Raw genomic sequence first — 55,867 nt, 5'->3', positions numbered from 1 at the left:
GAGCACTTCCAGCCTAAGGCTACTCCTTGATCTTAGCTCGGGTGCATTTGAGGAGATTTCCGCAGCACAAGTCGTTGTTTCTGTAGCCTCAAGTATTTTTCAGCGCTCAGAGAGTCCTCTCGGCCCGGCATTGGCACTGAAAATCTTTGATGAGAAATTTGTAACTTCAGCAGGCGAGGTTACTCGCAAGCGTGCTGCCAGCCTTGCTCAGCAAGATCTATTCAGATTTCAGGCCCATGATCTTAAAGCTGTGCCTGAGTGGCCTCTAATATATTGGTGGGATTCCGAAAAGTTGTCCCTGTATCAGAGTGCTCCACTGATTGGTGATGTGGCGCCTGCAAGACAGGGTCTTGCTACCGCGGACAATGCTCGTTTCTTGCGTAAGCCTTGGGAACCAACGATGGGTGGCGATCGTTGGCAACCATTTATAAAAGGGGCGGAGGGCAGAGCCTGGGTTGAACCTTTGAATGAGCTTATCGATTGGCGGAATCAAGGACTGGCAATGAGATCGTTTGAGAGAGCGGTCCTCAGAAATCCTGAATACTACTTCCGCCTCGGCGTCGCTTTTTCCATGATTGGCGCCAATTTTAGCGCTCGCGTTCATCGATATCCCAGCATAATTGACGTCATGGGTTCGTCAATTTACACCGAAGACCTCGCTGGGGCCGTCTGTGCGATGAATTCCAGTTCTGCCCGCATGATTCTCCAGTCGTTGAATCCTGGCGTGCATTTTCAGGGCGGTGACGTCAACCGCCTTCCTCTCTTTCATATTAACTCTTCTGACCTCATCTTTGAGGTGGTTGAGAGATCATTTACGGCGCATGAGGCACATCGCGAACCATCGCCAGAATTTCTTGGGCCAGGCCCATCTCCCTGGCATTCGGCTCAAGATTGGGCCCAACAGGCTGTGGACCGCCCAGCAAGAGATTCACTTCCAGAGTATGTAGAAGAACTCGATCCGGAGCCCCCCACAGACCACCTGAGCTTTGCCCTCGGCGTCGCCCTGGGCCGCTTTGCCCCCGTCGATGACGAAGGCCAGCCCACCACCAGCAATCAGCCCGGCGTCCTCGATCCGAGCACCGATGATCTCTCCCATGCCCTCCCGGCAGGGATCCTCTTCCTTGATGGCTCGTTAGAGGAGAACGATCACCGCGACGACCTTGGCACAGCTGCCGCGGCCCCACTGCATCAGGCCTGGTATCGCCATGGCTCAGCCATTGCGCCAACCCGCAGCCTGCGCGATTGGCTGCGGCTGGACTTTTTCAAGGATGTGCACAAGGGCATGTATGAGAACCGCCCAATCCAATGGCCGCTGAGCTCGTCGGGCAAAACCTTTGTGGTCTGGGTGAACATCCACCGCATGGACGAGAGAACCCTCAAGGTTCTGCTGGCCGACCATCTGATCCCAGCTCGATCTCGTATCGATGGCGAGCTGGACGATTTGCGGCAGGTGCGCGATTCCGAGGATCGCAAGGCCGCCCGCGAGGCGGACAGCCGCATTGGCAAGCTCAGTCGCTGGCGCGAGGAGCTCCATGAGTTCATCTCCGCCGTGGAGCACTGCGCCGAGCGCGGGGCACCACCCACGGATGGCCGCTGCCCCGCCCGCGAACAGGACGCTGTTTATGCCCCCGATCCGGATGACGGCGTGATGATCAACTCCGCGGCGCTCTGGCCCTTGTTGGAGCCGCAGTGGAAGGATCCCAAGAAGTGGTGGAAGGAACTCGCCAGCGCCCAAGGGAAGAAGGACTACGACTGGGCCCATCTGGCGATGCGCTACTGGCCCTCACGGGTGGATGAGAAGTGTCAGAACGATCCCTCCCTGGCGGTGGCCCATGGCTGCTTCTGGCGCTACCACCCAGAGCGGGCCTGGGCCTGGGAGCTCCGCCTGCAGCAGGAGATCGGCCCCGACTTCCGCATCGCAGAAGCTCCCTACCGCCCCGGGGGCCGTGATCTGGGCGACCAGGGCGATGCCCCACACCGGCAGGCCTGGCTTGCAGCACACCCCAGCGAAGCCCTCGCCGCCGTCGAGAAGGAAGCCATCCGCCGCATGGGCCGCGGTGACAACCGCCAGGTGGTGAACGAGATGCGCATCCTCGAGTCCGGCCTCTGGTCGGTGATCCCTGAGAAGGTGTCTGCCATGGAGCAGCGCCTCAGCGACCGGCAGGGGCAGTTGTTCAGCCTGCGGGCCCCCGATGAGGCTGAGGGTCGAGCCGGCACCGACGGTGAGCAGTCTGTGCAGGTTGGGCTGGCCCTCGCCCTGGGTGGCGCAGAGGGGGCAGGTGGATGAGCACACTGGGGCCGATCTCCACAGCTCTTGAGGCCGAGCTGCGCCAGCGGGTGCAGCAGAACGGCATCGTGATCTGGCTGGATCGCGATGGCCACTACAGCCCGTTGGTGGATCAGCTCCAGGCCCTGCGCGCCGAAGGTGCTCTTCCCTATGCCGTGCATGGCTTTCGGGGCAGTCATCTGGCGCTGATGCTCGACCTCGATGCCGTGGCCGCCGGCTCCGATCCGCCACGGCTGCTGATTCACCTGCCTGGCTTCACGGAAGACACCGTGACCCAGACCCCCGTGCTGGGGCTCTACCGCAGCGGTACCCGCTTCCGGAAGGCGCTTGGCACCCTGATTCGAGAGGCGGCTGCCGGCCAGGTGCCGGGAGAAGCGATCGAGGCCTTCGTGGCCACTGAGCCCGATACGCTGGCCATGGCCGATGCCTGGCTGCAGGCCCAGCTCCAGGCCGATGGCGGCGGTCTCTACGAACAGGTCCGCTCCACCCCCGTGGTGGAGGTGGTGGAGCAGCTGCTCAGCGATGGGCCGCTCTGCCGGCAGCTCACCTCAGCCGATGCCCGCGATCAGTTCCTGCGGGCCATGGAGGCAACCCTTGGGCTGCCTCGAAACTGGCACCGGCCTGCTCCTCAGGAGATAGCGGAATCCAGCGACAGCGGTGATCTCGGCGATGCGATCAGCAACGCCGTGATGTCGGCCCTGGCTCAGGCCAACGTCAGCCAGGCGATGTGGGAATCGGGCCGCCCCGCCACCCGGCAGCAACGGGATGACCTGGCCTTCATCCTCACCAGCTGGGCGTTGGTGGTCGAATACGTCCACGACCTCAAGCGTGCCCCGAAGGGAGCTGCAGCAGAAGCCGCCAAGACTGTCCCGGCTCGCTTGGTGAGCACCTGCCGCGAGCTGGCCAGCCATCTGCGCGCGCGCCACACCGCCATCTATCAGCGCACCGCCGATGAAGCCGAGCTGCTTCTCAGCGAGGAACGGCAGCTGGCCAGGGCGGAAGACCTGGGCCGAATCGACACCTTCCGCTTCGAGGAGAGCACGGTTCTCGAGGCTGCCCTCGACGCCTTGCAGCAGCGCCAGTTCCGTAACGCCGCCCAATGGGCCGCCCAGCGCCTGAGCAGCGATGGCAAGCAGCAGAGCGATTCTTTCTGGCTGCAGCAGGATCCCGCCCGGCATGAAACCTGGCAGCTGATCTCCGCCGCCGCCCGCCTCGGCGAGGCCATCCACCACGCCGGCGATCTGTCTCGCAACCTGCCGTCGTTGCAGCAGGCAGTCGATCGCTACGTGGAGCGCGGCGCCGCCGTGGATCAGGCCCACCGCCTGCTGGAGCAGCGCCGCCTCACGGCTCTGGCGCCTCAGATCCCTGCCTTCGAGCGGCTGCTGGTGGAACTCGATGGTCTGCGGCAGCTCTGGCGCCAGTGGGCCGATGGCTGGGCGGTGGCCTTCAACGCGCTTTGCAAGGAGCACGGCTTTCTGCCCGAAGCCGGCCTGCAGCAGCGGCAGCTCTTTCACGAGGAGGTGGAGCCACTGCTCCGCCAGGCCCAGAACCGCGAGAGCCAGCGCTGCGCCGTGTTTCTGGTGGATGCGCTCCGCTACGAGATGGCGATCGAGCTGTTTCAGCAGTTGCAGGACACGCCCGCCTCGACGGTGCAACTCAAGGCTCGCCTGGCGGAGCTGCCCACCGTCACGGAGGTGGGCATGAATGTGCTGGCACCGGTCGTCTCCCAGGGTCGCCTCAGCCCCAGCCTCTCTTCCAGCGATGGGGGCTCCATCCAGGGATTCCGTGCCGGTGAGTTTCTGGTCAACAACCCCGATACTCGGCTGCGTGCCATGCAGGCCCGGACTGCCGGTGGCCCTTGCCTCAAGCTCAGTCTTGAGGAGGTCACCAGCCTCAAGGCCGACACCCTCAAGAAAAAGGTGGACCAGGCCCGGCTGTTGATGGTGCACAGCCGCGAGATCGATTCAGCAGGCGAGAAAGGGGTAGGGCTTGATGTCTTCGATCGGGTGCTGCAGAGCCTCAGGGCCGCCTGGCAACGGCTGCGCACGGCGGGCGTCCGCAACTTCGTGATCACCTCCGATCACGGCTTCCTGCTCAATGAAGGTGCGCCCCCAGCTGTGCGGCGCCATGGCAACAAAAACACCCCTTCCCGACGCCATGTGTTCCGCCCCCATGCCGCCAATCACGACGGCGAGGTGCGCGTGGCCCTGGCTGATCTTGGCTACCAGGGGGTGGAGGGGCAGTTGATGATGCCGGAGGACACCGCCGTGTTCGACACAGGCAAGCACGACATGCGCTTCGTGCATGGCGGAAACAGCCTGCAGGAGCGGCTGATTCCGGTGCTTACCCTCCAGCACCGCGTGGCGACCGGGGGATCCTCCCAGCAGTTCCAGATCGAGGCGCAGCAGCGCCAAGGGGTGGCTGGCCTCCACTGCCTGGAGATCCAGGTGAAGACGGTGGAGCAGCTTGCCCTCGCCTTCGGCAGCCGCAACCGCATCGAGCTGTCCCTGAAGTGTCCCGACGACCCCGATCTGCAGGTGGAGCTTGCCCAGGCTCGCGGCGCCGCCCAGCTGAACGGCAGCGTGATCCAGGCCCCGGTGGGGGAAGCCTTCGAGCTGTTCTTCCGCCTCAGTGGCAGCAGTCAGGAGAAGGTGCGGGTGGAGGTGTTTCACCCCAGTGGCACCGATCAGGTGGCTCCCTGCATCCCGGAGTGCCGCTTCCTGGTGACTGCGCTCTCCACAGCACCGCAGCGCCCATCCGAGGTGGCGACGCCGGCTCCACAGCCTGCGCCAGCCACCAGCCCCGACAGCCCAATTCCCCAGTGGCTGCAGGACCTCTCCGAGGACGGCAAGATCCGTCAGCTGTTTGCCCACCTTGCGGACCACGGCGCGATCACTGAGCCGGAGGTGGCTGCCATGCTGGGCTCCCCCCGGGCGGCCCGGCGCTTTGCCCTCCAGGTCGATGCACTGGCCAGCCGGGCACCGTTCTCTGTCCGCATCGTCGTGGTGGGTGAGGTCAAGCGCTACGTGAAGGAGCAGAGCTGATGAGCACCCTGACCGCCAAGGACGTGGAGCACGTGTTCGAGTCGCTGCGCAAGGGGCTAGTGCCCGAGCGCGGCATTGACACCTTCGCCGTAGGCATCGAGAAGCAGCGCGGTGAGCTGCACCGCCAGCTGGAGCTGGCCGGTGGCGGCGAGGGCACGATCAAGTTCCTGCGCGGCGGCTATGGCTGCGGCAAGACGTTCATGGCCCGCCTGGCCCTGCTCGATGCCCAGGAGCGTGGCTTCGCTACCAGCTTTGTGGTCGTCTCCGACAACGACCTCAAGTTCCACCGCTTCGATGACGTCTACCGCAAGGTGATGACCGAGCTGGGCACCTCCACCTGTTCCCGCGGCGCCCTCAGCGACATCCTTGATCGCTGGATCGCCCGGGTGGAAGACGCCCTGATCGCCGCCGGCGAAGACGAAGACGCCGCGGACTTCGACGAGAAGGTGCAACAGCGGCTGGAGGCTGATCTGGCGTCCCTCACCGGCGGGCAGGCACCGCAGGACTTCATCCGGGTGATCCAAACCATCTTCCGCCTCAAGCAGGAGGGCGAGGTGTCACAAGCCGGGGCGTTGATCTCCTGGCTCTGCGGCAGCGGCAACGTCGCAGCGGCCTCCAAGAAGGTGGCGGGCATCAAGGGCGACATCGGCAGCCGCGATGCCCTCGACTACCTCCGCGGGGTGCTGGAGATCGTCAAAGCCGCTGGCTACAAGGGCCTGCTGATCGTGATCGATGAGGCGGAGACGATCCTGCGCATGCGCTCGGACTCCCGCCACAAGTCGCTCAACGGCATTCGCCAGATCGCCGATGCGGCCGGCTCCTACCCAGGGATGCTCTGGCTGTTCACCGGCACACCGGAGTTCTTCGACACGCGCCATGGGGTTGCTGGCTTGGAACCCCTGCATCGGCGCATCAGCTTCAGCAAACAAGGATCCTTTGCAAGTCTGCGCCAACCGCAGCTGGAGCTAAGCCCCTTTGATGCCGAGCGGCTGCGCTCGGTTTCCCTACGACTGCGCGAGCTCTATCCCTCGAGCACCCGCTCGGTTCTTGAGGAGCGAGTGAGCCTCGACTTCATCGACCGCCTGGTGGCGGAAGTGACCAAGGGCTTCCGCGGCGATGTGGGCGTGGTGCCGCGTCAGTTCCTGCGCGAGTTCGTGACCCAGCTCGACCTGGTGGAGGAGAACGACGACTACGTGCCGATGGAGCTGTACGGCTTTGATCCCACTCAGATCAGCTCTGTTGTCCTCACCCCGGAAGAACAGCAACACCTTGGTGTCTCCTCCGACTCAGCCCCCCTCGATGAGCTGGAGGAGGGTCCTGAACTGATCCCCACGGAAGACGTGTGGTGAGCACCGTTCGCCTGCTCCCTAGAGGCTTGGCGTGAGCGTCTTCTCTCGCCTGGCGCCCCGTCTGCAAGAGGCGATCGTCGCCCGACTGGGCTGGAGCAGCCTTCGCCCGGTACAGGAGCAGGCCGGCGAGGCGCTGCTGGCTGGTGCCAACGCGGTGATCCTGGCGCCGACGGCCGGCGGCAAGACCGAGGCCTCGATGTTCCCGACCATCTCGCAGATGGTGGAGTCAGCGCCTGATGGCGTCGGTGCCCTTTACATCGCGCCGATCAAGGCCCTGCTCAACAACCAGGCCGAGCGTCTCGGCCTCTACACCGAAATGGTGGGCCTGCGCCGCTTCGTGTGGCATGGCGACACCGACGACTCCTCCCGCCGCAAGTTCCTCAAGGAGCCGGTCGAGCTACTGATGACCACCCCCGAATCCCTGGAGGTGATGCTCGTCTCCCAGCGGGTGGATGAAGCCAAGCTGTTCGGCGACCTGCGGATCGTGGTGATCGACGAGGTGCACGCCCTCGCCGGTTCTGATCGCGGTGCGCACCTGATGAGCGTGCTGGAGCGCATCGCGAAGCTCTCGCGCCATGACCTGCAGCGCGTCGGCCTCAGCGCCACGGTGGGCAATCCCGACGCGATCCTCGACTGGCTGAAGGGCTCCTCGATGCGCCCAGGCCGGGTGGTGGATCCACCCAAAGCAGCGAGCCGCCGCCAACTGCTGGTGGTGCACCGGCCGGAATTGCGCCTGCTCGCCCGTGATGCCGCCCGAATGGCCGAGGGCCAGAAAAGCCTGTTCTTCTGCCAATCCCGCGCCATCACCGAAAAGGTGGCCGAAACCATGCGGCGGGCCGGCACCACCGTGTTCGTGCACCACAGTGCCGTCTCCAAGGAAGAGCGCCTGCTCGCCGAGGAGACGTTCCACCGGGGGACGGCCGATGGCAGCGGTGCCTGCATCGTCTGCACCTCCACCCTGGAACTAGGCATCGACGTGGGCGATCTCGATCGGGTGCTCCAGGCCGATGCCCCAGACACGGTGAGTTCCTTCCTGCAACGCATGGGCCGTACCGGCCGGCGGGACGGGCAGGCCGCTAATACCACCTTCTTCTGCGAATCCAGCGAGAGCGTGCTGCAGGCCACAGCGTTGATCGAGCTGGCCAAGCAGGGCTGGGTGGAGGCAGTGCCGATTCAGGACCGCTGCTGGCCTGTGCTCATTCACCAGCTGCTGACTATGGCCCTCGCCGGTGGTGGCATCAGCCAAGAAGAGGCCTGGGCTCACCTGTCCAAAGTGCCGGACTTCGCGGGAATCAGCCGGCCAGAGTTTGACCGCCTCATCCGCTGGCTGCTCGCCGATGGAGGGCTACGGGAGGCGTCAGGTCAGCTGGTGATCGGCCCCAAGGCGGAGAAGCGCTTTGGCCGCAAGAACTTCATGGAGCTCTTTGCGGTATTTACCAGCCCCATCAGCTACACGGTCGTCACCGCAGCAGGGCAGCCCCTTGGCTCCTTGCAGCAGGAGTTCGTTGATCGCCTGGTCGATGGGGTGAGCAGTTTCCTGCTCGGCGGCAGGGGCTGGGTGGTGCAGCGCATCCAGCACGACGACCGCCGAGTGTTCGTGGATCCCGCCCCCCGCGGCAAGCAACCCACCTGGGGTGGCTACATCCCCCAGTTTCTTGGCCTGGAGGTTTGCCAGAAGATGCGCGATATCCTGCTCTCCTCCTCGGCTCTCCCCTACCTCGATGAGCAGGCCGCCGCTGTCCTCGAAGAAAAACGAGAGGTGATTCAGCCGCTCTTCCTGTCGGGTCCCTCTGGCATCGAGCTCAGAGAGGGAGAGGTGCGCTGGTGGACTTTCGCCGGCGGCAAGATCAACGCCACCCTCCGCTACGGCCTGGAAGCCGTGGGCGGGGACTGGAAAATCTCCACGGACAACTTCCTTGTCAAGGCCAAGGGGGAGGGGATCACGCCAGAGCGCTTCCACGATGCAATCGAGCGCCTGGCCACTCCGGAGGTCTGGGACGACGCCAAGCTCTGGAAGGATGTCGCTGAGTCACTGCCGAACTACCGGTTGAGCAAGTTTCAGGATCTGATGCCGGAGTGGGTGGAGCAGGAGGTGGTGGCGAACTACCTTCTTGATGCTGAGGGCACCCAGGAGTGGATACAAGAGGCGCGATGAGTATCTGGGACGACATTGCAAAAGCTGCTGGCCATCTCGCAGTAGGCGTTGTGGATGCCGTGCAGGATCTTGCCATGGATCCCTTAAGCGGCTCCATGAAAGCCGAACTGATTATTCTGGCAAGGAAGGCTCAAGGTAAAAAGGCGCCGCCAGGAAATGGCCCAAGCAGAGGAGCGTTGCGGAGCCGAGGCTTAGTCGAGCCACTAGGTCATGCCTTAACGAGAAGAGGTTGGAACTGGTACAAATTACTTGAAGCGAATGGCGACGTAGCTGACTTTCTTCGCGCCAATGATATTGATCCCTGGAAGGACTTCCATTCCTCCGAATCGCGCTCCGCAAAAGGGTCTTCGGGCAACCCTCCCATGAAGCCCTCCATCGCCCGGCAACAAGCAAAGCCATCTAAGGCAAAACCTATCTCCCAAAAATCCTATTTCCGTTGGCTCTATAGATGCTTGCTGAGAATGAGAGAATTTGAATCATGTCAAGGACTCTTGGCTGGAGAGCACTCAGTTTGGACAATAATTGTCGAAGAGGAGCTTCGTGCCCTCGAGTCTTTAAAACCTTTGCTGGACATGGATGATATCCACAAGTCCAAAGGAATGTGTCTTGTGCGCGACGATTTGGCTGCTCAGGCCAGACCTGTAATTAGGACGTTGAACTTCGACTTCACCAGCATTCTCGAGGGGATGCCTGGCTCTCCAAAGATAGGTGTTCGTAGCATTACTTCCACCAGCCGCGAGATCACTTACTATCCAATCATAAGTGAGTCCAGCGCGATAAGCTTTAGGCATGTGTGCTCTGTTGAACTGAGCTCCCGGCTTCAGCGAATCCTGCCTTCCCTGCGCTAAGAAAAGGTTCCGCATCTACGAAGATCGGCCAAGGATTACCGCGTTGTCTGTCCAGCCTCATGCATTCGAACCGCTTCCACGTACTCCGCCTCGATCCCCAGCCCTGAGTCTTCATCCGGCGTCAGCCGCTTCATGCCCACATGGATCAGGCAGGCCAGCGCCAGGTCACTCCAGGTGCCGGGCAGGTTCTTGAGCGTGCGGGAGGTGTTCGGTTCGTTGATCTCCAGGCCCCCCTGCCCCAACGCCGCCACCTCGCTGATCACGGCGATGAACCGCTGCTGATCCAGGCCCTCGAACAGCTGCAGCGCCTGGAGGCAGTAGCTCACCGCGTCCTGCCGCAACCCCTCGGGCTGCTCCTGCCTCAAGTCGCGGGCAGCGATGGACCCGCGCAGATCCTTGGCCTTGTTGGCCAGCTCACCGAACGGCTGGGCCTCGATCACCTGCAGCAGCAGCCGGTCGGCCTCATCGCGGTGCTGCTCCGGATCGAGCTCCAGCAGCACCTGGGCCAGGTTCAACGCGGCGATCAGATCGTTTGGCGCCACCGCCAGGGCCTGGCGAAACCGCTCAGCCGAGGCCGCCAGGTCACCAACGGAGGCCAGCAGGCTGGCGAGGCTGCTCAGCGCAAAGGGGCTCTGCGGTTCCAGCTCCACCGCCTGCTCCAGGGCCTGACGCGCTTCGCTGTGCTCGCCCTGACGCAGGGCCGCCACCCCAAGGGCGACATGGGCATTGGCCATCGAGGGATCGGCGCTGATCGCCCGACGCAGCAGGCCGCATGCTTCTTCGAGCTGGCCTTCCTCACTGGCCAGCACGCCGAGGTTGTAGAGGGCTTCCGGGTGCTCGGGCTGCAGCTGCAGCAGCGTTTCCAACAACGGCCGGGCTTCTGAGAAGCGGCGCTGCTGCAGCAACGGCTGGATCTGGGCCATCGCCGGTGCTTCGGCGGCCGAGGGATCCCAGGCCACCTCGATCCGGCCCGCGGCGAACACCACCGCCACCTGGCCGCCCATGGCGCCATAGGCCTGCTGGAAGTAGTCGGTCACCGCTCGGTGGAAGGCCTCACTGCCGGGGGTGCGGCAGCCCTCCGGCAGCAGCGAGGCATCAAAGGTGGCCTCCTCGATCGCGAACGCGGTGCCCTGCATCACGGCCTCGTCCAGCTGTACCAGCGTGAGAGGCCCAGCTTCTCGGCCCAGCCGTCGACGATCTCCCGATCCGGATCGGCTGTGATGGGTGCGGCGCGGGTGATGGCGATCAGTTCCCTGGCTAGGGCCTCAAAGCCTGAGGCCTGGTACGGGATCGCCAGCGGCGGGATGCCCACCAGCTCGGCGCTCTGAAAGGCATAGGCCGCATTCATCGCCCGGCTGGCCTTCACCACCGCGGCAGGGCCCATCGCGTCGACTTCGGCGTTGAGGCAGGGCACGTTCTGCTGCACCTGGCCCTGAAGCACCGCCGCCTGCAGGCCCCGCAGCTCCGGTGCCTGCTCGAACAACCAACGATCGGCCCACAGCCCCGGGCCCATCGAGCGCAGTTGCACCATCAGCCCGTCGTAGAAGCGTTGGCCGACGGAGCGCGCCTGGGCCAGGCCGATCTTGCCCTTGAACATCCGCTCCACCTGGGCAATCACCTTCTCCCTGGCCTCCCGCTTCTCGGTGAGGTTCACCCGCAGCTCCGGCGGCACCTGCACGATGCGCAGCAACAGGGCAGCCTCAAAGGCCACGTGATAGCTGCTGGCCTCGTCCTGGTGCTTGTAGAGGATCAGGTGGGCCTGCTGCTCCCCCTTGGCCGGCCGCAGGGTGGCCAGGGTGTCGATGTCGCCCTGATGGGCCACCGCCACCGGCAGGCCACTGGCCTGCTCCACCATCTGCAGCAGGCGGTTCACAGCCGGCAGGAGCGCATGGGCAGGCATCGCCGGGCCGTGGGGGTGCGTGGGTGCGACCCCACGGTATCGGCGCCCTGCTGGGGTCCTTGTGCTCAGCCAAAGCCACGCGCCGGCGGCCGGGAGCCAGGAGGCAGCAGCGGGATCTCGATCACCGCCCCCTGCTCTACCGGGTAGCCCTCCAGCTCCAGGTGGAGATCGCTGCAGACCAGGGTCAACGGCGGCTCCAGTCCCTGGGCCTGCATGAACACCACCACCACGTCCTGGCCGGGAGCGACGGCATCCGGGTGGCGCTTGATGTCCTGCTGGAAGCGCAGCGAGGTGTACTTCTTGATGTCCGGCCGGGCCGAGAGCACGTTGGTGCGCAGGAAGCGCTCGTTGCCGTAGGCGGTCTGGTTGACGAACATCACGTAGGGCTCATCCCCGTCCGGCCCCGGAAGATCGTCCTGGGTGGTGATGTGGATTCCTGGCATGTCGCAGCCTCACTGGCCTGCCCCCCAGCATCCACCGACGATGGACCAACAAGAACAGCAGGCCGTGACCTCAGCACTTCAGATCGGCGACAGGGTGCGGTTCACGAGGGCCTTCCTGCAGGCCACCGCCATGATCACCGGGCCCGAAGCCCCCACCAGCGTGGGTCCGTTCGCCCGCGGCAGCGTGGCTGCCATCGCCCCCATCAGTCCCCGCAGCAGCCTGGTGCTGGCGACGGTGGCCTGGGCTGATGGCAGCAGCAGCGACGTGAATGTGGCCAACTTGGAGCGCCTTCGCCTCTGACGCGGCAACTCCATCAGCAGGACCAACCGTGAGGCTTCGACGGTCATTCCGGCAGCAGCAGGCCATCGAAATCCAGCTTCCTGAGAAAGCCCATGCGGTGCCCGTAGGCGCGCAGCAGCTCGCGCACGTAAGCGTTGTGCGGCGGGATCCGGCCCCACTCGGCAATGCCGGCGGCCAGGCGGCGGCAGTTCTCCAGGTGGCGCACGGCCCGCGCATAGCGGCTGGAGTGGGCCGTCTCGAGAACCTCCTCGATCATCGCCCGCAGGCACAGGCTGGCGGCCAGGGGGTGGCGCTCCTCCAGGCCCGCCGCCACGGCCGTGAGCAGCGGTTCGTCGGCGCCATTGAGCCGATCGGGATGGGCCAGGATCAACCGGGCGGCGCGGCGCTGATCGGGCCAGCGGTGCAGGAACTCCAGGGACGCATCGAAGCTGCGGTGCTCCAGCACGGCCTCAAGAAGCTCCTCCTCGGCCTCGCCATCCTCGAAGGCCGGCAGCCGCTGCAGAAAGGCCCGCAGGTGGGACAGCGACAGGCGCTCGATCCCAAACTCACGCCGCAGCGCCTGGGCCGCGTCGACATGCCCGATGGCCTCCATGGCCTCCAGCTGGGCATCCAGCCAGGGCCGGGCGCCATCGCTGCGCCATCCCTGCGTCAGCTCCACCCCCTCCAGCAACGCCAGAGCCTCCGCTGCCCGGCCGGCGGCCGTGAGGCGCCGGGCTATCCGGGCCACCAGACGCGGCCGCTCCAGAGCGGCGGGGGCATGGTCGCGGTACTCCGCCAGATGGGCCTCCGCCTCCCCCAGGCCATCGGCGATCGCCAGCATCGCCAGACGAACGTCCTGACGCCGCTGCCAGGGGTCGGCCGCCCCATCGACGTCATTGTCCTCGTCAGGCTCGAAGCTGCCGATCCAGCCGTCGTCGCCCCCCGGCCTGAACGGCTCGGCGTCAGCGTCCCCCTCCCAGTCCAAAGCACCGGGATGCAGGCCATAGGGGTCGAACGCATGGGCATGCACCAGCACGCCCTCCTCCTCGGCCTCGTCCGGCTCGTCCTCCACCAGCAGCTCATCGGGCCGGTTGATCACGGGCCGCTCCTGCTCCAGCCTCTGCCGCAGCTGCCGCAGGCCCTCCGGCGTCAGCGCCTCGGCCAGGTGGGACACCAACAGATCGTATTGGCCTTCCCGGTTGTCGAGCACCGCTTCGGCCACCTGATCCGCCAGTGCCGCCGCCGGCAGCCGCGCCTGGCAGGCCAGCCGGCCCAGATCGGCGCTGGCCCGGTGGAACAGAGCCAGTCCGGCGTCGTCACCGTCGTCGACACGATCGAGCAGGGAGGGGGCCAGCTCCAGCAGGCGCCACAGGAGTTCCACCGCCAGGGCAGGAGCCTGGGAGCCGATCGCGGTGCTGATCGCCTGGCGCTGGCTTTCCAGCTCGGCCAGCACCGGCGCAAAGGCCCGACGATCGAGCCAGCGCCCGGAGCGATCCAGGGTCGTCAGCCGCTTGCGCACCTCCTGGGCCATCTCCTGGGGGCCGCGGGTCTCCGCCAGAGCCAGCCGCAGGGCCCGGCGGGCGGCGGCGTTGCCCTCCGTGTGCTGCAGCAACAGCTCCGCCAGCCGGGTGGCGCCAAGAGCCTCCAGCGAGCGGACATTGAGGCTGGGACGGCCGGCCATGGGGGGCTGGGCGAGTATCCGGTGGCCCACGGTGGCGCCTGATGGATTCTGTAGGCGGAAGCACCTCTGCCGTCACAGGTGCCGGTGCCTACCCTTGCGGCGGGCTCATCGCCGGTGATCGCCATCGGCCGCCGTACCCGATCCCAGGCCTCCGGTTTCAACGCTGCCAGCCCGACCAGTGAGCACGGCGCCATGCAGCCGAGAGAGCAAGTGAGCGCATCCAGGCCCGCCTCAAGGAGCTGGAACCCCAGGAGCCGCCGATCGAATTCCGCTTCTCCCTGGCGGATCAGTGGTCGCGCCACCTGTTCGTGGCCCTGCTGCGCCGCTACGGCATCCGCCCTTACCGCTATCGCGGCCAGCGCCGCACCACGGTGATTGCGCACCTGAGCCGGGCCTTTGTGAATGAAACGCTCTGGCCTGAATTCCTGGAGCTGCAGGGCACCCTAGCGGCCTACTTCGATGCCTTCACCGACCGGGTGATCGAGCAGGCCTTGGAGGTGAAGGCCGGTGAGGCCGAAGAGTAGCCTGAGGCAGCGCCATCCCTGCCAAACCAGGATCATCCGAGGCGTTGCTGTATGGAGTGTGACTGAGGTGCTTTGGCTGAATGCCTAGATCAGAAGCGGGGCGATTCCATACGTCAAGGCGGTGACCCACGCGCTCAGCTTCTGCATCTTGATGTTACGCACCATTGGAATCTAGCCCACAGTCCCAATCTATAACATTTTCGTTCTTTTGGCCTCCGGATTTCGTTCGAGTAGCTTGAGCCTCTGCAGATGCTCGAACCTCTGAGCCGGCAGGTCGAACCGAGAATGTCGCTCTGACTGCATCAGCGGATTGAATGTCATAAGGCGGTTCATAAAGCTCTCCAGCAATTTCGAGAACCCCTGGCCCATTGATCAACGCTTCAGTGCTGGTCCTAGAGATCGTGTGGGAGTCGGCTCTTGTTGAACCCGAGCCGTAGTACAGATATTGAATACTGTATTGCAATCTCGTCATCAGCTTTTTATTATCTTGCACTCGGAGCAACAGCCTGGTTCGGTGCACTGGGAACACAAGGAGATCTTGTTGACGAGGGGTTACGTATAGCTGGATCGACAATGTCCACGCGAAGTGTGGCTTATACTGGATATCCTGCAGATGAGTGCCTGGACTGCGTTCGTGCCCAGGACTCTTTATCAGCTTAGCCCACACCCGTAGCACTTCGAGATGGGGCGATGCCACAGATGAAGCCAGCATATTGATGAGGTCAGAACGTTGTGCGGTGCGTACGCGGGTACCCTCTCTCCAAGGAACTTCCCGCTCTACAACCACCCCTGAGACGGAGCCGAAAGACGGGTTGGCTACGACAAACGGGCGCCGGTCTGTCGAGAAAAGTAGGCCTACAACGTGACCAGAGGATGTAGGGACTATGAGATCCTGCATATCTGGAGCTACGCCATCAAACTGTTTTGCAACTTCAGAAAACCACCTTGCCGTATCCACTGGCTCAAAAGGCACGACTCCAACTCCCTCCTGCAAGCCAATGATCCAAAGTACATGATCAGCCTGACAAGAATTTGCATGACCCCCCAGCCGTCGAGCTGCCTTCTTGGGGTCGGGCCATTTAGACTTTAACTCTACTCTTGAATCCTCTGGCAGTTGACCTGCGTTGGTAATCCCAACCACAGAGAGAATCCACGCCTCTAGATCGAATGATCTCATAATGATGAAGATGAAGCACAACTTGATTTTCGGCGGTTTCTGTGAACCGCTGGCACAAGACCCGACCTTCTTAGAATTACTGCTGAAGCCAAGTGGTTAGAAGGCGACAAGTCAATTGTGCCGTTACACTCTAACTCCAACTCAATCGTCATGGCCTTGGTTCTCGGACCCGAGAACCCTCTGTGCCTTTTGTTACGCCATACCCTCCAGGCTGCGAGAACAACAAAGCCCGGGTTGCTCACCTGGACAGATGTGGATGCAGGCCTCATTCCGGATCGCCCTAGCTGAGCTCGGTCCCTATGGATGACCCGGCTCGACTCCATGGCGGTGCCTATTGAAAAGGGGGCCGGAGCCCCCGTGGCTCAGAGCACCGAGATGGTGCTTCCCTTGGCGCCCTGCAGCTTGCGGGCGATCTCGTGCGCCTTGGCGGCCGGCACGAAGCGCATCTTTTTCACGGGCTTGCCGCGCTTGCCGAAAAAGCGGACCTCAACGGGATGGGACCCGCCCTTGGGACCTTCGGGATAGTGATGCTCGATGACACAGCGGATTTCGCAGCTGGGGCCTTGTGGTGCAGCCATGGGAGGACTGGCGAGGGACGCGACAGGACCGCCCCGGCGCGGCTGGTGAAGGCAAGGGGCCGCGCAGCGGCCTTGCGCAGCCCTTGCCGAACCGCAAGCCGAGGGCAACCTGTGACGCGCCCTTGCTGTGGCCACCCATCTGCCCGCAGCCCCGCCCTGTGCTGACGTGCTGCGTCGATCGCCAGTCGCTGAACGAGAAGAGGCCCAGGGATGGCAAAAGCTCCACAGGGCAGGGACCGCTCCGCTGTTGGCTGCGGAAGCCTCAGGACCTTGCTCTGCCTCCACCAATCCCTCGCTCCATGTCGCCATGGCTCCCACCACCCGTGATCTCCTGGCCGAGGTTCTTGGCGAGCGAGTGCTGACAGCCACACCGAATGCCGCGCCACCATCGCGCAAACCAGCTTCATCAGCTGATGTGACCCCAGGTCCCTGGCGCGTCACCGCTCAGGTCCACGGCGGCAAGGTGCAGATCAGCAACAACCGCGAGAGCCGCGTCGTGCGCAAAGCGGAAGTTGAGGTCTACCTCCGGGGCCACGGCCCTGCCGTCGCGCCCCGGTGCTGAACGACCTGACGCTGAGCGTCCTGGCAACAGCTGGTGAGGTTTGCTCCGCCGGGGATGGCCCGCCAATCCACCAACACCGGGCCGATCATGGCCCTGGTGGCCGCTGAGATCGCTGTGCTGCTCGCGTTCGTGGGGGTGTGCGAGCTGCGGGCGTCCGGCCCCGCCATCTGCGAGCACCGCTGGAGCCTGGTGCTGCCCAGCGTCGCCCTGGTGGGACAGTCGGCGGCCACCTACTTCATGGACAGTGGGCGCCACGGCAGCCAGGCCCATGCTTCGCCTCGCAACGCGCGAGGACAGTTCCTGCCACGACGACGCAAGGAGGACGATGCCAGCCCTGCCTAGCCTGACAATCGAGGCCCTGCTGGCCCTGGCTGTGCCCCTGCGACGGGAGATCGCCAGGGGCCTACTCCCGCCGTGTGATCGAGAAGCTGGCGCCCTTGGTGCTCGAGGAGCTCGACCCTTTCATGCCGGCGCTGCTGCGGCGGTGCAGCGGGGCCCAGCTGGAGCGGATCTTTCGATCCCGGCTGCAGGCCGTGAGCGGCCGGAACTATGCCGGCGCGGACCTGAGCCCGCTGCTCGCACTCTTCGATCCCCGGGTGGCGGCGGATCAGGCGAAGGTGACGGCCGTGCCCGAATCTCCCGAGCTTTTGAGGCTGCTTGCTGTAGCGGGCAAGGATCGCTGAGGCGGTGCGGGGGTCCTCAGGCCTCAAGGAGATTGCGGTTGATCTGCTCCCCTGTGTGACTGGCGCGAGTCATGGTGAAGACCCCCATCCAGGTCTGGCTCAATGAGGACTCACATCCACTGCAAACCGATTCCCGCGAGCCACGTCAGTGAGGGGATCATGTGGGTCTGGTCCGGTCTTGTTGATACAGCGGCGCCTGGCGCTGGTGGCCTGTGGCCGATGGAGGCGATAGCCAGGTTGTGCGCTACGCAGCAGGAGGAGGGGGCGGAGCAGCCGGGAGTGGCTGGCCAGGGGGGCCGATGCGGCGGAACGTGAGGTTGAAGCGCGAGCCTGTAACCTTCTTGCGCCTCGGAACAGAGTGCTGCCAATGGTGCTGCAGCTCACCGCGCATGATTAGCAGCGTTCCATGCCTGAGCGGCAACTTTATACGCTTGCTATGATCATCTTTTCGTCTGATCAAGAAGTCGCGCGGCTGGCCAAAGTTTGCTGAGGCGATTACCGGGTTGAGGCCAAGCTCGGCTTCGTCATCGGCATGCCAGTGCAGGTGATCCTCGCCATTCCGGTACCAGTTCAGCAGCACGCTGTTGAACGTAAGTCCAGCGGAGGCCTCAATCTTCTGCTTGAGATGTAGAAGGCCTCGGTTCCACTCATCCGGGCAGCAGTGGATGCCCGAGTAGGTATAGTTCCTGCCACGATCGCCATACCATGCGGTGAGTCTGGGCAGGAGAACGGATTTACCATAGAGCCGTATGCTCTCCTGCTTCCAGTTGATGTGGGTGAATCGAATCTGCGCGAGCTGCTCGGTGGAGAGATCTTTCCAATGGGTCGTACGCCAGTCGAGTCGATCGTTCTCGAGAAAGTAGGCCACGCAGCGATCGCTGATCTTGGGCTCGAAAAATCGCTCAATGAACATTATCTCTCCGTCCGGCACTTGAATGCGATACCCGCCGTGGGATTCGATCCACTGCCATGTGTGCTCGATGTTGCTGCGAATCTCAAAGGGAGGGCATGGCAGCGTCTCACTAAACAGATCCATGGAGAACCTCCAGTCGTAACTGCAGGGAAATGGCCTTTTGCCCCTTCGGGCAACGAAATTCGCGAATGGTGGATTCCAGCAAGGAAAGCCTACCTCTTTGCGCGTAATCGTTCAGCGCCTGGGCGATTTCATAAAGCCTGCTAGATCCACCATGGAAGTTCCTGTTGTGGCTCACAGCGAGCACGAGGTGGCGCCCCTTGGTCTTCAGGATCTTGTTGAAGAGCTCAATGTGTTGGAAGCTGTCGATATCCAGCACGTTGGAGAAAAGATGGATGGAGTAGGCTTCGCCATTCAATATCAGGTCTTCGACGATCAAGTCGTCGAGCCGCTTATTCAAAGACCATATCTTTGCCGATTCAGTGTAGCAGCGGAGGACAGCTTCTGCACGCGCCAAGGCAACGCCGGAAGGGTCCACGAGCACAACGTTCGATATCCGCTTTGCGAGCTCCGTTCCGAAGAAGTCAATCAGCATGCCGCTGGCCAGACCTTGGCCGCAGCCGTAATCGACAATGCGTAGTCTGCCGGGGGGAATGCGCACCCTGGGCAGAACCTGATCCCATTGGTCTTTGGTCATGGGGCCGTAGGTGTAGAGGTATTGATCGAGCTGCTCAGGGGAAGTGAGAATCGCCCGGCCCCGGCCCAGCTCATCCCAGCAGCCGTAATCCCTGCCGGCAACGCGCCGAAGCAGCGAGTAAGAAATGTTGCCGAAGCCAATTGTGCCCGCGCAAATGGCGTCGATGACGGTGTCCGTGGTCTTCGGCAGTGTGGCGGGTGCGATTGCCGCGAGAGGCATGTGTGAAGAAAGGGAGGAAGGAAGAGATGGGGCGGCCACCGCTCGCGATGGCTGCAGCACCCCTTGGTTCCGGGTCGACCGGGATGATTCAGCGGGTGGTGTCTCGTTGGGGCAGCGGCTGATCACAGCACCGCCGGGGCAGGGACCCTGCGACCTGAAGAACCCCATCACGCAGGCGATAAGCTGCTCGAATCGGCAAGGAACATCTGCAGGCGCTCCCCTCCCAATCGGCGTGGAGCGTGCTCAGCGGCTCCTCAAGGGGCCGCTGCTGCGCCAGGGTCGATGGCGCAGGCGTAGGTGTTGAGCCTCACGTGAGCCTCCAGGCCGAAACACCGGAGCAATTCGCGGGATTCGCTGCTGAAGCTGCTGGAATCGATGGCGTGGGTTATGGGAGCGGAAGGGGAGGCAGCGAGGCGTTGGGCTCCCCTGCTTCCCCGTGGTTCCGGCCATTCGAGGCTGAGTCAGTGGCGCCGCATCGCCCACACCCACTTGCAGGTCTTCAGCTGCAACGCGCCATCCTGGGCATCAAAGGCGCCAATCAGCTGAAGCCCTTCCAGCTCGCGGCAGAAGCGGGCATAGGGGGAGCGCAGAAGGGAGCGGCCGAGCAGAGTCCATCGCTGTTGGCCGTGGTGATGGTCGTGGCGGCCGTAGGCGAGAGCGATGCGCAACTTGGTGCGCGAGATGCCACGCTGCTGGATGCGGCGTTGGGCATGACCGGCGTCTCGGTGCGTCCCCGCGAGCTGGATCGTGGGGAGAATTGTCAGGAGGGGATCTTCGGCGGCGATGGCCTCGAGCTGGCGATGGTGGTTCATCGGAGGGAAGCAGAACACCCTCCTGTGGTTCGCCCGGCTCGGAGCTGATTCAGTCAGACCACCGGTGGGCGGCGGGGCTCAGAGCCCCTGGATCGGCCCCCAGTCGCCCACCAGTTGCCAGGCGGCCCAGTAGTACGGATGGCGCCAAGCGATGTTGGGGTGGCTGCGGAACTGCGTTTGCGCAGTCACCAGCGCATGGCTGCGGGACACGCCATTCAGCAGCTGCCGGTAGAAGATCTCCATGAAGGCGGCGGTTGCCTCGTCATCAACCTTCCACAGCGAAAGAAGGGTGCTGCGTGCACCCGCCACAGTAAAGGCTCTCTGGAGACCGTAAACACCTTCACCGGTCTGGATGTCCCCTCGGCCGGTAGAGCACGCAGACATGACAGCAAGCTCGGTGCCCTGAAGCTGCAATTCACATACTTCCGCCGCCGTGAGATACCCATCGTCAGTGAGGTTGGCCTGTGGCTGGTTGGCTCCGGCAAGGACCAAGCCGCTGCGGAGCAACGGATCCTCTCCAAGCATCGCTGTGAGCGGGTGGGCAGGATCGATCACCTGACGATGCGGATCTGCCTGCACTTGATCCGGGAGAAAGAATCCGTGAGTTGCGATGTGAAGAATTTTCGGAGCTGGAGCTGACTGGATTCGACAGACAGTTGCTTCAGCCTGCATCAGAGGAATGGTGTTCAAAAGATCAGCCACTCTTCTACCTTCAGTAGCGGTGTAAGGAAGAGGTTCCCAGTAAACGCGAGGCATGTCAACGGAGCGTCCACGCGACTCATAATCGGAGGAAAGACTGTTAGTCGAATCAATATCAGTGGTCAGATAGTTTAAATCGTAGGCCGGATCTGCCACCACCAATGGGGAAAAGCATGGTTGATTTTCTTGCTGCAGTCGCAAAAGATCTCGGCCTGTGGTGAGAAGCCGCAACTCGACAACTTCCGACAAGCACCTGTCCGATGCCTGGGGTGCAGGAAGTGCAGCGAATGGAATCCTATGGAGTTCACCATCGGGACATAGGAACCACTGCCTAAAGCCACTAATGTAAGGAAGCAGAGGTGTAATAACTAGATCAACCACCAATGCCCAAGAATCAAGCGCATCACCAAGTGCCTGCTCGCTGGCTTCAAGGGCATTTTCAACCAGGGTCTCAATAATGGATTCCTCACCTAGAGGCACCGCAAGGGTCGAGCCATCAGGCCGAAGCAGTAGTGCGAGGTAGCGGGACTTTCCCCATCGCAATTCATGGCAGTAATCATCATCAAGTGGCGAGAACCTCTGAAACTCCACCAAAATGCCATCATTTGGAAGATTGGCTGCTACTTCACTTGTTTGCACGAGTCTGGGTTCGAGCTTTGGTAGAGCTCGGTAGAGTTGCCTCTCCAGCTCAGCACGCTCACTAAGCAAGGTCCTCCGCTGGCCTGCAGTTACAGTAACCGCTGTCAACCTAACATTTAGCTCAGCAATGCGGTCAATGACCACTCGATGAGTTGATTTGGCCATTTTCAATGAAAATTGACGCCGTTGAATCTCTTGCAGCAGCCCATGCCGATTGAGACGAGCGTATAGTGCAAGGGAGGCAGTGGAGTATGTCCTATCAGCAATTGCAAAAGCCATCCGCCAGATATTGCCAAGTGCCGCGACCTGTTCCTGGCGCATGCTTAAGGGCAGAAGAGGAAGCTCACGTAGAAGAAAGAGAACTTGGCTGTCGATCCCATTGCGAAGCATAAGTTCTGCATTGGAATCGCAATACTGAACAAGATAGAGTTCCGCGATGGAAAAAAATGTTCTGGCTGTTGAGAGGTGATCTACTCCAAAAGCCTCTTTTTTGATGCTCAACGCTCGATCGTAGAGCGGTAAAGCATTGCTAAAGTCACCTTGTCTTTGATAGACTTCGGCTTGTATCTCTAGGGCCCAAGCCGTATCAGGGTGAACTGGCCCGAGCGCTTTCTCCGTAATCTCCAGGGCTACTTCTAGATGTAACTGAGCTTGTCGGTAATCATTCCTCTTAAGAAAGACTGAAGCTAGCGTCAGGAGTGTTCTCGCTGTTGTGGGATGCTCGGCTCCCAGCTCTTCCTTACGGATAGATAGCGAACGCAGAAGTAGCGTTTCGGCTTTAGCATAGCCTCCGAAACTACTCCAGAAACTGGCTAGGTTATGCAAGAATATAGCAGTAGATAGGTGATTGGGGCCTAGCTCATTCTCGATAGACTCTAGAGCATGAATATACATGCGTTCAGCGAGATAATAGTCGCCTTGACTCCAGTAAACAGAAGCTAGATTGGCCAAGGAACCACTTATCAGTGAATGGTTATCACCCAGTGCATTTAGTCTTATTGTCAATGCAGTCTCATAATGGTCTTTTGCTTCGGAGAATCTACCTTGCTGAGAGAAAAGAGTTCCCAGTTTGTCGATTGTATCAGCCGTATCTAGATGACCGTGTCCCAGCGACTTTGTACGAATTGCGAGGGCACGATTAAGATGGGCTTCTGCCTTAGTATATGAGCCATAACCAATGTAGAACCACCCGATGTTTGTGAGTGCGACCGCGGCAATAGGGTCATCCTTGCCATGGACAGTTTCCGAAGCATTCAGTAAACGCAGAAAAGCGGCCTCAGCCTTGCTGAACTGCCCAATCTCTGCATATAGGCTGCCAAGGTTGTTTAGAGATGCAATTGTATCTAGGTGATCTAGTCCTAATCTAGATTCTCGCATTCTTAGGGCTCGCTCTCCATAGGGAACAGCCTTGGAATACTGAAGCCCATTGAAATGGATTTCGCTTAGACCGGCTAATATAGACGCGGTCTCAAGATCGTCTGCTCCGAGAGAGTGCTCAGCGATCTGCAAGGATTGTTCAAGTATAGCTTCAGCTTTCGTATAAAGACCTTGACGCAAATAGAGCCATGCAAGCCTACTACGAGATTGCATAGTGTTGAGATCATCGATGCCCAACAGCTTCATTCTTATCAGTAGAGACCTCTCCAACAAAGGCTGGGCTTTTGAATAGGCAGCTCGGGTGTCATGGATCCATGCTGGTCGCTCTTGACCATCAGCACCTATTTTCTGCTGCCTGGCTGGTTGCTTTTCGATCACCGTGAAGTGTGGATGAAACGAATCGGATTCTTCTTTCTCACTAGTTATAATGTATAAATTTGCGATGAGATCCAAGATCTTTGCCGTATGATCTAGATGTGTCGCATTAACGAGGCGAAGCTCTTCCTGAATCCCCTCAGTGATCTCTAAGGCACGTTTATAGCAAGCCTCAGCAGAAACATAATCACCTCTTATCTCGCAAGTTGATCCCAAATGAATGAGTATCTTGCTGTCAAAGAGCTTGGCTTGGGAGATTATGAAATCGGCCAAGCTCTGATCTACAGGGCTCAGTTGTCGTTCGTATAGCTCACGAGCCTCTGCGTAGAGCCGGTCTCCCATCTCGAAATCTCCTTCATCAAGCCTGTGGTTTCCGGCAACCAATAAGCAGGCTTGAAGAAGTGGGTTGTCGGGGTCTAAAAAGTCTCGCAATACCGCAAGAGCTGATACCAAATAAGGTTGGTCGACTTCAGATATAGCATCTTCAGTGATGGAGCCTGTAACAAGGCTGATCGCGATCAAGGTTTGCGGGTGCTGCCTTCCGAGGATTTCCCCGCACAGACTCAAGTGGCTAATCAGTTCATTTAAGGGTTGATGCTCTCCGGAGATAAAACGATTGGAGATTCTGAGGCGGAGAGCTTCAAGTGATGACGAGACTTGAGCACTATATGCTGATTCGATATTGATTCCTTGGAAGCCTGATGACTCGGAATGTTCAGTCACGATTTGGCACTAGTAAGGCATGCCTAGACCCTCGATCGGCCGCCAGTCGCCCACCAGTTGCCAGGCAGCCCAGTAGTGGGGGTGGCGCCAAGCGAAGTTCTCGTGACGGCGGAATTCCTGTTGCACGCAGAGCAGCGCATCTGAGCGACCCGCTCCCTTCTTGAGCAAGGTGTAGAAGCGCAGCATGAAGGCGCAAGTGGGCTCGTCGGGCACCTTCCAGAGGCTGAGGAGGGTGGAGCGGGCGCCGGCCACGATCAGTGCACGCTGGAGCCCATAGACCCCCTCCCCGGTGCGGATGTCGCCCCGGCCGGTGTCGCAGGCGGAGAGGGTCACCAGCTCGGTACCGTGCAGATCGAGGTGGGTGGCCTCGAGGGCGGTGAGATAGCCGTCGTCTTCTGGATCGCGGTAGGGATCGTTAGCACCGGCCAACACCAGACCGCTGCGGAGCATGGGATCTTCGCCGCTGAAGGACGCCAACAGACCCATGGGCAGCTCGGAGCGAAAGGGGAGATCGGGTGAGAACGTGGCCGTGTCCTGATCCGGGAGGAAATAGCCGTGGCTGGCCACGTGCAACACCCGCGGATGGCGGACCTGCTGCAGGTTCCGCGTTGAAGCTGCTTCCCCCAGCAGCAAGGCGCCGTCAAGGAATTCGGCCACCTGGCGGCCCTCCACCGCCGTGGCAGGCAGCGGTCCCCATGCCGCCAGGCCCCCCATGTCTCGGGAGCGCTTCTGGCCGGGGGGAATGTCCGTGGAGGCGGGGTCAGTTGCGCTCGGATGATGGAAGGTGGGAGCGGCCACCACAAGGGAGCGGGTGCCCTGGCTCGGGGTGGGCTCGTGGGGGAGCAGTTGGCGGCCACTGGCCAGCAGATGGAGCTGGCACTCCTCGGCAAAGCGCGCTCTGGGAGCACCAGGGAACGTGAGCGCCCTGAAGGCCACCCGGTGAAGTTCGCCATCGGGACAAAGGAAGCATTGCCTGCAGTCGCTCAAATGCTCACGCAGTGGAGAGAGGAGCCGCTCGGAGACTGCGTCCCAAAGAGTGTCTGCGTCGTCGAGTTCCTCCGCGCTGGCAAGCAGGGCATCCTCGATAGCCTGCTCTAGAAGCAATGCCGGCCCCAAATCCACTGCAACTGGAGGCTTGTCCCCCGGTAGCAGAAGGGCCAGGTAGCGGGGAGAGGAATCGATCAGGGCGTCATTTGGCCCATAGGGCGTGAAGCGCTGGAACTCGATCAGCAGGCTCCCGGCCTGCAGGCAAGCCGCCACTTCATCTACCTCCACTAAGGGGATGGCGAGCTGGGGAAAGGCGTGGAACAGTTTCGCCTCAAGCTCGTCCCGCTGTAGTTGGAGTTGCTGCCGCTGGGTCGGAGCCAGGGTGGTGGAGGCCAGGTGATTGACAAGCCCACGCAACGTCTCCACCAGCACCACCCAGGAGCCACCCAGGCCGCTGAGAAGGAGCTGCCGACGCTCGATCTCCTGCAGCAGGCCGTGGAGGTTGAAGCGACACCAAAGCGCCATGGGCACGAATTCGTCGCGGAGAAAGGCGAAGCTTGCCGCGATGTTGCCCCCTCCCTTGTGCTTGCGTAGGAATGAGAATCGCTTGCTGGTGCAGAGCAAGGGAAGTTCGCGGATGAGCCATCGCATCTGGCGATTCAGAGCAAGGCTGAGCAGGTGATGACTTTCGACTAGATCCCCTTGGATCAACAGGAAGAAGCTCACATTGTTGAGGCAGGTGATGGTATCGGGGTGATCGATCTCCAGCGCCTTCTCTTTGATCGCTAGGGCACGAAAAAAGAGCGGCTTGGCCTTGGTGTAGGCACCTTGACTGCGGTAGAGCTCTGCGAGGTTGTTGAGGCTGGAGGCGGTAGTTGGGTGATCGGCTCCTAGCTCCTTCTTCCTGATCTCCAGGGCGCGCAAATAGAGCGGCTCGGCCTTGGCGTAGTCACCCTGACTATCGTAAAGCCCCGCGAGGTTGTTGAGACTAAGGGCGGTGTTTGGGTGATTGGTCCCCAGCGCCCTCTCGTTGATCTCTAGGGCGCGCATATAGAGCGGCTCGGCCTTGGCGTAGTCACCCTGGCTGCTATAAAGCCCTGCGAGGTTGTTGAGACTAAGGGCTGTGCTGGGGTGATCGGGCCCTAGCGCCCTCTTGTTAATCGCTATAGCACGTGTATAGAGCGGCTCGGCCTTGGCATCGGCACCCTGGCTGGTGTAGAGAAGGGCGAGGTTGTTGAGGCTGGCGGCGGTTGAAGGGTGATCAGAGCCCAACGCCTTCTCGCTGATCTCTAGAGCACGCACTAAGAGCGTCTCAGCCTTGGCGTAGGCACCTTGTTCTTTGTAAAGAAGGGCGAGGTGGCTGAGGCTGTTGGCGGTTGTGGGGTGATTGGGCCCCAGCACCTTTTCATTTATCGCCAGAGCACGCAAAAAGAGCGGCTCGGCCTTGACGTAGGCACCCTGATTCTCGTATAAACGGGCGAGGTTGTTGAGGCTTTCGACGCTGGTTGAATGATCGGTCTTGAGCACTTTTTCGTTGATCTCCAGAGCACGCAAGCAGAGCGGCTCGGCCTGGGCGTAAGCGCCCTGGCTATTGTAGATCCACGCCAAATGGTTGAGACTGTTTGCGGTTTGGAGGTGATTGGGCCCCAGCACCTTTTCGTTGATCGCCAGGGCACCCACAAAGAGCGGCTCGGCCTTGGCATAGACACCCTGGTGGGTGTAAACTAGAGCAAGGTATATGAGACTTTGGGCAGTGTCGGGGTGATCGGGTCCCAGCGCCCTCTCGTTAATCTCTAGGGCGCGGGAACAAAGTGGCTCGGCCTCGGCGTAAGCACCCTGGTGGGTGTAAACTAGGGCGAGGATTAAGAGGCTTTGGGCAGTGTCGGGATGATCGGGTCCCAGCGCCCTCTCGTTAATCTCTAGGGCGCGGGAACAAAGTGGCTCGGCCTCGGCGTAGGTACCCTGGTGGATGTAAACCAGAGCGAGGTTTATGAGACTCTGGGCAGTGTCGGGATGACCAAGCCCCAGCGCATTTTCGCAAATCGCTAGGGCCCGGGAGAATAGTTGCTCGGCCTCGGCGTAGGCACCCTGGTCGATGTACAGCATGCCGAGGTTTTTGAGGCTGGCGGCAGTGTCGGGATGTTCTGGCCCTAGCTCGATGAGCGCCGCCAGGATCAAAGCTGCCGTCTCCGCCTGGCTTTTCTCCACAGCCAGCTCAACCAGCTCCTGGAGCTGGATACGGTATCCCTCCCGTGCCGTCTTATCGGCAGAGAGAGGGCACCGCCGCAGGTCCTCTACCAAATCCTTTTCGGGTGTCAGGCCATTTCCCAGCGCTGATTCGATCAGGGTGACGAGTGATGGCCAGCTCATCGACCTGACTCTTGCTCCCGGCACTGCAACCGTGCAATCCCCTCCAGCGCTAGGACCGCCCTTGCGCCGCCCAGCCAGGCCGTGGGGTCCGCTTGCGCCAACCCCTCTATGAGCTCCTCGTCTGCTTCCCCCAATGTTTCCGCTTTCGGAGCGCTGAGCACCACCTCTGCGAAGCTTCCTGCGGGGGCACCCCAGGGCCGCAGCCGCAGCACGAGGCACTCGCCACCGTTGAGGGGTTCCAGGGGCCAGGCTACGGGGGTGGTGATCGGCTCCTTCAGCCGGGCCAGCTTCCGCCACAGCACCTGCCCCCCCTCCAACAGCTGGATCTCCGACAGCGTCTCCTGAGTCCAGATCGTGGGCCGGCTACACACCATCGCCGCCGCCGGCCTTCCCTCCTGCTCCCCTTCGGGGCTGGGAGTGAGCAGGTGGATCGCGCCCGCGCCGCCGCCGCGGGCGGCGCTCACCACCGGCACCTGCTGGGGCGGAAGGCTGGCGAGCAGGCCCTCGAAAAGCTCATCAAGCCGAGCCCGCAAACGTTCCTGGAGCCGCTGCGCCAGCCACCCCGCCTCCGAACGGCCTGCGGGAGCCAGCGCCAGCCGCGGCAGCGCCTCGCCATCAAGCAGCAGCAGCCACCGCTCCAGCCGTTCGATGCCTCCCTGGAACATCGCCAGCGGCACCCGCGCCATCTCCCCCTGCTGCCCCTGCCCGGATGCCCAGGCCACGAAGGCCGCCGCATCGAGCACACCGGGCACCTGCACCACCCCCTGGTCCTCATCCACCATCGCCGCCAGCAGTAACTGGGGCGCTGTTGACGCCTCCCGCCAGCGTCCCAGCGGCACCTCCAGCTCATCAGCACACGGGGAGGCACAGATCAACTGGGTGTAGCGGCCATCGAGCAGCAGCAGCCGCTCCGGATCTTCGGGTTCCAGCTCGGGGCCCACCACCACCGGCACCCGGCGGCGGCGCAGCTCGCCCTTCAGGGCGGTGATCGCCAAGCCGCGGAGGTAGTGGCACCAGGCCCGCTCCGGATCGCTCTCCAGCGCTGAGCTCTCCGCTGCCGCGGTGATCTCCTCATCGGTGAGCTGGATCGCCTCCATGGCCAGGGGCCGCAGTGCCGGCATGGCATCATCCGAGACATCGGTGCGGGTCATGGCCTGCCTCCTGCCGCGCAGGTGCCGTCTGCCGTAGCAGGGTCCATCAGGTTCTCCATCACGGACCTCAGCATCTGGCGCAGGGGGGGCTCCTCACCCTCTTGTTCGGAGCTGAGCAGGTGATTCGCCAACCGTTCGGCGGCCGCCTCCAGCCGCCCGGTGCTGCGGAACACCTCCTGGAACTCCGGGTCCCGCCGCAGGCGGCCCAGTGCATCCGTGGCAATCTCCCGCGCCCTTCGTTCCGCCTGCAGCCTCCGGCTCACGCGGGCCTGGGGCGCCTGGCAACACTCAGCGATCCGGCGGGTGCTCGCTCCCTGCAACCAAGTACACCAGAAGCACATCTGCTGCTCCCGTTCGGCTGCAGGGATCGCCTCGAGCATCCGCTTCAGGTAGGCCGCCCCAGCCTCTCGCACAGCCCACCTCGCCCGCCGTTCCAGCTCCACCCCCGTAGGTCCCTCTTCAGCCAGCTCAAGGGGTGTCGGCGCCGGGCTGGCCATGGAATTGAACGGATCGTCGCCCTCCTCCCCAAGCAGACGCTGCTCCTCCCCCTGCCATGGGTCGCGATGCAGATCGCGCAGGGCCTGAGCGATGAACTCCAGCCGCTCTCTTGTCTGCCTCGCTGGCTGGACGGAGTCCAGCTGCTGCAGGAAAAGTGCGTCAGGCTGCCAGCCCTGCTGCCTTCCTGTTGCTCTGCGGTGGGCCAGCTTGGCCACCCGGTAGAGGGGCAGGTAGCGCCCATGCAGATCCACCGCCTGCTCCACCGAGAGCTGGGTTTTCCGCCGCGTCCGCTCCATCGCCTCCCGCACCCGCGTGGCGGAGGAGTCGGCCAGCAACGCCCACGACCCGATCAGCAGAATGCCATGTTGCTTCAGGTAGCGCTTGAGGTCGTTGCGATGTTCCAGATGCCGGCGGGCCCAGTGCGGCAGGCCTGCCTGGGAGGGATCCCAGCTGCGCACCACCTCCACCGGGAACGGAACATGCCTGGCCTCAGGGCGACAGTTTTCCTGGTACTCGTACCGGCGGCCTACGTCATCGAGGGCATAGCCGGCCAGCTCGGCCAGCTCAAGACCATAGACCCGGTGGTACTTGTTGTGCATTCCCCGAACGGCCTCCTCCAGGGGCCAGCTGGAGCGGCAGCGGAGGGAGAGGAAGGCCCCCGCATGATCCCCGCGGGCCAGCTCCAGCAGAAGCCGATCGCCATCGGGAGCTGGCAGATCCGCCTCCTCCAGCCCGCACGCCACGAGGGCATCCCCGGTTCCTGATGCCTCCATGTCCAGGCTGCGGATGTGACCATCACTGGCAAGGCTGCGCAGGTGGGTGTAATGCAAGGCCGGCACGGTCTTGGTTGTCCTGGAACCCCACTTTGCCCACAAGCATCGGGGTTGTCCCCTTAAGCCCCCCCGCTTCTCCACCACCAAGGCTGTCGCTAAGGGGGCCGGGGTGGTCAAGGCAACCAGAGGGGCGGTGAATCACCTGCCGGACACCCGAACCATAGGAGGGAGTCCAGGGGGCACAGCCCTCCCCAGCCTTAGATCACCAACCACCCATGGCACGCATCCTCACCAACGGACAGTTCGCCACTACCGGCATCCCCGTCTCCATCACCGGCTGGTTCCAGCAACAGCCTGATGGCACCTACAACGTGAAGCAGAACTCCGCCATCAAACTTTCGAACGGCATCTGCCTCATCGCAGACACCAACTGGAGCGGCATCCGTATGAACGTTCCCTGCCTCTTCCTGGCCGAGAAACTCAACTCCGGCCCCCACCGGCTCGCAGACTTCCTGATCGGCACCCATTACGCCAGGCTCAGCAAAACACTCATCCTTAGCGATGGTGGTGTTGCCTGCGACATCGATGTCGTTCTCAACAACTACATGAATAGCTGGAAGCTGCTCAATGATGCCGAGAAGGCCGCTTTCCTCAGCGGCGCCCAGGCCGCCGTCAGCGGCACACTCTGCGGCTGGCAGTCCTATGCCTTCTTGCTCGACTGTGTCACACCCGGTGGCCCGGCCATCCCCATCTTCAGTGGTCTGCTCGCCCTCACCTCCGGGGCTATCTGTGTGAATGGATTGCAGAACATGAGCGCCGCCGCAAAAGTCGCTGCCCAGGAGGCAGTGAAGATGCGGCGCTATGCAGCTGATCTGAACCAACTCGTCGTGCAGGTGGGAGGCGACAATTCCACCATCCTGTTCACTCCCGGAATCAACACCTACTGCACAGGCCTGGCCGATACCTGCGCCGGGATCGAGAACCTTGCCCGGCAGACCGTGGGCAACATCGGCCTGCTCTTCCATCAGACCCCAGGACTGCAGTTCGCGCCATGACCACAGCCTGGTCCGCCGTGTACGACTACCTCGATGGTCGTGGTGCCGCCTACGGCATCACGACCGAGGAACTGATCGCCAAGACGCCCTCGATCATCCAGGATGATCCCCACGCCGTCCTGTCCTTCTGGCAACAGAAGGACATCAGCCACATCCTCCCCACCAGCACCCACCCCGAACTCGCGGGTGACTTCAGCAACTGGATCCCGGAAGATCCAGGCCCCAACCACGCCAGACAGGATTACTTGATGAGCTGGGCCGACCACAACCACGCCCAGCTCGACAACATCCTCGACGCGCTCTGGTCGATCTGAGCACCCACGCCGTTCCCGGAGCGGATCCCATTCGCAAGTCATCATGAACGCTTTCCCTTCCATCGGCAGGGTCAGCCCCCGTGATGCGCCTTCACCGTCGCTGCCGGTGAAGGAGTTGATGGCCGAGGGGCCCCCGCCAGGGCCCTCAGGCCCGGAGGCCGAGGGCCTGGCGCAGCCGCTGCAGGCCTTGGCGCTCATCGCGGCTGACGCTGCCGTGGCCGATGCCGAGCTCGCGGGAAGCCTCGCGGCAGCTCAGGCCCTGCAGGTAGCGCAGCCGCAGCACCGCAGCCTGGCGGGCCGGCAGCTGCTCCAGCAGCTTCAGCGCCAAGGCGGCCCTGGCGGGCTCGGTGGCTGGCTCGGGAGCCTCAGCGGCGATCCGATCCAGGAGCGTGCCATCGCCGCAGGGGGCAGGCTGATCGAGGGAGGCCAGAACCCAGGGATAGGAGCTTTCGGGCTTATCCTGCTCTCTCCGCGGCACGCGGATGGCGCGGCCCAGATCGCGGGCGTGATGGAGCAGGGCGCCACGAATGCAGCGCGAGAGATAGGCGGGGGCGGAGACGGGATCCTCGATGCGGCCGCAGGCGAGCCAGAGGGCCATCCGGGCGACCTGGCGGCAATCATCGAACTCGATCAACCGGCAGCCGCGGTGGTGGAAACCACGGGCGATGGAATCGGCCAGTGGGAGGAACTGATGGAACAGGGCATCGGCCGGGGATGGGGAACGGGGCACGGATCTGAGGCGACGGACGCGCGACCCCAGGCCTCGACGCAGGAGGAGGCCACGCTGAGCGAAGGACAAGCCCAGGCGTGCTCCCGTTCCCTCCCGCAGACCCTTGCCACGATCCGCCCCGCCGACCAGCGCCTGGAGCCAACCGCTCCGCCGAGCTGATCGGGCTGCTCGGGCTGATGCCGCTGCCTGGTAAGTGCTGGTGAGCCCTGCCCCCGCGACTCCCCGCCCGGCCGCTGCTCGCGCCAGCCGACCGCACGGAACCGATGAGCGACCCGAGCACCGATCCACCCGGCGCTCAAGCAGGGCCCGCCAAGCCACCACCTCCGGCGGATCCCCGTCAGGAGCCTCCGGCCGGGGTGGTGGGACCGCCGCCGGAACTGCCGGCCCTCGGTCCCCTGCATCTCAGCCTTTCAGCCGATGGCCTGCTGCTGCTTGGCATGGCCGCCTGGCTGCTCTGGCGCGCCTTCCTGCGCGACACGGTGATGGCCCGCATCGGCACGCTGCTCGGCAGCCAGCAGGACAGCCGCTACATGGCCGACCTCCTGGCCCAGGCGGCGGTGCTCACCGGTGCCAGCCGGGTGGCGCTCGGCAGCTTCTATAGCCCCGGGCTGACCAGCTTCGGCTACGCCTTCTCGCGGGTGACGATCGTCAGCTCCTACGTCTCCCTGGGCCGGCAGCCCCTCGACCTGGAATCGAAGGACCTGCCGATCGAGAGGATCCGCCAGGACCTGGAGATCCTGATGGCCCACGGCGCCAAGAGCTGGCACCTCGTGCGGCTCAGCAACCAGTTGCCGGTGCCCTGCCAGGACTACCTCCAGCGCAACGGGATCACCTTCCTCTACGGGCGGTTGATCCTGCTGGAAGGAACCCCAATCGGCATCCTCAACATCCACTTCGACACGCCGCTGGCGGCCCTAGATGAGCCCGAGGAGCTCGCCCATGGCGAGCTGCTGGAGGCGATCTACCGGGAACTGAGCCGGCTGGTGCGGGGCCGGATGCTGCGCCCCTCGATCGGCCGGCGCCTGTTCAGCTTCTGGGCGGGCCGCTGAGCGTGAGGGCGCCGGATTGCAGCAGTTGCCACAGCCGCCGAGCCTGCTGCTGGCGCCGCTCCAGGTGGGGAACACCGGGGCGGAAGTAGCCCTGGCCCGTGACGGCCGATCCTGTCCAGTAGGCCGCTGCCGTCTCCGCATCCATCCCCGCTGGCCGTTGCTCGAACACCCGGCTCCAGCCGATCAGCGATCCCTCCGGTGGATCGTGCAGGCCGGCGTACTCCTCAGCGAAGTAGCGCTGCTGCCAGGTGTTGCTGTTGGGATCGATGCGCAGCCTGATCGCCTGCTGCCGGGCCCGGTCGTAGGCGGTGCGCCTCATGCCCGTGTACTGCATCGCACCGCGGCCCCGGCCGCTGCCGGCCTCGGTCACATCCAGCCGCTCGAGTTCGGGCTGGCCGGTCTCCACGATCACGCAGGCCAGAAAGCCGCAGGCTTCTGCGGCGCTGAGCGGCGCGATCTTCCAGGCGCTGGCCTTGGTGACAGCAGAGCTGGTGAGGAACTGGAGCCAGTGCTGCAGGTTGCTGAGGCCAGGCTCCTGCTCAGGCCCTGGCCCTGGCCCCGCCGCTACTTTTTTTCCTGGAACACCCCCACATAGACGGTGCCCTGCTCGTACAGCGGCAGGATCCGCTCGCGCAGCACCACGTTGTGCACCCGAACACAACCGAGGGTGGGCAGCAGCGTCTGCCGCGGCGCCCAGGCGCCAGGCCAGCCGCAACCGGTGCCGCCGCCGTGGAGCATGATCCCGGCCCGGCCGAGCTTCTGCTCCTGGCTCTCCAGCTCGACCATGTCGAAGCTGTACCAGCCATAGGCCTGCAGGGTGGCATCGCGCGGCGGGTTGGGGTTCTTCTCCCAGTCCCGGTACGCCGTCCCCAGCTTGTAGAGCCCCGGCGGGGTGTCGGTGCCGGTGTGGCGCCACTCGGTGTCGGAGCCCTGGCCGCGAGCCAGGCATGGTTCCCGCCACAGGAACTTGCCGCTGTGGTCGTAGGCCTCCATGTCCTGGTCGCGGTCGTTGACCAGCAGGTAGGAGTCGCCCGCCTTCACCGGTGCTGGGATCAACGGCCCGGCCATGCCGGCTTCCTCGCTGCCACGGGGATCGAGGGGTGCGATGGCGGCACCCAGCGGCGGCGTGGCTGGCTTGCTGAAGGTGACGGCCCAGGGCGCCGCCTCCTGTAGCACCTGATCGCCGCCCGGGAGCTTGCTGATCGCCTGGTGCAGCAACAACACGCCCCGCTTCTGCTGTTCCTGACCCTTGAAATGCAGGAAGCGGTCGAGGAACCGCTGGGGCGACATCGTGGCCACGGAAGCAGTGCAGCTGCCTTCTGTTGCCAGTGCCGACGAAAGCCCAATGGCCTGGCGGCTCCATACCGCCAGGCCGGGCCGCTGGGGCCTGCGGCCCTCAATAAGGCAATTCTTCAAACCGGATCCAGGCCGGGCGGGTGACCGGATTGGCCAGCTGCCGCTCCAGCAGCAGCGCATCAGCCAGCGCCCCCAGGCGCGGCAGGGGAGGACAGGTGGTGCAGCAGATGAAGCTCAACCGCTCCAGCGAGGCGGAGCTATGGCGGGAGAGGGAGCGAATGCGGGCAGCGGTGGCCATGGCCGGCGCAGCGAAGGACGCCAGCGGCCAGCGGGATGGGGTCAAGGGCGGCGAAGCCGCTCGCGTCAGCCCTTGAGGCCATCCCGCACGATGCAGCGGCCTGCGTGCGCCAGCCACGAAATCGGTGGTGGGACTTTTTCCTCAGGAAGAGCAACAGCTGTTGGGCTCATCAACGTCCTGCTGGAGCATCACTCAGCGCTCGGCCAGGGGAGATAGGTCAGACGGTTGGCGTGGATTCACGAGCCACAAAAAATGATCAGCTGACAAACGGGCTGCCGGCCGGGCCGTGTGGCTTGAGCCTGGTACTCCGGGGGCTGAACAGCTGGGCGGCTATCGCCGGAACGCCCATCGATCCCGCCAGTCGGCTGCGTCATGGCCGGATGGCGGGACTAGGCAGCGAGGGAAAAGCCTTTCCCTGAGCCGGCTCTGAGCAATCCAAAGCCCAAAGGCAACGGATCCTTGCATACGACTTGCATAACAGTTCGTGAAGTGTCCCACTACTTGCATACCCCGTATGCAAGTCCAACCTATGGTTACGCAAGCCGTACATAAGCCCCTCCATGGCCAAGCGGTACACCATCTCGCTTCCCGACGAACTCGCCAGACGGATCGAGCCCTTCAAAGACCAACTCTCACTCTCCGCAATCATGCAAAAGTCTCTTGAAGCAGAATTGTCCGAACTGATCCGACCCGATGATGAAAAAGCAAAAGGCAAAGCACTTGTCCGGCTAGCGGAGAACTTCTATAAGGAAGATCTTTCAACATTGGTGAAAGGAGTCACGGCATTTATAGATCATGCAATCGAAAGAGCTGTACAGGACTCCGACCTGTTTGTGTTTAGGCTTTACGGAACTCTCCAAGCAAGTAATCTAGAAGGCATCGACTATCAGTATATTTGGGATCAGGTGGGTCAGTTTGTTGAGAACTTCGACGATGAGTCACAGCTTGACGATACCGCTCATAGGGCATTCTGGGCTACCTACATGGGGGATCAAGACGCAATCAGCGAGATCGCTCCGAAAGATCGGCGATGGGATGATACAGATGTGCTTCGAATAATGAAGATCGTTCTCCAAGAGAAGCTCAACAGATTGATGGGGGAAGAGGCAATCAAGTCTTACCTTACCTGGCACTCAGGCTATTCAACTCAATCTGCATCTTTGGAACACGAAACAGATGATCTTTAAACTGGCTAGCAGTTTAACTCAAGGATTCACCCAACCCATTCAGGAGAACTATCAATGCGCCGACAATCAACCATAGAGAAACTTGCCAAGAGATATGGATTCCAACTCAAGCGCTACAACCGTCACCTGGTGTGGGCTCACAAAGTAAGTCAACACATCGTGGTCACACCGATGACCCCATCCGACCAAGGCTCGATTCGAATGATTGAAAAGAGATTTCGACAGGTTTCGATGCTCCCGTAACTGAGACGAAGACTTGACAGACTAACGCGCACACTGCAATCGCAGAACACTTGATTCCGAAGTTAGAATAGGATCATCTTTATACGCTGGTGCATTTAGGGGAAGCCTGCCATGACCATCTCCCAATTTTTCTGCAACTGACAATAAGTCGTTCCCTCTGACAGCCAACCAATGATTCTCGATCTTCTTTCCCCTGTCGACATTCAGCAGGAATACACTCGCCTCGGGCTATCTTCTGGATGGCGTTTCCTCTACAACCCACTTGGATTGCTGGAGAAATCGCCAAAGGTTTTGTTTTTAGGGATCAACCCCGGTGGCGACAGTGTCCCACCAGAGCATGGCGTTTACAGCACTGAAGCAGGCAGTGCCTATGTTGTCGAATCCTGGGCAGGCGCCCCTCCAGGGCAGAGCGGATACCAGCAAGCTGTGCGCAAGATCTTCGCCATGCTCAACTACCCAATTGAGGAAGCAGTTACCGGCTGCCTCATTCCATTCCGCTCCAGGAAGGAAAGCGACTTGGGAGCCGCACTGACGCCTGCCAAGAAGTTCGGCGTGCAATTATGGAGTCCTGTCATCAGGTCCATCAAGCCTAAGTTGATTGTCACAACCGGAAGAACACCATACAAAGGTGTAAGCACGATCATGGCTCACTTATGTTCAAGTGAGACCACAGTTTCTCTTCAAGGGAATTCCCCTTGCAGTTTAAGTGTTCGCAGAGGGGATGACTGGCTTCTCATTGGGCTCCCATACCCCTCGAAGCGGTTTGACATCTTTAACAACGCCTGTTTGCGAAAGCCAGTTCAGGACTGCCTATACGAGGCAAGAACAATGCTCACCTGAATACCCATCACAAACCTCGACAGTCAAGCTGGCCCTTCTACAGTCTCCAACAATCCAAAACTATGACTCTCACAATTCACGCCTACCTTTCTGGCAAGGCCAAAAAGCTACACACAATGGAGATCCGAAACGACGGTGAAACCATCGGGTTATACGAACGTTCGCAAGCGACTGAAATCGAGCGCAAGAAGCGCGAGATTTCTAGCGCAGAAGATCTTCTTGCCGAGATTCACAGGAAGCATGGAGAATTCACTGTAAGATGGGATGGCATAAGGAAAGAGAAAGTAATCAAGGACAGCAATAATGTTGAGCGCGGTGTCATCCCTCGCCGCTTCTGGGAACGACCGAGTTGGCGATGATTCAAGCGAGAAGCAAGTGCTCGCTTTGAACGACCAGAATCTGTCTCTCTTCGGTGCTCCTCCTCCAAACATCGCAGGGTTCGACATGCCTGCTGTCGCAACCGCGCTCAGGCGGGGCCACCAGCGGCGACCCCGCCCAGGCCCTCAGGCCCGACCAGCGGCACTCGCCAGGGCCCGACGCCGCTGCCGGCTCTGCTGCACGATCTCGGCCTGGCCGGCGTGATCGCTGGCGCGGAAGTGCTGCAGCTCATCCCAAGGCAGCCCCTGCTCGAAGGCCTGATGGATCGGGCAACAGCGCTGCACCAGGGCCGAGCAGTGCTTCCACAGGATCCGCTTGGCATGGTGCGCCTCGCCCTCGCTAAGCGCTTCGTGCTCGCCATCACGCATACGGCGGGACACACCCACCGCCTTGCCGTGGATCACGGTGCCACCCAGCAGCGGCCAGTGCAGGCTTTCCAGCTCGCGGGCCTTCGCCCAGGCGCCGCCGTGGGCGACCACGATCGGCCCGATCCTGGAGAAGGTGAGCGCTTCTGGGGGGCAGAAACACAGCCAGCCAAGCAACTCAGAGCTGAGCACGGGCTCGGGTGGAACGTGAACCCCAATAGCGGTGCAGACGTGATCGCTGTGGGTGAGGGCCTTGCGCTGGATGAGCAGGATCTGGAGTGCCATGAAGGGGGATGGCAGGCGGACCCGCGCGGTCCTGCGGCGCGGGCAAGGGTCGGCAGAGCGCAGCGGCGCCGACTTGCGCAGCCCTTGCGCCGCCGCAGATCGTGAGGAAGGCCGCCGCCTGCCCCTTTCAAACCCGTTCCCACAGGCGCTTTTCCCCTCCTGGCAATAGGTGGTGACGTTGCTGGAGCCCCTGCTCCCGGAGTGACCATGGGCCTCACCCTCATCGAGGCGATGAAGCATGAGACGCGGGTCGATCGCCTCGCTGTCACCAAGACCTTCGCGGAAGGTGAGCTTCTACGCCGGCTGCCGTTCCGCAATCTCTCCGGTGGTGCCCTCAAGTACCCCAAGGAGATCAAGCTGCCCCGCGTCGGCTTCCGCGGTGTCAACGAGGGCTACCGCCGCAGCTACGGCGCCATCACCAACGAGACCGAGTTCGTCCATCTCTTCGGGGGGGACCTCGATGTGGACCGCTCCATCGTTGACATGAACGGCGCCGAGGCTAGAGCCAGCCAGACCGAGCAGAAGGTCCGCTCCATGCGCATGACGCTGGAGGCCGCGATCATCAACGGTGACGCCAGCTTCGATCCACGCGCCTTCAACGGCCTCAGCAAGCGGCTGGTCCCCGATGGGCCCCGCACCATCGACAACGACGGCGGCACCGTCAAGCTCACCAGGCTCGAATCGCTGGTGGATTCGGTCAACGCCAACGGCGGTGAGAAGGTGCTGCTCACCAGCAAGGCGGGACGGCGCCAGATCAGCCACGCCAGCCGTGAGGCCGGTGGTGACCTCTACCAGGTGATCGACGGTCGCCACTGGTTCGAGGACACCGAGATCCTCTGCGTGGATGAGGACGCCAACGGGCACCCTGTGCTCGGTTTCGGGGAAGCCGGCAGCACCACCAGCTTCTACTGCTGCGCCTTCGGCGACGAGATGGTCACCGGTCTGCAGGGCCCGTTTGAAGGTCGCTACGGCATCTCCGTGCGCGACTTCGGCGAGGTCCCCGATGCCCCGGTCTTCCGCACCCGGGTGGATTGGTACGTCGGCTTCGCGGTCTGCAACGACCGCTCCGTGGGCCGGCTGTTCAACATCGGCCCCGCCGTCAACTGAGCCCGCAACACCAGGCCCTTTCCACGCCATTGCTGATCCCCCTTTTGCTGAGGACACGACCATGAGCCGACCCATTGATGCCGCCGCCACCCTGGTGGGCTGGATCAATCACACCGCCACCGATCCGAACGAGCGCACCATTGCCGGCGGCACCACCGTGAAACTGAGCACGCCGCTCGATGCGGCCGATGTCTTCACCTTCGTGGCCTCCCACCCGGGGCACGCCGCCGCTGTCACTTTCACTCTGGAGGTGGCCCCCGAACTGCTCAACGGGACCATGGGCACCTGGGTGCAGGCCGCCGAGGTGGCGATCCCCGCCGGTGGCGGCCGTGTCGAGGCGCCGCTCAACGGCGGCAACCTTGCCGTGGCACCTGCTGATGCTGACGACGTCGGCGCCTACAGCGTGGTCTTCGTGCGCTGCCTGATGACCAACCCCAGCGATGTGACCGTCGCTCCGGCCGGCGCCTATGCCGGCCTCACCTTCTGAGGGCCGACCCATGGCACCGATCGAAGACGGACTGGCGGCCCCCGCCGGGATGCTGCTGATCTCCAAGGAAGGCGAACAGGACCGGATCATCTACCCGGTCCACGCCGACGGCTGGCGCCGCCTGGGCTGGACGATTCACCCGCCCCAGCCGGAACTGGAGCTGGAGGACGACGGGGACGAGGAGGACGGGGAACCAGCCGCTCTGGAAGCAGAGAGCGACGAACTCCTGCCCGCTGGGTTGCTGCTGGAGACCGGCGGCCAGGACCACCAGGAGCGCCAGGACAAAGGGGCCAGCGAGACGACTTCTGAACCGTTGGAGCTGGAGCGGCTGACCAAGCCCCAGATCGTCGCCGCCGTGCGTGAGCGCTTCGGGGTGCTGCTCGATGGCAGCCAGACCCGCGCTGAGCTGCTCGCCGCAGCGGAGGAGCTGATGGCTGGCGAGGCGCACGACGGCGAAAGCATTGCCGGGGCCAGCGGCCAGGGCGAGAACAGCGGCGAAGTGAAGACCGAGGGCGACGGGCAGAGCGAGGGCGAGGAGCTGGTCCCCAGCCTCCTGATCTGAGACCCGCCATGCATTCCGCCGCTGGCAATGGCAAGTAGCCCGGTGCGTGAGCGATGCCCTACCCGCTGCCCTCCACGCCACCGCAGAACGGCGACCGCATCCGGCTCCTGCCCCCACCCGGTTGCCCCGGCCGGGGCGAATGGGTGGTGCCCCATGAGGTGCCGCGCTGGCTGGCCATCGGCTTCCGCACCGCACCCGTTCCTGCCCTCGATCTGGAGCTCAGCTGGATGCCATCCCCGCGGCGCTGGGATGAACCTGCCCTCTCTCGCGCCGTGGCGCTGCTGGTGAACCCCAGGGCACTGCCGCCGCAGCCGATCGAGATCACCTGGGGGGATGGCAGCAGCGAGACGGTGCCCTGGACGCCCTACGACCAGCGGATACCGGAACCCCGCCACCTCTACGCCGCCATCGAGGATCTCACCATCACCGTGCAGGTGGGGCTTCTGGTGGCCACCCTTGAAGTGGCGCTGCACAGCTGCCCGCTCCCCATCACGGCATCGCGGCCCGGTGACGATCCGCCCCGCGTTGGTGTGGGCATGGCCCTGGTGCCTGGTGCCGGCCTGAGCGGCAACGCCTTCGATGGCAGCCGCAACGAGCAGTGGCAGCTGCGCCTTCATCCGCAGGGCGGCCTCGGGCTGCTCCCCAGCCCCATCGACGGGCAGCCGGCGCTGGTGGCTATGCACGGCTCTGGCGCCGCCAGCCGCGGCGTTCGCTGGTACTCAGGTGATGGGCCTCCCACGACCCTGTGGCACGAAGAGGTGCAGCCGCCGCCGGCGCCGGGGGATCTGTATCTGGACCGGCTCAGCGGCAGCATCTACGAGCTGGAGGTCTGATGGGCTGGATCCCCACCGGTGATTCACTGCGTGGCCCTCCGGGACCGCCGCCGAACTGGGGCGCCATCGGCGGCAGCCTCGGCGACCAGAGCGATCTGGCGCAGGCCCTGGCCGCAAAACTCAACGCCTCGCGCCTCACCGTTGGCCCCACGCCGCCACCCGACCCAGCCCCTGGTGATCTCTGGATCGACACGACCTGACCATGGCCATCACCTCCCGCGACCAGTTGATCGCCGCCCTGGCGAACTCCCGCCATTCCCTGTTCGACAAGGCCTCGATCAGCAACGCCGTCGTCGGCCGCTTCTATTCCCTCTGGCGGGCGACGGGGCAGCCAGGCCAGGGCGCCATCCCCACCGCGCCGGCGGCCTGCACCAACGCCCTGCTGGGCTCGTTGAACTACCTGCCCCAGCCGCAGCCCGCCAGCAACTACATCGGCTGGGTGGATGTGGCCACCAGCCTGGCGACCGGCAGCCTGGAGATCCACGACCGCCTCGGCCACCAAGGCGGACTGGTGGGGAACCTCAACACCCTCCAGAGCACCAACCTGCCGCTCACCCTGGCCGGCATCGCGGCGGAGAGGATCGGCCTTGGGGATTTCAGCCAGCTGCAGTGGTGGCTGGAGTGGTACGCCGACACCGGCTCCACGGCCGTCACCGCCAACGTCACCGTGGTCTGCGAGGACGACAGCACCCAGGTGGTGGCGGTGCCGCTGGTCGCCACCAGCCGTGCCTCGGGGCTCTATCAGATCCTGCCGCCGCAGGGCAGAACGGGCATCAAGGCGGTCAACAGCGTCCAGCTCAGTGCCACCAGCGGCACCGCCGGCAATTTCGGCGTCACCTGCACCCGCTACCGCGCCGGTTTCTTCACGGTGGTGGCAAACAAGGCGGAGGTGTTCGACTGGGCCGCCCTTGGCCTGCCGGACCTCCACAGCGACGCCTGCCTCTGCCTCATCCAGCTCTGCACCGCCACCACCACGGGCGTCTCCAAAGGTGTGGCTCGCTTCATCGCCGGTTGAGCCATGGCCCGCCATGAGCGTGACGCCCGCCCTCCCTTCCCGGGTGGCTCCGATCGCTGGGACCGGGGCCCGGCCGGTGATCTCATCACGGACGACTTCTTCTCGCCTCAGCCGCCACCGCCACCCGGCGGCGAGCTCCGTTTCTGGAGCGGCACCGACTGGCGTAGCCGGCCGGTGTTGGTGTGGACCGGCAGCAGCTGGACGGCGAAACCCGCCCGCCGCTGGAGCGGCACCGCCTGGATGCTCACCTGAGCGATCGGCCTGGCAATAGAGGGCAGGCACGTCCTGCTTTCGCCCCATGACCTGGCAGAACACCGGCTCCCTCCGCGGCCCCCAGGGCGTGCCAGGGCCTCCCGGCCAGGCCGGCGGCCCCGGGCCAGCAGGCCCGCCAGGCCCCGCCGGGATGGGCATCGACTTCAAAGGCAGCGTGCCAACCTTTGCCGCCCTGCCCACGAACGGCCTGCAGGAAGGCCATGCCTACGTCGTCGCCGATCAAAACGACCGGCTCTACGTCTGGGACGCGGACACCAGCAACTGGGTGGATGGGGGCTCGATCCAAGGGCCGCCGGGACCTGCTGGAGCAGCGGGCAGCGCCGGCCCCCGCGGCAGCGGCTGGTTCGTCGGCAGCGGCCCGCCCGGCTCCATCCCCGGCGCCCTGCCCGGTGATCTCTATCTCGATCTGGTCAGCGGTGAGGTGCACCAGCTGCAGCCGCCCCCGGCCGGCTTCCCCATCGCCAACCTCCCGGCGATCGGCGCGGCCTTCCAGGGCGGCTACTACGGCGGGCTGATCTCGCAGGCCGCCAACGGCATCGCCAGCCACGCGCTGATCATTGCCCCCAAGGCCACGGGCGAAAGCTCCAGGGCCTGCAAGAGCGCCAACACCGCCACCGCCGGGACGGGGAGCAGCTTCGATGGCTTCGCCAACAGCGAGGCGGCCAAGGACGCCGCCCACCCGGCCAACCATTGGGCCCGGGCGCTCAGCATCGGCGGCTACGACGACTGGTACATCCCGGCCCTGCTCGAGCTGGAGATCCTCTACCGCCGCTTCAAGCCGGACAACAGCGAGGGCAGCACGCCGGGCTTCGGGGCCAACGCCTACGCCGTTCCGCCCACCACCGCCGACTACTCCGGCGTGATTCCAGCCCAGACCGCCGTTGCGCTGTTTGCGACCGGGGCTGCCCAGGCGTTCTTCTCCGGCGGGATGGGCACCTCCACCCAGGACTCGGCCACCACCCACCAGGTGCAGGACTGGTATTACGGCAACTGGGATCCGCTCAGCAAGACCACTGCTCAGACGGTGCGGGCGATTCGAAAGATCGCCGTGGTGCCCTGAGCCATGGGCTGGGTCGCCAGACAGGAGGGACCGCGCCGGCTCAGCCAGAGCCTGCTGCTCCCGATCGCCGCCGGCCCCCAGGTGGCACCGCTCCGCTTCGATCGGCTGGGCAGTGCCGGGCTGTTGCTGATCGTCAGCTGTGACATCCCGGCCTGGCTCAGCCTCTACGTCTCGGACACCGCAGCCCTGGCTGATGCCAATCGGCCCCAGAGCGCCGATCCGGATCCGGCGGCTGGCGTCGTGCTCGATGCGGTCTTCACAGAAGACAGCGCGGTGCTGCGGCTGCCGCCGGGGGTGAGCTGGGCCAACCAGGACGATCCACCCGTCCCTGTGCTGCATGGCCGGCTGCGCACTGACCAGAGCCAACCCATCGAGGCGATGGTGTCGATCAGCAGCCTGCTGCTGGCGCTCTGATGTCGGCGATCCTCAGCGATCTCTCCCGCCGCGGCGATCAGGGCTTCCCGCTGCCGGATCTCTTCGCCGAAGTGCAGGCCCTTCTGGCCAGCTGGCTGGTGGCCGCCAACGCCCAGAACCCCAGCCAGCTGCTCGAGGTGCTCACCGGCCCGGCCGCCGATGCTGAGCACCTCGGCTGGACCATCCGCGCCACCCTCGCCGCCACCAGCGTCGGTGCCCCCGTGCAGCTGATGAGCCAGTGGGTCGCAACCCTGGCCGCCACCACCGTGACAACGGCGGTGGGCCTGGCCGCCGGCCACAACCCTGCTGGCGGCCTTGGCGCCCACGGCCTCCTAGCGGGCGGCCAGTTCCACGCCGTTGCGGCGAGCCTCAATCCCGCAGAGCCTTACCCGGCACTGGCCTGGGTCGTGCGCAGCCTCGCCCCGGGCCACGAATACTTCGGCTTCTGCCTCTCGCTGCACATGTTCTCCACCCGCCAGGCGGTGGTGCTGCTGATCGCCAAGGACGTCACCTCTGGCCTCTGGCACCTGCACAACACAACGATGGGCGGGCTGCAGTGCATGGTGGCCTGGAACCTCGCCGCCGCCAGAGAGATCTTCGCGACGGCCCTGTGGAGCGAGTTCTTCAACGGGCCCCCGTTCGCCCTGCGCCACCCCTCGGCCTGGATGCTGGCGACCCCTTCGATCGTCCATGTCACACCCCTGCCGCCGCTGCGCCGCTGGGATCCGGTGGTGCTGCCGGCAGATTTCGGCACCTACAACCGCACCTTCGCCACCGGCGGCTACTTCAAAGGAGCCGACGGCAGCGAGTGGCTGCTGTTCGGCCCCAGCCGACTGGCCGTTCGCCTCGTCGACGCGCCATGACCCTCACCGCCTGCGCCCGCACCTGGGGGCCTGACACCTACAACTGGGCCAGCAGCGCCGCCACCGATGTCGGCATGCGCCTGCATGAGGCCTTCTCCGCTTTCGCCGCCGCGGTCAACACCACCCCGGCCAATGCCGATCTGCAGCTCAGCGTGCTGCGCAACCACGCCAGCGCCACCGGCACCACCAGCTACGGCTTCGTGTGGCGTCTCGGGCACCCGGTCTCGCCCCTGGTGCTGAGCTTCCACAACCTCTCCCTGGCCCAGGGCTTCAGCTCCAGCACCACCAGCGCCCTGCTGCGCCTGGGCCTGGCCAGCGCCTGGATCGATGACTCCAGCAACGGCGGCTACGGCAACTTTTCTTCCACCCTGCTGAGCGCCAACCGGGGCCTCTCCCACTACGGGCCCAGCGGGACCCCAGCTGTGGCGGGGCTGGAGGGAACCCTGCTGGTTGTCTTCGATGCCACGCCCGGGGCGGAGTTCTTCCTGGCCACCCTGCTGCGGCCCGGCGATGACAACTACAGCCTCAACCTCTCGATCCTGCTGTTCCGCAGCCCGGCGGCCAGTGGCTGGAGCCTCTGGTTCCACCGTGCCCGCGCTTACATCGGCATGTTCAGCTCCAATGATCGCTGGAGCTGGCGCGGCCAGTCCCCGGAGGTCGTCAGCTTCATTTCAGGCGCCTCCGGCACCCAGCAGATCAACGCCCCCATCGCTTGGCAGGTCATCCCGCTGGCCACGGGTCCGGTGCAGTTCAACAGCGTCCAGCCCCGTCTTCTCCTGCCGCCCCTGCTCTGGAATGGCGACAACCAGCACACCGACCCCCGCCGCCTGGGTCGTTTCAGTGACCCCGCCGGTGGCGGCACCTTCTACCAGCTCAGCGCCGCCGGTGGCGCCGTCGATGACCTCTGGCTCCGTCTCCCCTCCAGCCCTCCGCCGTCTGTGTTGAGTGGCTGGGCGGCCATCGGTTCGCTGAGCTGGCGCAGCCTGAGCGATCGCTTCTCCGTCATGGCCCTGCCGCCACTCTCCCCCTCCCTGATCGGACCGGCGAGCGTGCCGGATCTGATCACGGACTGGAGCCCCAACGCTGCCGGCCTGGCCGGCGTGCAGCAGCACCCGCTCTATGCCCAGCAGCTGGCTGCCGCTGGTGGCTTGGGCGGGGGCACGGACGGCGGCGGATCGGGCCGGCCCGCCACCGGCGTGCTCTGGCCAAGGCGCCAATAACAGCGCGCCGCCTACGGCACGTCTCAGCGCAGGCCTGCGGACATCGCGACAGCGCACACGCGCTCCGTGGTGTCGACGGGACGGGAGCCCAACTGGCTCCTGCGGTGCTCCGCCCATCTCAGCGCCGCTGCGATGGCGACCTGGCCAGGTGATGCACCGCATGGGCCACCACCCCAAACAGACCCGAGCGATCGAACGACTCCAGGTCCAGCACGATCACCCCTTCCCCGGCGCGTTGCGGTTCCAGCAGCCACTGCTCACCCTCACACCGCAGCGGCCGCAGCAGAAACGCCCCCCGGTGGGCCACGATCACCACATCGCCGCTGCGGGGCTCGACACTGCGGTCGATCACGAGCAGGTCGCCGTCGTGGATGCCGTGGCTGCGCAGCCCATGGCCGCTGACCCGCATGTAGAAGCTGCAGGTCGGATGGGGCACCAGGGCGCCCTGGAGATCCAAACCCTCCCCATCTGCGCTGACGCTGCAAGGAATCGGTTGGCCCAGGGGCAGCTCGGCCAGCATCATCCCATCGACAGTGGTACAGACGTTCTACTGCTGATGGGGCCTGGCCGGCCTGCTCTGCGCAGTAGCGCTGACCTCAGCCGCCGGAGCCGGCGCCCCGGGCCGGCAGGCGCACCAGACGACCGCGCACCTGGCCCCATTCGCTGCGCCGACGCGGCAGCGGAGCACCCCGCAGCAGGGCCTCGATCCGCTCCACCAGGCAGCGGGGCACCAGGCCCCCGCTGACCTGCTCCCGGGGGGTGAGGAAGCTGCCGCTGTGCAGCGGGCTCCAGTGGGCCTGCTGCCAATGCAGCAGCCGGCCGCCCTTACCCCGCTTCTCGAATACCACCAGAGATCGGGCCCAAGGGCGGAAGCTGGGCAGCAGGGTGACGCGCCAGCGGATCCCGCTGCGCTGAACATCAAGAAGGATCTGAACACCGGCCATGGCCGCAGCGGTGAAGGACCCGACCTCCCGGCGGGCCCGCGCAAGGGCTGGCCGGGGCCCTTGGCACCAGCTGCTGTGGGCAGAAAGCAGCCGGCGGAGGCCAGCTCGCGAAGCCCTTGCGCGAGGCCCGCAGGATGGGGAGGGCCGCCACCGCTCCGTTTCTTGGCTCGCGAACCAATCCCGTCGCCATAGCGACTGTCTTTCCCTACTGGCCCCGACTAGCCTTTCTTAGCGACAGCAGTCTCATGGCTATGGATCTGCTCTGCACTGGCTCTGACAAGCAGGCCATTGACACCTTCGTTCTGCCGGAGCGCAGCCTCGTGAGGCGGTGGTCGCTCCTGGCCATCCAGCAGGGCAACCCGTCGACCTTCATGCGTCACCAGTACGCCCGCCACGCCGCTGCTCGAATGCTGGCTGCCTGCAGCGACTGGTTGGAGAGCAACGGCCACCGCCACCTGGCCGCCACCATGCGCGAGCAGCTCAAGGCCTGAGGCTCTGATCCCGTGGCCTCAGGCCAGGATCCGCAGCACCGCCTCCCGATGCCGCCGCAGCCAGCGGGGCACCTCCCCGGCCGTTTGCACCCCGGCCTCGAGGGCCATCGACAGCAGGGCCTGGCCGGCTTCTGCGGAGGCCCGCTGCAGGGCCACGGCAAGGGTGCCATCGATACGGGCGGAGGCCTCGGCCCAGAGGATGCCGTAGGCCACCACCACGCGGGTGCGGCCCGCGCTGTGGCCCTTGGGATCCGCCGCTGCCTGGAGGAATTCGATCGCTGTCAATGGGAAAACCGCCGGCGAGGGCGGACGAAGGAATGGGACACCGGGATCGGGGCTCCCGGCGGGCCCATCGCTGAAGCCGTGGCAGGCGCCGCCGCCACCGCGCCAGGGATTGGATCCACGGCCGGCTCCTCGGCACTGGGCGCCTCCGGGCACAAAAGATCCACCGCTTGGCGCGCCTCGCTGATCACCTGCAGCAGCACCTTCGGGGACTCGCGCAACACGGAGATCCAGCTCTGCAGATAGGCGGCGTGATGGGCCAACTCACAGCCGATCTGCAGCCGCTGGCCGATCAGCACACTGCCCAGCTCGGCCACCAGCTCCTCGCGGGCATAGCTGCGGGAGCCGAAGGCGCCGGAGAGATCCCGCTTCAGGCGGGACTCGTGGCCCGTGGAGTGGATGCACTCGTGGGCCCAGGTGGCATAGAGCGCCGCCGGCGAGTGGAAGGCCTCGCGCTCGGGCAGCTGGATGCGATCGGCGCCCGGGGCATAGAAGGCCTTCTCGCCCCCCCAGCCGACGACCACCTCCCAGGCCTGCAGCACCTGCTCGGCCTGCTCGATCCGCTCCAGCGGCGCCCGGGGCTCCACCTGCGGCAGCCGGGCCTCGATCAGCCCGGCGAGCGCCTCGCCTTCCAGATCGCAGGCATTGAACACCGGCACCGGCCTGTAGCGGGCCCAGCTGCGCAGCACCGGCTCGCCATCGCTGCCCTCCTGCTCGCTGGACTGCAGCTGGGGCCGCAGGATGCGAACCGACTTCGATCCCTTGCGCGGGAAGAGGCCCAGCTTCTTCGCCTCGGCGAAGCCGCACCAGAACGGCAACTCAGCGCCCCGCATGGCCATCCCCAGCTCCAGAAGGATGGGATTGCCGCCCCGGTAGGCCCGGCCGCTGAGCAGATTGATGTGGACGCCGCCACCGCGGCTATCCCATGGCCGGCGCCAGGGCGTGCTGCCGGCCTCGAGCAGCTCGATCAGATCGCGCACCATCGCCTCCTCGGGCGAGGGACCGGAGAACTTGTGGCGGCGCGTGGTGGATGCGGCCATGGGGAAGGGCGCAAAGGACGCCGACGTGCCTGCGCGGATGAGCGCAAGGGCGGGAGGCCCGCGAGGGCCGAACCGCTCGCGCAGCCCTTGCGCCATCCCTCGCACACTGAGGCACCCTGCGCGCCTCCCTTTTCGCAGCACGGAGCCGTCGGCTCAGGCTGCGACGCGCCTTTGCGCTTCCAGCCAGAGCAGCGCAGAGCGGATCACCTCGGCGTGGCAGGAAAGCGGCGCGCACCAGCACTGCAGCTCCAGCGGGCCCACCTGGGCCTGGGCCAGCAGCCGCTCCAGATCGCGCCGCTGCAGCGAGCCGGGCACCTGCAGCTGGGCCCAGAGCCAATGGCGGTAGCGGCAAATCACCTCAGCGCGGCTGCCATCGCGGCCGAGCTGGAAGGGATTGCCCAGCGGGCTGGGCCGGCCCACATAGACCTGACCGGGCAGGGGATCAGAGAGCCTGCTTCGCCGGGCTTTGCCGATCGTGATCTCCATGGCGCCTCCACCTGGTAACTACACCCAACGCCACAAGAGCATCAGCGACAGTGGCAGAAATTGGTGATGGTTCCAGTGGACGCCTGGGGCAAGATCTGCAGCAGAGTCACCACAGATCTGGGGACCATCCCTTGGCCGAGCTGAGCAGCTTGAGAATCAAGCTTCTGCCGTGGGGCTTGGCTGCTGGTTATGGCGTGGAGCAGTGCATTCCGCAACGCTGTGCGAATTGCGCACGACGGGGAATGAGCAGAGTTCAGTATCGCATTGCAGCATGACCACCCCACCGTCCAAAGGCCTGCCCGAATCAGGGCGCCGGACGTTTTGTGCTCATTTTGTGCTCAACCCGCTGGGCCAATCCCTGAAAAGTCAATCGGGGCGACAGGATTCGAACCTGCGACCTAGTGCTCCCAAAGCACCCGCGCTACCAAGCTGCGCCACGCCCCGTTCACAACACCCTAGTCCATGATCTGGCGACCACCCCTCCAGTGACAAGGGCGTCAGACCCAGAGAAGGGCCCTGGGCTGGCGCTGGTGGAGCGGCTTGAAAGGCAGCCGGTCGAGGTTGCAAGCGTACGAAGCAGGGCACAGATCCCGCAGGCTCTGGGACGGAACCGCTTCGCTGCGCCGATGCACCTCAGGTGTCCAGGGATTGGGGCGCCAACAGAGCTCTGTCAAAGTATTGATCCAGGATCGTTCCTGGCAGCAGTGGACCCTCGGTGAAGGCAAGGCCGAGAAGGGTCTTTTGATTCCAGATGTTCATCCACTGAACACAGGCAGACAGATAGACATTTCGGAACAGGCCGTAGTCGCTGATGTTGAGGAAGACCTGGTCGCTGGGCTTCACCTCAAGCAATCCGCGACGGACGATGCAGGCTCCGGCCCTGCTGATGTCAGCCAGCGTCACGAAGCCCGTGCCTCCTGAGGGCAGGTGGATGCTGGCGGGAACGCCCGACGGCAGAACCTGGCGCAGGGAACTGCGTCGATCCTTGTGCCGCTGCTGAAATTCGGAAACATTCGGCGACATGGATCCACTGCCAGCCATGTGAAGTCGAGTCTAACTGGCAGCCCCTGCACCGTCAACGGCATGATGTAAGCACAAATACACCATTGAGAGTCGAATAAATCCAGGCAAAGAAATGGTTAACTCTCCGCGTGGGAATCGCAGTAAAGAGGGAGTGCTCGGCATCGTGATTGGCCACCGCTTTCCTCAGCAGAATCAAGCCCAGTCAGAAAGGGATGGAGAATGATGTCATCAACCTGCCTTTTCTTGAGCCCGACTTAGAATGAATACAGCGGAAAGACAGTCATGGCAGGCAATCTCAACAGAAGTCGGATGCCTGGGGCCAGGCCCCAGTTCCGCAAGTGTTCACTCCAGCGGCTTGCGACCAGTGCACTCACCCTGCTGATTCCAGGCCTGTTGAGCATGGGCCTGGTGCAACCAGCCACAGCGCAAGAGGGTAAACGAGCGGTGAAGGTGGCCGCCGTCGACTTCATCCCGGCATGGGGTGATCTTGATGGCAATATCCGGCGTCTGGCGCAAGCAGCTGAGCGCGTGGCGGCCCAGGGTGTGGATTATGCCGTGTTTCCCGAAACGGCGATCAGCGGTTACGACTTCACGGAACCGGCACAACTGGCGCCCTATGTGGACACCATCCCTGGGCGTGCCACTGCGGCCTTGCTGCCAGTGCTCAAGCGCACCGGGCTGATCATGAGCGTGGGCATTGCCGAGAAGGATGTGATCACGGGCATCCTCTACAACACCGCTGTGTTGATGGGCCCTGAGGGCATCATCGGCAAGTACCGCAAGAACGGACTGAATGGCCAGGACGTTCAGCTGTTCGGCCCAGGCGACACCGATGTCGGTGTCTTTGACACACCGATCGGGCGCATTGCTCTCATCATTTGCTATGACGACACCTACTGGCAATACGACCGGCTGGCAGCCCTGAGAGGAGCTCAGATCATTGCCTGGCACTCGGTGTCCGATCGTGTGATGCCCGGCACCCCGCCGGCGATGGCTCGCCTCAACCACTCCACCGTGGCCAGTGTTCAACACATGAGCGCGCTCAATGGCGTGTTCGTGGTTGGTGCCACCCGCAGTGGCATTGAGCGCAACCCGATCACCGGCAGCCGGCTCTACTACAACGGTGGCTCCAGCATCTGGTCGCCCCTCGGGCACAAGCTTGTCCAGGCGCCCGTGGTGCCTCCCGAGACGCTCCCCCCCGGGCTCCATGGATGGATCACGACCACCATCATTCCCGCCGAGGCTGATGCCGTTCGACAGCGGCGATTGGCGGCCCGTCGCCCCTCGCTCTACAACCCGTTGCTGGCGCTGCGCCGCGCCTCCAGTGATTCCAACGCAACGGTCGGGAAACGCCCTGTGCAGCTGGCCGCCGCCCAGTGGCTCGGAGGTTCCTCCCAACTGGGCCGCAGCCAGCCGCGCACCAATGAGCTGATGGTGCTCCCCGAGCTTTCAGGGCTGCCGTCAGGTCTTGGGGCCGAGGCGATCAGGGCCCGGGCCGAGCGTCGTGGCGGGGCCTTCGAGCAACTCCTGGCGGACCGCGCCAAGGCCGGAGCGGGCTACCTGGTGGGCAGTTACCCGGAACGGGAGGGCTCGAAGGTGTTCCATACGGTGGCCCTGGCCGGCCCCCGCGGCACGATCCTTGGCCGCTACCGCGCCACCCATCTCAGCGACGCAGAGCTGGCCTGGGCCAGCCCCGGTGACGCCCCGCTTGTGGTTCCCACTCCGCTGGGCCGCATTGGGCTGGTCACGGTGGGGGATCTCGCCGTGCCGGAGCTGGTGGGCCTCTACCAGACCCTGCGCACTGACGTGCTGGCCGCTCCAGCGGGTGAACCTTCCGCGCTCAAGGTGGAGATCGACCCACGCCTGTATGCGGTGAGTGATCCGCCGACGGGCCGAGCCGATCTGCATCCCTATCTGGCCGCCAAGCTGGGCCAGTTCTGGGTGGTCAGCGGCGGCAGGCGGGTCGGCAGCGCCACAGCAGCAGGGATCTACGGACCTGAGCCGGTGGTGTTCACCCCCACCATCACGGCGGCCGCGGGAGCTGATGCGGTGCGGCACCGCACGGTGGTGCCGGCGCCTGGCACCTGGATCAACCAACGGCTGCTGATCATTGGTCAGCGCAACGACCTCTACCGCCCTTTGGTCCTGGATGCTCAGAACAGCTGTTTCCAGAAGTGGAAGCAAGCTGGCCACGGAATGGTGAGCTGCCCATAGGGGTGGCCATGCCCCACGGTCTGGGGGCGTTGGCCTGCCCCTCACCCCCAGCGCCGCTTGCGGCTCACCGCCACGCTGCCATCGAAGCCGGGAACCGGCACCTGGCACTTGCTGACCTCCACCGCCAGGGGGATGGGCCCGTAGCAGGCCTCCAAGGCGTCGAGAATCTGCTCGCTGTAGTGCTCCAGGGTCTGGCAGCGGAGGGTGCGGGCCTGCGCCTGCAGAACGGCGATGCCGCGGCCGTAGTCGTAGCCCTGGCTGAGGTCGTCGCTGCGGGCCGTGGCGGCCAGATCCGCCCCCAGGGAGAAGGCCAGCTCGAACCACTGGCCGTGGCGCCGCTCCTGCTCGTAGACCCCCACATGGGCCCACACCCGCAGGCCGCGCACGTGGATCGCCTCGGTCACAGGGGCAGGGCTCGGTGGCTGAACTGCCGGGTGCCGTCGGCGTAGTCGGCGGCGATGTGGCCCTCGCCCCGCAGCCGATAGCGGTAGGTGACCAGCCCCTCGAGCCCCACCGGGCCCCGCGGCGGCAGGGTCTGGGTGCTGATGCCCACCTCGGCGCCGAAGCCGTAGCGGTTGCCGTCGGCGAAACGGGTGGAGCAGTTGAGGAACACCCCGGCGCTGTCCACGGCCCGCAGGAAGCGGTCGGCGGCCGCCGGATCGGTGGTGGCGATGGCGTCGGTGTGGCGGGAGCCGTGGCGGCGGATGTGCTCCAGGGCCGCCTCCAGGTCCTCCACCACCTTCACGTTGAGGATCAGATCCGAGTACTCCGTGTCCCAGGCACCGGGCCCGGCGGCCACAGCCACCCCCAGGGCGCAGGCGCCGGCATCGCCGCGCAGCTCCACACCCGCCGCGGCGAAGGCCGGCAGCGCCGCCTGCAGGAAGGCCGGAGCGATGGCCTGGTGCACCAGGAGGGTCTCGATGGCGTTGCAGGCCGCCGGGTACTGGGTCTTGCTGTCGAGGGCGATGCGCAGCGCCAGGGCCGGGTCGGCGGCCCGATCCACATACAGATGGCAGATGCCGTCGGCGTGGCCGAGCACGGGGATGCGGGTGTTGTCCTGGATGAAACGCACCAGGGCGTTGGAGCCCCTGGGGATGATCAGGTCCACCAGGCCATCGAGCCGCAGCAGCCCCAGGCTCTCCTGGCGGCTGGTGAGCAGCTCCAGGCAGCCGGAGTCGACGGCGCTGCCGGCCAGCCCCCGCTGCAGGGCCGCCACGATCGCCTGGCAGCTGCGGCTGGCCTCCCGGCCCCCCTTGAGCAGGGCGCCGTTGCCGGAGCGGATCGCCAGGGAGGCGATCTGCATCACCGCATCGGGCCGGGCCTCGAAGATCACCCCCAGCACCCCCAGAGGCACGCTCAGCCGCTCCAGCACCAGCCCGTCATCCAGCTCGGTGTGCAGCTGGCGCCGGCCCACGGGATCGTCCAGAGCCGCCACCTGGCGCACCCCGGCGATGGCCCCCGCCAGCTTGGGGCCATCCAGCTTCAGGCGCGCCACCAGGGCCGGCGCCAGCCCCTCGGCCTCGGCGGCGGCCAGGTCGGCCCGGTTGGCCTCCAGGATCCCGTCGCTGGCGGCTTCCAGGGCGTCGGCCATCGCCTCCACCGCGCCACGGCGTTCGGCGTCGCTGGCCTGGCCCAGGGCCATGGCGGCCCGGCGCACCGCCGCGGCCCGCTGCAGCAGCTGGGGGTCGGGCTCCGGCACGACGCTGGCAGGAGAAGTCATGGTCTGGCTCATGGCCCCCATCATCCCAAGCGGTCCAGCGCCAGCCGCACCGCCCCCAGCCGGCCGGCACCGTTGCCCAGCTCGCAGCGGCGGATCGCCAGCCCCTCCCGGCTCACCGCCAGCACCCGCTCCTCCACCTCCCGCCAGACCGCCGGCAGGAAGTGGTGGCTGGCGGCGCTGAGGCCGCCGCCGATCAACACCAGCTCCGGGGTGAGCACGTAGAGCAGGGAGCTGAGCCCCACCCCCAGGGGGCGTCCGTAGGCCTCCCACACCGCCAGGGCTTCGGTGTCGCCGGCGTCGGCGCGGCGGCAGAGCTCGCGCGGATCGAGCGGGCTGAGGCGCGCCAGGCCGCCGAGGCTGCAGAACTGCTCCAGGGAGCCCCGGTTGCCGCTGCGGCACACCGGCCCGTCGGGGTCGACGCCGATCAGCCCAGGCTCAGCAGCCGCGCCGCCGTGGCCGGTGAACAGACGGCCCTGCAGCATCACCGCCCCGCCCACGCCGGTGCCCAGGGTGAGCAGCAGCACGTCGCCCACACCCCGGGCGGCCCCCAGCCAGGCCTCACCGAGCAGGGCACCGTTGGCATCGTTGCCCATGACCACCCGCCGCTCCAGCCGGGCTTCCAGCCAGGCGGCCAGGGGCACATCCCGCCACCCCGGCAGGTTGATGGAGATCCGAGCCACCCGACCCGCCGCGTCACAGGGCCCCGGCAGCCCGATACCCACCCGGTCGGCGAGGCGGTCGGGGTCGATGGCTTCGACCGCCTCGGCCAGCGCCATGAACACCGCCCCCGGCACCGCCGGCTGGGGCGTGGGCACCTCAGCCTCGGCGAGCACGGTGCCCTGCGGGTCGCAGCGGGCCAGCTTGATGGCCGTGCCGCCCAGATCGATGCCGATCAGCTGGGCCTCACCGGGAGGTCGTTCGCGGGACGACGCCATCGGCGCACCCTACCCAGCGGAGCACCCGCCGGCCCTCAGAAGCGCAGGAACACCTGCAGCAGCGACTGCCAGGCCCCCTCGGTGTCGACGGAGGTCTGCAGGTTGAAGGTGTCGGAGGCCTTGTAGGTGAGGGTCACCTGGGGGGGCACATCGGAGCGGTTCGGGGCGGCCAGCACCGACATGCTGAAGCGGTTGGTGATATCCACACCCACCTCGGCGCCGAGCACCAGCTGGGGCGGCACCCGCCGCCGGGTGGTGCCTTCCTGCTGGGTGTCGATCGCCTGGTTCACGTAGGTGGGGTAGAGGGCCAGGCTCACCCGCTGGCCGAAGGCGTCGCTGAGGGACGACAGCAGCGGCGACAGCAGGGTCTGGCCCACCACCGTGGCCAGGGCCGCTCCGGCCCCGCCACCGCTCAGTCCCGCCAGGGAGTTGCCGCCGATCAGGGCCACCAGCCGCTCCTGCGGCAGGGGCGGGCTGCTGCGCAGCTTGAGGTTCTCGGCGATGCGGTCGGCCGGCCCGCTCACCGACACCACCACCAGGATCAGGTTGAGCTGGTTGAGGGCCGAGAGGCCGGCCTGGTTGGGGGCGTTCTGCACCGAGGGACCCACGTCCCCCACCCCGGACGGGGAGAGCACGCTGAGGCTGTCGGAGATGCGGGTGCGCAGGGCGATGTCGAGGTAGGGCACCAGCCCCAGGGAGGGGGTGAAGATCGCCACGTTGGGGGCATCGGGGTCGAGGCTGAAGCTGGTGGTGAACAGGTTCAGCCGTCCCCCCAGCAATCGCACCACCCCGGAGGCCCGCAGGGAGGGGTCGAGGCGGCCGTTGATGCGCAGGCGGCCGGCCGTGGTGAAGTTGGCGATGTTGGGGATCACCACCCGCAGGTTCGGCCCCAGCCGCAGGGTCAGGTCCTCGAAGGCCAGGTAGGGGAAGCGGGGCACCGAGGAGCGCAGGGCTTCGGCGGTGGTGGACTCCACATCGGGGCCCAGCAGCACCAGGGGCTGCTGGAAGTTCCACTTCGACTCCAGCAGCTCGGGCATGGTGCGCGGCTTGACCGGCTGGTCGGACACCGGCGCGCTGGCCGCCAGCTGGCCCGGCTGGACGTTGATGGTGCCGC

General features: G+C 64.5%; 56 protein-coding genes and 1 tRNA gene (1 of these 57 cut by a window edge). 29 read left to right on the top strand and 28 right to left on the bottom strand.

Features of this window, described 5'->3' with window-relative positions; all coding sequences use genetic code 11:
• The 5 genes in view from pglX to KUG38_RS15900 are tightly spaced (at most 31 nt apart) and all read left to right on the top strand, a layout consistent with a single transcriptional unit that may run on beyond the window.
• A protein-coding gene (gene pglX, locus KUG38_RS15920; protein ID WP_216923313.1) for a BREX-6 system adenine-specific DNA-methyltransferase PglX crosses the window boundary here: on the top strand, positions 1-2,287 show its 3' portion. 1,922 nt of this gene lie to the left of the window's left edge; 2,287 of the gene's 4,209 nt are visible here — the last part of the coding sequence; its start codon lies off the left edge, out of view; its stop codon occupies positions 2,285-2,287.
• Positions 2,284-5,331, top strand: a complete 3,048-nt coding sequence (gene pglZ / locus KUG38_RS15915; RefSeq protein WP_216923311.1) for a BREX-6 system phosphatase PglZ — start codon at positions 2,284-2,286, stop codon at positions 5,329-5,331. Before pglX ends, pglZ begins: the two co-directional genes overlap by 4 nt.
• A complete protein-coding gene (gene brxD / locus KUG38_RS15910; protein WP_216923309.1) occupies positions 5,331-6,680 on the top strand; it encodes a BREX system ATP-binding protein BrxD in 1,350 nt (449 codons plus the stop codon). The genes pglZ and brxD overlap by 1 nt, the downstream gene beginning before the upstream one ends.
• Before the next feature lie 31 nt (positions 6,681-6,711).
• Positions 6,712-8,835, top strand: a complete 2,124-nt coding sequence (locus KUG38_RS15905) for a DEAD/DEAH box helicase (protein WP_216923307.1) — start codon at positions 6,712-6,714, stop codon at positions 8,833-8,835.
• Positions 8,832-9,683 (top strand): hypothetical protein, encoded by an 852-nt coding sequence (locus KUG38_RS15900; RefSeq protein ID WP_216923305.1) that lies wholly within the window; start codon positions 8,832-8,834, stop codon positions 9,681-9,683. The genes KUG38_RS15905 and KUG38_RS15900 overlap by 4 nt, the downstream gene beginning before the upstream one ends.
• 35 nt (positions 9,684-9,718) lie before the next feature.
• Here the strand turns inward: KUG38_RS15900 and KUG38_RS15895 are convergent, their stop codons facing one another.
• The 3 genes from KUG38_RS15895 to KUG38_RS15885 form a co-directional block, all read right to left on the bottom strand.
• Positions 9,719-10,819 carry a tetratricopeptide repeat protein gene (locus KUG38_RS15895; protein ID WP_216923297.1) on the bottom strand — a complete coding sequence of 367 codons (1,101 nt, stop codon included), beginning with the start codon at positions 10,817-10,819 and terminating at the stop codon, positions 9,719-9,721.
• Positions 10,819-11,583 (bottom strand): hypothetical protein, encoded by a 765-nt coding sequence (locus tag KUG38_RS15890; RefSeq protein WP_216923296.1) that lies wholly within the window; start codon positions 11,581-11,583, stop codon positions 10,819-10,821. The genes KUG38_RS15895 and KUG38_RS15890 overlap by 1 nt, the downstream gene beginning before the upstream one ends.
• Positions 11,584-11,648: 65 nt before the next feature.
• Entirely contained in the window at positions 11,649-12,026 is a 378-nt protein-coding gene (locus KUG38_RS15885; RefSeq protein WP_216923294.1) for a hypothetical protein, read from the bottom strand.
• 64 nt (positions 12,027-12,090) lie between these two features.
• On the opposite strand from KUG38_RS15885, the gene KUG38_RS15880 reads away from it, so the two are divergent.
• A complete protein-coding gene (locus KUG38_RS15880; protein WP_216923292.1) occupies positions 12,091-12,327 on the top strand; it encodes a hypothetical protein in 237 nt (78 codons plus the stop codon).
• 43 nt (positions 12,328-12,370) lie between these two features.
• On the opposite strand, the gene KUG38_RS15875 is transcribed toward KUG38_RS15880, so the two are convergent.
• A complete protein-coding gene (locus tag KUG38_RS15875; RefSeq protein ID WP_216923290.1) occupies positions 12,371-13,987 on the bottom strand; it encodes a DUF6880 family protein in 1,617 nt (538 codons plus the stop codon).
• Between the two features lie 308 nt (positions 13,988-14,295).
• Between KUG38_RS15875 and KUG38_RS15870 the strand changes: the two genes are divergently transcribed.
• A complete protein-coding gene (locus KUG38_RS15870) occupies positions 14,296-14,511 on the top strand; it encodes a hypothetical protein (RefSeq protein WP_216923288.1) in 216 nt (71 codons plus the stop codon).
• Positions 14,512-16,050: 1,539 nt separating this feature from the next.
• Here the strand turns inward: KUG38_RS15870 and KUG38_RS15865 are convergent.
• Complete coding sequence (locus KUG38_RS15865; RefSeq protein ID WP_216923287.1) at positions 16,051-16,266, bottom strand: hypothetical protein; 216 nt, start codon at positions 16,264-16,266, stop codon at positions 16,051-16,053.
• A 307-nt stretch (positions 16,267-16,573) separates the two neighbouring features.
• Between KUG38_RS15865 and KUG38_RS15860 the strand changes: the two genes are divergently transcribed.
• The 3 genes from KUG38_RS15860 to KUG38_RS15850 all read left to right on the top strand — a co-directional run bounded on the left by KUG38_RS15860 (position 16,574) and on the right by KUG38_RS15850 (position 17,511).
• Positions 16,574-16,828: a hypothetical protein gene (locus KUG38_RS15860; protein ID WP_216923286.1), complete on the top strand. Its 255-nt coding sequence runs from the start codon at positions 16,574-16,576 to the stop codon at positions 16,826-16,828.
• Positions 16,829-16,882: 54 nt separating this feature from the next.
• Complete coding sequence (locus KUG38_RS15855) at positions 16,883-17,170, top strand: hypothetical protein (RefSeq protein ID WP_216923285.1); 288 nt, start codon at positions 16,883-16,885, stop codon at positions 17,168-17,170.
• A gap of 74 nt (positions 17,171-17,244) precedes the next feature.
• Entirely contained in the window at positions 17,245-17,511 is a 267-nt protein-coding gene (locus tag KUG38_RS15850; RefSeq protein WP_216923284.1) for a hypothetical protein, read from the top strand.
• Between the two features lie 244 nt (positions 17,512-17,755).
• On the opposite strand, the gene KUG38_RS15845 is transcribed toward KUG38_RS15850, so the two are convergent.
• The 7 genes from KUG38_RS15845 to KUG38_RS15805 all read right to left on the bottom strand — a co-directional run bounded on the left by KUG38_RS15845 (position 17,756) and on the right by KUG38_RS15805 (position 29,810).
• Positions 17,756-18,547 (bottom strand): alpha-ketoglutarate-dependent dioxygenase AlkB family protein, encoded by a 792-nt coding sequence (locus KUG38_RS15845; RefSeq protein WP_216923283.1) that lies wholly within the window; start codon positions 18,545-18,547, stop codon positions 17,756-17,758.
• Positions 18,534-19,340, bottom strand: coding sequence for a class I SAM-dependent methyltransferase (locus tag KUG38_RS15840; protein WP_216923282.1), 807 nt, complete (start codon positions 19,338-19,340; stop codon positions 18,534-18,536). The genes KUG38_RS15845 and KUG38_RS15840 overlap by 14 nt, the downstream gene beginning before the upstream one ends.
• A 461-nt stretch (positions 19,341-19,801) precedes the next feature.
• Positions 19,802-20,152, bottom strand: a complete 351-nt coding sequence (locus KUG38_RS15835; RefSeq protein WP_216923281.1) for a DUF4258 domain-containing protein — start codon at positions 20,150-20,152, stop codon at positions 19,802-19,804.
• Between the two features lie 78 nt (positions 20,153-20,230).
• Positions 20,231-23,965 (bottom strand): CHAT domain-containing tetratricopeptide repeat protein, encoded by a 3,735-nt coding sequence (locus KUG38_RS15830; protein ID WP_216923280.1) that lies wholly within the window; start codon positions 23,963-23,965, stop codon positions 20,231-20,233.
• Positions 23,966-23,974: 9 nt separating this feature from the next.
• A complete protein-coding gene (locus KUG38_RS17010; RefSeq protein ID WP_286196123.1) occupies positions 23,975-27,322 on the bottom strand; it encodes a CHAT domain-containing tetratricopeptide repeat protein in 3,348 nt (1,115 codons plus the stop codon).
• Positions 27,319-28,473 carry a hypothetical protein gene (locus tag KUG38_RS15810; protein ID WP_216923279.1) on the bottom strand — a complete coding sequence of 385 codons (1,155 nt, stop codon included), beginning with the start codon at positions 28,471-28,473 and terminating at the stop codon, positions 27,319-27,321. Before KUG38_RS15810 ends, KUG38_RS17010 begins: the two co-directional genes overlap by 4 nt.
• Positions 28,470-29,810 carry a hypothetical protein gene (locus KUG38_RS15805; RefSeq protein WP_216923277.1) on the bottom strand — a complete coding sequence of 447 codons (1,341 nt, stop codon included), beginning with the start codon at positions 29,808-29,810 and terminating at the stop codon, positions 28,470-28,472. Before KUG38_RS15805 ends, KUG38_RS15810 begins: the two co-directional genes overlap by 4 nt.
• A 209-nt stretch (positions 29,811-30,019) precedes the next feature.
• Between KUG38_RS15805 and KUG38_RS15800 the strand changes: the two genes are divergently transcribed.
• Both KUG38_RS15800 and KUG38_RS15795 read left to right on the top strand, forming a co-directional pair.
• Complete coding sequence (locus tag KUG38_RS15800; RefSeq protein ID WP_216923275.1) at positions 30,020-30,799, top strand: hypothetical protein; 780 nt, start codon at positions 30,020-30,022, stop codon at positions 30,797-30,799.
• Positions 30,796-31,113 carry a hypothetical protein gene (locus tag KUG38_RS15795; protein WP_216923273.1) on the top strand — a complete coding sequence of 106 codons (318 nt, stop codon included), beginning with the start codon at positions 30,796-30,798 and terminating at the stop codon, positions 31,111-31,113. The genes KUG38_RS15800 and KUG38_RS15795 overlap by 4 nt, the downstream gene beginning before the upstream one ends.
• A 145-nt stretch (positions 31,114-31,258) precedes the next feature.
• On the opposite strand, the gene KUG38_RS15790 is transcribed toward KUG38_RS15795, so the two are convergent.
• Complete coding sequence (locus KUG38_RS15790; RefSeq protein WP_216923271.1) at positions 31,259-31,843, bottom strand: sigma-70 family RNA polymerase sigma factor; 585 nt, start codon at positions 31,841-31,843, stop codon at positions 31,259-31,261.
• A 263-nt stretch (positions 31,844-32,106) separates the two neighbouring features.
• Between KUG38_RS15790 and KUG38_RS15785 the strand changes: the two genes are divergently transcribed.
• Entirely contained in the window at positions 32,107-32,892 is a 786-nt protein-coding gene (locus tag KUG38_RS15785; RefSeq protein WP_216923269.1) for a hypothetical protein, read from the top strand.
• On the opposite strand, the gene KUG38_RS17275 is transcribed toward KUG38_RS15785, so the two are convergent.
• The 3 genes from KUG38_RS17275 to KUG38_RS15770 all read right to left on the bottom strand — a co-directional run bounded on the left by KUG38_RS17275 (position 32,870) and on the right by KUG38_RS15770 (position 34,531).
• On the bottom strand, positions 32,870-33,298 hold the full coding sequence (locus KUG38_RS17275) for a hypothetical protein (RefSeq protein WP_286196121.1): 429 nt from the start codon (positions 33,296-33,298) through the stop codon (positions 32,870-32,872). The genes KUG38_RS15785 and KUG38_RS17275 overlap by 23 nt on opposite strands.
• A gap of 158 nt (positions 33,299-33,456) precedes the next feature.
• Complete coding sequence (locus KUG38_RS15775; protein ID WP_216923512.1) at positions 33,457-34,182, bottom strand: L,D-transpeptidase; 726 nt, start codon at positions 34,180-34,182, stop codon at positions 33,457-33,459.
• A 106-nt stretch (positions 34,183-34,288) separates the two neighbouring features.
• Positions 34,289-34,531 carry a hypothetical protein gene (locus tag KUG38_RS15770; RefSeq protein WP_216923267.1) on the bottom strand — a complete coding sequence of 81 codons (243 nt, stop codon included), beginning with the start codon at positions 34,529-34,531 and terminating at the stop codon, positions 34,289-34,291.
• 515 nt (positions 34,532-35,046) lie between these two features.
• Between KUG38_RS15770 and KUG38_RS15765 the strand changes: the two genes are divergently transcribed.
• The 3 genes from KUG38_RS15765 to KUG38_RS15755 all read left to right on the top strand — a co-directional run bounded on the left by KUG38_RS15765 (position 35,047) and on the right by KUG38_RS15755 (position 37,115).
• Positions 35,047-35,673 (top strand): hypothetical protein, encoded by a 627-nt coding sequence (locus tag KUG38_RS15765; protein WP_216923266.1) that lies wholly within the window; start codon positions 35,047-35,049, stop codon positions 35,671-35,673.
• A gap of 414 nt (positions 35,674-36,087) precedes the next feature.
• The gene (locus KUG38_RS15760; RefSeq protein ID WP_216923265.1) at positions 36,088-36,756 is read left to right on the top strand and encodes a uracil-DNA glycosylase family protein; all 669 of its coding nucleotides are present in this window, start codon (positions 36,088-36,090) and stop codon (positions 36,754-36,756) included.
• A 116-nt stretch (positions 36,757-36,872) separates the two neighbouring features.
• Complete coding sequence (locus KUG38_RS15755) at positions 36,873-37,115, top strand: hypothetical protein (protein WP_216923264.1); 243 nt, start codon at positions 36,873-36,875, stop codon at positions 37,113-37,115.
• Positions 37,116-37,259: 144 nt separating this feature from the next.
• Here the strand turns inward: KUG38_RS15755 and KUG38_RS15750 are convergent, their stop codons facing one another.
• Positions 37,260-37,784 carry a hypothetical protein gene (locus tag KUG38_RS15750; RefSeq protein WP_216923262.1) on the bottom strand — a complete coding sequence of 175 codons (525 nt, stop codon included), beginning with the start codon at positions 37,782-37,784 and terminating at the stop codon, positions 37,260-37,262.
• A 207-nt stretch (positions 37,785-37,991) separates the two neighbouring features.
• Between KUG38_RS15750 and KUG38_RS15745 the strand changes: the two genes are divergently transcribed.
• From KUG38_RS15745 to KUG38_RS15695, 11 genes are all read left to right on the top strand, one after another.
• Positions 37,992-38,891 (top strand): major capsid protein, encoded by a 900-nt coding sequence (locus KUG38_RS15745; RefSeq protein ID WP_216915364.1) that lies wholly within the window; start codon positions 37,992-37,994, stop codon positions 38,889-38,891.
• A gap of 61 nt (positions 38,892-38,952) precedes the next feature.
• Positions 38,953-39,378 (top strand): hypothetical protein, encoded by a 426-nt coding sequence (locus tag KUG38_RS15740; RefSeq protein ID WP_216923260.1) that lies wholly within the window; start codon positions 38,953-38,955, stop codon positions 39,376-39,378.
• Positions 39,379-39,388: 10 nt separating this feature from the next.
• Positions 39,389-39,940: a hypothetical protein gene (locus KUG38_RS15735; RefSeq protein ID WP_216923259.1), complete on the top strand. Its 552-nt coding sequence runs from the start codon at positions 39,389-39,391 to the stop codon at positions 39,938-39,940.
• A 53-nt stretch (positions 39,941-39,993) separates the two neighbouring features.
• Complete coding sequence (locus tag KUG38_RS15730) at positions 39,994-40,773, top strand: hypothetical protein (protein WP_216923257.1); 780 nt, start codon at positions 39,994-39,996, stop codon at positions 40,771-40,773.
• On the top strand, positions 40,773-40,973 hold the full coding sequence (locus tag KUG38_RS15725; RefSeq protein WP_216923255.1) for a hypothetical protein: 201 nt from the start codon (positions 40,773-40,775) through the stop codon (positions 40,971-40,973). The genes KUG38_RS15730 and KUG38_RS15725 overlap by 1 nt, the downstream gene beginning before the upstream one ends.
• 2 nt (positions 40,974-40,975) lie before the next feature.
• The gene (locus tag KUG38_RS15720; protein ID WP_216923253.1) at positions 40,976-41,788 is read left to right on the top strand and encodes a hypothetical protein; all 813 of its coding nucleotides are present in this window, start codon (positions 40,976-40,978) and stop codon (positions 41,786-41,788) included.
• Between the two features lie 3 nt (positions 41,789-41,791).
• Positions 41,792-42,040: a hypothetical protein gene (locus KUG38_RS15715; RefSeq protein ID WP_216923251.1), complete on the top strand. Its 249-nt coding sequence runs from the start codon at positions 41,792-41,794 to the stop codon at positions 42,038-42,040.
• Between the two features lie 175 nt (positions 42,041-42,215).
• On the top strand, positions 42,216-43,121 hold the full coding sequence (locus KUG38_RS15710; RefSeq protein WP_216923249.1) for a hypothetical protein: 906 nt from the start codon (positions 42,216-42,218) through the stop codon (positions 43,119-43,121).
• Between the two features lie 3 nt (positions 43,122-43,124).
• Positions 43,125-43,535: a hypothetical protein gene (locus tag KUG38_RS15705; RefSeq protein WP_216923247.1), complete on the top strand. Its 411-nt coding sequence runs from the start codon at positions 43,125-43,127 to the stop codon at positions 43,533-43,535.
• Entirely contained in the window at positions 43,535-44,398 is an 864-nt protein-coding gene (locus KUG38_RS15700; RefSeq protein ID WP_216923245.1) for a hypothetical protein, read from the top strand. Before KUG38_RS15705 ends, KUG38_RS15700 begins: the two co-directional genes overlap by 1 nt.
• Entirely contained in the window at positions 44,395-45,618 is a 1,224-nt protein-coding gene (locus KUG38_RS15695; RefSeq protein WP_216923243.1) for a hypothetical protein, read from the top strand. Before KUG38_RS15700 ends, KUG38_RS15695 begins: the two co-directional genes overlap by 4 nt.
• A 118-nt stretch (positions 45,619-45,736) precedes the next feature.
• Here the strand turns inward: KUG38_RS15695 and KUG38_RS15690 are convergent, their stop codons facing one another.
• Both KUG38_RS15690 and KUG38_RS15685 read right to left on the bottom strand, forming a co-directional pair.
• Positions 45,737-46,138 (bottom strand): LexA family protein, encoded by a 402-nt coding sequence (locus KUG38_RS15690; RefSeq protein WP_286196119.1) that lies wholly within the window; start codon positions 46,136-46,138, stop codon positions 45,737-45,739.
• Positions 46,139-46,214: 76 nt separating this feature from the next.
• On the bottom strand, positions 46,215-46,466 hold the full coding sequence (locus KUG38_RS15685) for a hypothetical protein (RefSeq protein WP_216923240.1): 252 nt from the start codon (positions 46,464-46,466) through the stop codon (positions 46,215-46,217).
• A 347-nt stretch (positions 46,467-46,813) separates the two neighbouring features.
• Between KUG38_RS15685 and KUG38_RS15680 the strand changes: the two genes are divergently transcribed.
• Entirely contained in the window at positions 46,814-47,053 is a 240-nt protein-coding gene (locus KUG38_RS15680) for a hypothetical protein (protein WP_216923238.1), read from the top strand.
• Positions 47,054-47,071: 18 nt separating this feature from the next.
• On the opposite strand, the gene KUG38_RS15675 is transcribed toward KUG38_RS15680, so the two are convergent.
• The 5 genes from KUG38_RS15675 to KUG38_RS15655 form a co-directional block, all read right to left on the bottom strand.
• On the bottom strand, positions 47,072-47,338 hold the full coding sequence (locus tag KUG38_RS15675) for a hypothetical protein (protein ID WP_216923236.1): 267 nt from the start codon (positions 47,336-47,338) through the stop codon (positions 47,072-47,074).
• The gene (locus tag KUG38_RS15670; protein ID WP_286196118.1) at positions 47,335-48,375 is read right to left on the bottom strand and encodes an ArdC family protein; all 1,041 of its coding nucleotides are present in this window, start codon (positions 48,373-48,375) and stop codon (positions 47,335-47,337) included. The genes KUG38_RS15675 and KUG38_RS15670 overlap by 4 nt, the downstream gene beginning before the upstream one ends.
• 153 nt (positions 48,376-48,528) lie before the next feature.
• A complete protein-coding gene (locus KUG38_RS15665; protein ID WP_216923234.1) occupies positions 48,529-48,861 on the bottom strand; it encodes a DUF4326 domain-containing protein in 333 nt (110 codons plus the stop codon).
• A 370-nt stretch (positions 48,862-49,231) separates the two neighbouring features.
• Positions 49,232-49,305: transfer RNA gene (locus tag KUG38_RS15660), tRNA-Pro, on the bottom strand.
• A 189-nt stretch (positions 49,306-49,494) separates the two neighbouring features.
• Complete coding sequence (locus KUG38_RS15655) at positions 49,495-49,884, bottom strand: PilZ domain-containing protein (protein ID WP_216923232.1); 390 nt, start codon at positions 49,882-49,884, stop codon at positions 49,495-49,497.
• Between the two features lie 282 nt (positions 49,885-50,166).
• On the opposite strand from KUG38_RS15655, the gene KUG38_RS15650 reads away from it, so the two are divergent.
• Positions 50,167-52,098, top strand: coding sequence for a carbon-nitrogen hydrolase family protein (locus tag KUG38_RS15650; protein WP_353617843.1), 1,932 nt, complete (start codon positions 50,167-50,169; stop codon positions 52,096-52,098).
• Positions 52,099-52,139: 41 nt separating this feature from the next.
• Here the strand turns inward: KUG38_RS15650 and KUG38_RS15645 are convergent, their stop codons facing one another.
• From KUG38_RS15645 to KUG38_RS15630, 4 genes are all read right to left on the bottom strand, one after another.
• A complete protein-coding gene (locus KUG38_RS15645) occupies positions 52,140-52,502 on the bottom strand; it encodes a dihydroneopterin aldolase (protein WP_216923227.1) in 363 nt (120 codons plus the stop codon).
• Positions 52,499-53,818, bottom strand: coding sequence for a glutamate-5-semialdehyde dehydrogenase (locus tag KUG38_RS15640; protein ID WP_216923225.1), 1,320 nt, complete (start codon positions 53,816-53,818; stop codon positions 52,499-52,501). Before KUG38_RS15640 ends, KUG38_RS15645 begins: the two co-directional genes overlap by 4 nt.
• Positions 53,819-53,838: 20 nt before the next feature.
• Positions 53,839-54,753 (bottom strand): ROK family protein, encoded by a 915-nt coding sequence (locus KUG38_RS15635; protein WP_216923223.1) that lies wholly within the window; start codon positions 54,751-54,753, stop codon positions 53,839-53,841.
• A gap of 35 nt (positions 54,754-54,788) precedes the next feature.
• Positions 54,789-55,867: translocation/assembly module TamB domain-containing protein (locus tag KUG38_RS15630; protein WP_216923221.1), on the bottom strand; the 1,079-nt coding region annotated here is incomplete at its 5' end.

This window comes from Synechococcus sp. CCAP 1479/9 (genome assembly GCF_019038535.1).
GTDB lineage: Bacteria > Cyanobacteriota > Cyanobacteriia > PCC-6307 > Cyanobiaceae > Cyanobium.
This window is presented reverse-complemented; position numbering and strand designations above follow the sequence as displayed.

Bases quoted from the DNA above. Each gene is read 5' to 3' on its own strand.
- pglZ (WP_216923311.1), top strand. From the start codon at position 2,284: ATGAGCACACTGGGGCCGATCTCCACAGCTCTTGAGGCCGAGCTGCGC.
- brxD (WP_216923309.1), top strand. From the start codon at position 5,331: ATGAGCACCCTGACCGCCAAGGACGTGGAGCACGTGTTCGAGTCGCTG.
- KUG38_RS15900 (WP_216923305.1), top strand. From the start codon at position 8,832: ATGAGTATCTGGGACGACATTGCAAAAGCTGCTGGCCATCTCGCAGTA.
- KUG38_RS15895 (WP_216923297.1), bottom strand. From the start codon at position 10,819: ATGCAGGGCACCGCGTTCGCGATCGAGGAGGCCACCTTTGATGCCTCG.
- KUG38_RS15890 (WP_216923296.1), bottom strand. From the start codon at position 11,583: ATGCCTGCCCATGCGCTCCTGCCGGCTGTGAACCGCCTGCTGCAGATG.
- KUG38_RS15885 (WP_216923294.1), bottom strand. From the start codon at position 12,026: ATGCCAGGAATCCACATCACCACCCAGGACGATCTTCCGGGGCCGGAC.
- KUG38_RS15875 (WP_216923290.1), bottom strand. From the start codon at position 13,987: ATGGCCGGCCGTCCCAGCCTCAATGTCCGCTCGCTGGAGGCTCTTGGC.
- KUG38_RS15865 (WP_216923287.1), bottom strand. From the start codon at position 16,266: ATGGCTGCACCACAAGGCCCCAGCTGCGAAATCCGCTGTGTCATCGAG.
- KUG38_RS15860 (WP_216923286.1), top strand. From the start codon at position 16,574: ATGGCTCCCACCACCCGTGATCTCCTGGCCGAGGTTCTTGGCGAGCGA.
- KUG38_RS15855 (WP_216923285.1), top strand. From the start codon at position 16,883: ATGGCCCGCCAATCCACCAACACCGGGCCGATCATGGCCCTGGTGGCC.
- KUG38_RS15845 (WP_216923283.1), bottom strand. From the start codon at position 18,547: ATGGATCTGTTTAGTGAGACGCTGCCATGCCCTCCCTTTGAGATTCGC.
- KUG38_RS15840 (WP_216923282.1), bottom strand. From the start codon at position 19,340: ATGCCTCTCGCGGCAATCGCACCCGCCACACTGCCGAAGACCACGGAC.
- KUG38_RS15835 (WP_216923281.1), bottom strand. From the start codon at position 20,152: ATGAACCACCATCGCCAGCTCGAGGCCATCGCCGCCGAAGATCCCCTC.
- KUG38_RS17010 (WP_286196123.1), bottom strand. From the start codon at position 27,322: ATGAGCTGGCCATCACTCGTCACCCTGATCGAATCAGCGCTGGGAAAT.
- KUG38_RS15810 (WP_216923279.1), bottom strand. From the start codon at position 28,473: ATGACCCGCACCGATGTCTCGGATGATGCCATGCCGGCACTGCGGCCC.
- KUG38_RS15800 (WP_216923275.1), top strand. From the start codon at position 30,020: ATGGCACGCATCCTCACCAACGGACAGTTCGCCACTACCGGCATCCCC.
- KUG38_RS15795 (WP_216923273.1), top strand. From the start codon at position 30,796: ATGACCACAGCCTGGTCCGCCGTGTACGACTACCTCGATGGTCGTGGT.
- KUG38_RS15785 (WP_216923269.1), top strand. From the start codon at position 32,107: ATGAGCGACCCGAGCACCGATCCACCCGGCGCTCAAGCAGGGCCCGCC.
- KUG38_RS15775 (WP_216923512.1), bottom strand. From the start codon at position 34,182: ATGTCGCCCCAGCGGTTCCTCGACCGCTTCCTGCATTTCAAGGGTCAG.
- KUG38_RS15765 (WP_216923266.1), top strand. From the start codon at position 35,047: ATGGCCAAGCGGTACACCATCTCGCTTCCCGACGAACTCGCCAGACGG.
- KUG38_RS15760 (WP_216923265.1), top strand. From the start codon at position 36,088: ATGATTCTCGATCTTCTTTCCCCTGTCGACATTCAGCAGGAATACACT.
- KUG38_RS15755 (WP_216923264.1), top strand. From the start codon at position 36,873: ATGGAGATCCGAAACGACGGTGAAACCATCGGGTTATACGAACGTTCG.
- KUG38_RS15750 (WP_216923262.1), bottom strand. From the start codon at position 37,784: ATGGCACTCCAGATCCTGCTCATCCAGCGCAAGGCCCTCACCCACAGC.
- KUG38_RS15745 (WP_216915364.1), top strand. From the start codon at position 37,992: ATGGGCCTCACCCTCATCGAGGCGATGAAGCATGAGACGCGGGTCGAT.
- KUG38_RS15740 (WP_216923260.1), top strand. From the start codon at position 38,953: ATGAGCCGACCCATTGATGCCGCCGCCACCCTGGTGGGCTGGATCAAT.
- KUG38_RS15735 (WP_216923259.1), top strand. From the start codon at position 39,389: ATGGCACCGATCGAAGACGGACTGGCGGCCCCCGCCGGGATGCTGCTG.
- KUG38_RS15730 (WP_216923257.1), top strand. From the start codon at position 39,994: ATGCCCTACCCGCTGCCCTCCACGCCACCGCAGAACGGCGACCGCATC.
- KUG38_RS15725 (WP_216923255.1), top strand. From the start codon at position 40,773: ATGGGCTGGATCCCCACCGGTGATTCACTGCGTGGCCCTCCGGGACCG.
- KUG38_RS15720 (WP_216923253.1), top strand. From the start codon at position 40,976: ATGGCCATCACCTCCCGCGACCAGTTGATCGCCGCCCTGGCGAACTCC.
- KUG38_RS15715 (WP_216923251.1), top strand. From the start codon at position 41,792: ATGGCCCGCCATGAGCGTGACGCCCGCCCTCCCTTCCCGGGTGGCTCC.
- KUG38_RS15705 (WP_216923247.1), top strand. From the start codon at position 43,125: ATGGGCTGGGTCGCCAGACAGGAGGGACCGCGCCGGCTCAGCCAGAGC.
- KUG38_RS15700 (WP_216923245.1), top strand. From the start codon at position 43,535: ATGTCGGCGATCCTCAGCGATCTCTCCCGCCGCGGCGATCAGGGCTTC.
- KUG38_RS15695 (WP_216923243.1), top strand. From the start codon at position 44,395: ATGACCCTCACCGCCTGCGCCCGCACCTGGGGGCCTGACACCTACAAC.
- KUG38_RS15690 (WP_286196119.1), bottom strand. From the start codon at position 46,138: ATGCTGGCCGAGCTGCCCCTGGGCCAACCGATTCCTTGCAGCGTCAGC.
- KUG38_RS15680 (WP_216923238.1), top strand. From the start codon at position 46,814: ATGGATCTGCTCTGCACTGGCTCTGACAAGCAGGCCATTGACACCTTC.
- KUG38_RS15670 (WP_286196118.1), bottom strand. From the start codon at position 48,375: ATGGCCGCATCCACCACGCGCCGCCACAAGTTCTCCGGTCCCTCGCCC.
- KUG38_RS15665 (WP_216923234.1), bottom strand. From the start codon at position 48,861: ATGGAGATCACGATCGGCAAAGCCCGGCGAAGCAGGCTCTCTGATCCC.
- KUG38_RS15655 (WP_216923232.1), bottom strand. From the start codon at position 49,884: ATGTCGCCGAATGTTTCCGAATTTCAGCAGCGGCACAAGGATCGACGC.
- KUG38_RS15650 (WP_353617843.1), top strand. From the start codon at position 50,167: ATGGCAGGCAATCTCAACAGAAGTCGGATGCCTGGGGCCAGGCCCCAG.
- KUG38_RS15640 (WP_216923225.1), bottom strand. From the start codon at position 53,818: ATGACTTCTCCTGCCAGCGTCGTGCCGGAGCCCGACCCCCAGCTGCTG.
- KUG38_RS15635 (WP_216923223.1), bottom strand. From the start codon at position 54,753: ATGGCGTCGTCCCGCGAACGACCTCCCGGTGAGGCCCAGCTGATCGGC.